This is a genomic window from Sphingopyxis sp. (genome assembly GCF_041916015.1).
Taxonomy (GTDB): domain Bacteria; phylum Pseudomonadota; class Alphaproteobacteria; order Sphingomonadales; family Sphingomonadaceae; genus Sphingopyxis.
In genome coordinates, this window is the sequence record NZ_JAYSAH010000003.1 from 1 (window position 1) to 54,831 (window position 54,831).

At 66.1% G+C, this 54,831-nt stretch carries 40 protein-coding genes, 1 tRNA gene and 2 pseudogenes; 22 read left to right on the top strand and 21 right to left on the bottom strand.

What is annotated here, in order from left to right; all coding sequences use genetic code 11:
* Positions 1–139, bottom strand: a pseudogene (locus ACE3SL_RS00145) (ATP-binding protein); the annotation flags it as partial.
* Here ACE3SL_RS00145 and ACE3SL_RS00150 point away from each other — a divergent pair.
* The 10 genes from ACE3SL_RS00150 (at position 130) to ACE3SL_RS00195 (ending at position 13,925) form a co-directional block, all read left to right on the top strand.
* On the top strand, positions 130–474 hold the full coding sequence (locus ACE3SL_RS00150; protein WP_374523735.1) for a fibronectin type III-like domain-contianing protein: 345 nt from the start codon (positions 130–132) through the stop codon (positions 472–474). The pseudogene ACE3SL_RS00145 and the gene ACE3SL_RS00150 overlap by 10 nt on opposite strands.
* Positions 475–780: 306 nt before the next feature.
* On the top strand, positions 781–3,795 hold the full coding sequence (locus ACE3SL_RS00155) for a TonB-dependent receptor (protein ID WP_374523736.1): 3,015 nt from the start codon (positions 781–783) through the stop codon (positions 3,793–3,795).
* A 131-nt stretch (positions 3,796–3,926) separates the two neighbouring features.
* A complete protein-coding gene (locus tag ACE3SL_RS00160) occupies positions 3,927–4,652 on the top strand; it encodes a SapC family protein (RefSeq protein WP_374523737.1) in 726 nt (241 codons plus the stop codon).
* Complete coding sequence (locus ACE3SL_RS00165) at positions 4,645–5,679, top strand: cupin-like domain-containing protein (RefSeq protein ID WP_374523738.1); 1,035 nt, start codon at positions 4,645–4,647, stop codon at positions 5,677–5,679. The genes ACE3SL_RS00160 and ACE3SL_RS00165 overlap by 8 nt, the downstream gene beginning before the upstream one ends.
* A complete protein-coding gene (locus ACE3SL_RS00170; RefSeq protein ID WP_374523739.1) occupies positions 5,676–7,172 on the top strand; it encodes a tryptophan halogenase family protein in 1,497 nt (498 codons plus the stop codon). Before ACE3SL_RS00165 ends, ACE3SL_RS00170 begins: the two co-directional genes overlap by 4 nt.
* Before the next feature lie 103 nt (positions 7,173–7,275).
* Positions 7,276–8,331, top strand: a complete 1,056-nt coding sequence (locus ACE3SL_RS00175) for a LacI family DNA-binding transcriptional regulator (protein ID WP_374523740.1) — start codon at positions 7,276–7,278, stop codon at positions 8,329–8,331.
* Positions 8,324–9,526 carry an MFS transporter gene (locus tag ACE3SL_RS00180; protein WP_374523741.1) on the top strand — a complete coding sequence of 401 codons (1,203 nt, stop codon included), beginning with the start codon at positions 8,324–8,326 and terminating at the stop codon, positions 9,524–9,526. The genes ACE3SL_RS00175 and ACE3SL_RS00180 overlap by 8 nt, the downstream gene beginning before the upstream one ends.
* Positions 9,527–9,618: 92 nt before the next feature.
* Positions 9,619–12,096: a glycoside hydrolase family 3 N-terminal domain-containing protein gene (locus ACE3SL_RS00185; RefSeq protein WP_374523742.1), complete on the top strand. Its 2,478-nt coding sequence runs from the start codon at positions 9,619–9,621 to the stop codon at positions 12,094–12,096.
* A 49-nt stretch (positions 12,097–12,145) separates the two neighbouring features.
* On the top strand, positions 12,146–13,450 hold the full coding sequence (locus ACE3SL_RS00190; RefSeq protein WP_374523743.1) for a sugar MFS transporter: 1,305 nt from the start codon (positions 12,146–12,148) through the stop codon (positions 13,448–13,450).
* Positions 13,451–13,544: 94 nt separating this feature from the next.
* A complete protein-coding gene (locus tag ACE3SL_RS00195; protein WP_374523744.1) occupies positions 13,545–13,925 on the top strand; it encodes an OsmC family protein in 381 nt (126 codons plus the stop codon).
* 118 nt (positions 13,926–14,043) lie between these two features.
* Here the strand turns inward: ACE3SL_RS00195 and ACE3SL_RS00200 are convergent, their stop codons facing one another.
* The 5 genes from ACE3SL_RS00200 to ACE3SL_RS00220 form a co-directional block, all read right to left on the bottom strand.
* The gene (locus ACE3SL_RS00200) at positions 14,044–14,958 is read right to left on the bottom strand and encodes a hypothetical protein (RefSeq protein ID WP_374523745.1); all 915 of its coding nucleotides are present in this window, start codon (positions 14,956–14,958) and stop codon (positions 14,044–14,046) included.
* 6 nt (positions 14,959–14,964) lie between these two features.
* Positions 14,965–17,586, bottom strand: a complete 2,622-nt coding sequence (locus ACE3SL_RS00205) for a hypothetical protein (RefSeq protein ID WP_374523746.1) — start codon at positions 17,584–17,586, stop codon at positions 14,965–14,967.
* Complete coding sequence (locus ACE3SL_RS00210) at positions 17,583–18,347, bottom strand: molecular chaperone (protein ID WP_374523747.1); 765 nt, start codon at positions 18,345–18,347, stop codon at positions 17,583–17,585. Before ACE3SL_RS00210 ends, ACE3SL_RS00205 begins: the two co-directional genes overlap by 4 nt.
* 138 nt (positions 18,348–18,485) lie before the next feature.
* Positions 18,486–19,247, bottom strand: a complete 762-nt coding sequence (locus tag ACE3SL_RS00215) for a hypothetical protein (RefSeq protein WP_374523748.1) — start codon at positions 19,245–19,247, stop codon at positions 18,486–18,488.
* Between the two features lie 147 nt (positions 19,248–19,394).
* A complete protein-coding gene (locus ACE3SL_RS00220) occupies positions 19,395–19,928 on the bottom strand; it encodes a hypothetical protein (RefSeq protein WP_374523749.1) in 534 nt (177 codons plus the stop codon).
* 613 nt (positions 19,929–20,541) lie between these two features.
* On the opposite strand from ACE3SL_RS00220, the gene ACE3SL_RS00225 reads away from it, so the two are divergent.
* From ACE3SL_RS00225 to ACE3SL_RS00240, 4 genes are all read left to right on the top strand, one after another.
* Positions 20,542–20,985 (top strand): hypothetical protein, encoded by a 444-nt coding sequence (locus ACE3SL_RS00225; protein ID WP_374523750.1) that lies wholly within the window; start codon positions 20,542–20,544, stop codon positions 20,983–20,985.
* Between the two features lie 190 nt (positions 20,986–21,175).
* Positions 21,176–22,522: a hypothetical protein gene (locus ACE3SL_RS00230; RefSeq protein WP_374523751.1), complete on the top strand. Its 1,347-nt coding sequence runs from the start codon at positions 21,176–21,178 to the stop codon at positions 22,520–22,522.
* 161 nt (positions 22,523–22,683) lie between these two features.
* Positions 22,684–27,390 carry an NAD-glutamate dehydrogenase gene (locus ACE3SL_RS00235; RefSeq protein ID WP_374523752.1) on the top strand — a complete coding sequence of 1,569 codons (4,707 nt, stop codon included), beginning with the start codon at positions 22,684–22,686 and terminating at the stop codon, positions 27,388–27,390.
* The gene (locus ACE3SL_RS00240; RefSeq protein WP_374523753.1) at positions 27,390–28,247 is read left to right on the top strand and encodes a RimK family alpha-L-glutamate ligase; all 858 of its coding nucleotides are present in this window, start codon (positions 27,390–27,392) and stop codon (positions 28,245–28,247) included. The genes ACE3SL_RS00235 and ACE3SL_RS00240 overlap by 1 nt, the downstream gene beginning before the upstream one ends.
* Here the strand turns inward: ACE3SL_RS00240 and ACE3SL_RS00245 are convergent.
* The 7 genes from ACE3SL_RS00245 to ACE3SL_RS00275 all read right to left on the bottom strand — a co-directional run bounded on the left by ACE3SL_RS00245 (position 28,232) and on the right by ACE3SL_RS00275 (position 36,389).
* Positions 28,232–28,483 (bottom strand): ribbon-helix-helix domain-containing protein, encoded by a 252-nt coding sequence (locus tag ACE3SL_RS00245; RefSeq protein ID WP_374523754.1) that lies wholly within the window; start codon positions 28,481–28,483, stop codon positions 28,232–28,234. The genes ACE3SL_RS00240 and ACE3SL_RS00245 overlap by 16 nt on opposite strands.
* 569 nt (positions 28,484–29,052) lie before the next feature.
* The gene (gene phbB / locus ACE3SL_RS00250; RefSeq protein ID WP_374523755.1) at positions 29,053–29,775 is read right to left on the bottom strand and encodes an acetoacetyl-CoA reductase; all 723 of its coding nucleotides are present in this window, start codon (positions 29,773–29,775) and stop codon (positions 29,053–29,055) included.
* A 75-nt stretch (positions 29,776–29,850) separates the two neighbouring features.
* On the bottom strand, positions 29,851–31,488 hold the full coding sequence (locus ACE3SL_RS00255) for a DUF1963 domain-containing protein (RefSeq protein ID WP_374523756.1): 1,638 nt from the start codon (positions 31,486–31,488) through the stop codon (positions 29,851–29,853).
* A 98-nt stretch (positions 31,489–31,586) separates the two neighbouring features.
* Positions 31,587–32,558, bottom strand: coding sequence for a ferrochelatase (hemH, locus tag ACE3SL_RS00260; protein ID WP_374523757.1), 972 nt, complete (start codon positions 32,556–32,558; stop codon positions 31,587–31,589).
* On the bottom strand, positions 32,555–34,843 hold the full coding sequence (locus tag ACE3SL_RS00265; protein WP_374523758.1) for a molybdopterin cofactor-binding domain-containing protein: 2,289 nt from the start codon (positions 34,841–34,843) through the stop codon (positions 32,555–32,557). The genes hemH and ACE3SL_RS00265 overlap by 4 nt, the downstream gene beginning before the upstream one ends.
* A 146-nt stretch (positions 34,844–34,989) precedes the next feature.
* On the bottom strand, positions 34,990–35,412 hold the full coding sequence (locus tag ACE3SL_RS00270) for a CoA-binding protein (RefSeq protein ID WP_374523774.1): 423 nt from the start codon (positions 35,410–35,412) through the stop codon (positions 34,990–34,992).
* Complete coding sequence (locus ACE3SL_RS00275; protein WP_374523759.1) at positions 35,412–36,389, bottom strand: Mrp/NBP35 family ATP-binding protein; 978 nt, start codon at positions 36,387–36,389, stop codon at positions 35,412–35,414. The genes ACE3SL_RS00270 and ACE3SL_RS00275 overlap by 1 nt, the downstream gene beginning before the upstream one ends.
* Before the next feature lie 102 nt (positions 36,390–36,491).
* Between ACE3SL_RS00275 and hflK the strand changes: the two genes are divergently transcribed.
* The 4 genes from hflK to ACE3SL_RS00295 all read left to right on the top strand — a co-directional run bounded on the left by hflK (position 36,492) and on the right by ACE3SL_RS00295 (position 40,623).
* Complete coding sequence (gene hflK / locus ACE3SL_RS00280; protein ID WP_374523760.1) at positions 36,492–37,661, top strand: protease modulator HflK; 1,170 nt, start codon at positions 36,492–36,494, stop codon at positions 37,659–37,661.
* Positions 37,661–38,512: a protease modulator HflC gene (gene hflC / locus ACE3SL_RS00285; RefSeq protein ID WP_374523761.1), complete on the top strand. Its 852-nt coding sequence runs from the start codon at positions 37,661–37,663 to the stop codon at positions 38,510–38,512. The genes hflK and hflC overlap by 1 nt, the downstream gene beginning before the upstream one ends.
* Positions 38,513–38,640: 128 nt before the next feature.
* Complete coding sequence (locus ACE3SL_RS00290) at positions 38,641–40,134, top strand: Do family serine endopeptidase (RefSeq protein ID WP_374523762.1); 1,494 nt, start codon at positions 38,641–38,643, stop codon at positions 40,132–40,134.
* A 120-nt stretch (positions 40,135–40,254) separates the two neighbouring features.
* Positions 40,255–40,623: a VOC family protein gene (locus tag ACE3SL_RS00295; protein WP_374523763.1), complete on the top strand. Its 369-nt coding sequence runs from the start codon at positions 40,255–40,257 to the stop codon at positions 40,621–40,623.
* A 159-nt stretch (positions 40,624–40,782) separates the two neighbouring features.
* Here the strand turns inward: ACE3SL_RS00295 and ACE3SL_RS00300 are convergent, their stop codons facing one another.
* Complete coding sequence (locus ACE3SL_RS00300; RefSeq protein WP_374523764.1) at positions 40,783–42,033, bottom strand: aspartate kinase; 1,251 nt, start codon at positions 42,031–42,033, stop codon at positions 40,783–40,785.
* A gap of 159 nt (positions 42,034–42,192) precedes the next feature.
* Between ACE3SL_RS00300 and ubiG the strand changes: the two genes are divergently transcribed.
* Together ubiG and ACE3SL_RS00310 are read left to right on the top strand one after the other, a co-directional pair.
* Positions 42,193–42,918, top strand: coding sequence for a bifunctional 2-polyprenyl-6-hydroxyphenol methylase/3-demethylubiquinol 3-O-methyltransferase UbiG (ubiG, locus tag ACE3SL_RS00305; RefSeq protein ID WP_374523765.1), 726 nt, complete (start codon positions 42,193–42,195; stop codon positions 42,916–42,918).
* Positions 42,906–43,508: a YdeI family protein gene (locus ACE3SL_RS00310; protein WP_374523766.1), complete on the top strand. Its 603-nt coding sequence runs from the start codon at positions 42,906–42,908 to the stop codon at positions 43,506–43,508. The genes ubiG and ACE3SL_RS00310 overlap by 13 nt, the downstream gene beginning before the upstream one ends.
* A gap of 98 nt (positions 43,509–43,606) precedes the next feature.
* Here ACE3SL_RS00310 and ACE3SL_RS00315 read toward each other — a convergent pair whose 3' ends face one another.
* From ACE3SL_RS00315 to ACE3SL_RS00345, 7 genes are all read right to left on the bottom strand, one after another.
* Positions 43,607–44,278, bottom strand: a complete 672-nt coding sequence (locus ACE3SL_RS00315; RefSeq protein ID WP_374523767.1) for a glutathione S-transferase family protein — start codon at positions 44,276–44,278, stop codon at positions 43,607–43,609.
* 68 nt (positions 44,279–44,346) lie between these two features.
* A complete protein-coding gene (locus ACE3SL_RS00320) occupies positions 44,347–44,775 on the bottom strand; it encodes a hypothetical protein (RefSeq protein ID WP_374523768.1) in 429 nt (142 codons plus the stop codon).
* Between the two features lie 170 nt (positions 44,776–44,945).
* Positions 44,946–49,475 (bottom strand): glutamate synthase large subunit, encoded by a 4,530-nt coding sequence (gene gltB, locus ACE3SL_RS00325; protein ID WP_374523769.1) that lies wholly within the window; start codon positions 49,473–49,475, stop codon positions 44,946–44,948.
* A 28-nt stretch (positions 49,476–49,503) separates the two neighbouring features.
* Positions 49,504–50,667 carry a DUF2059 domain-containing protein gene (locus ACE3SL_RS00330; protein ID WP_374523770.1) on the bottom strand — a complete coding sequence of 388 codons (1,164 nt, stop codon included), beginning with the start codon at positions 50,665–50,667 and terminating at the stop codon, positions 49,504–49,506.
* 23 nt (positions 50,668–50,690) lie between these two features.
* Complete coding sequence (locus ACE3SL_RS00335) at positions 50,691–52,133, bottom strand: NAD(P)-dependent oxidoreductase (protein WP_374523771.1); 1,443 nt, start codon at positions 52,131–52,133, stop codon at positions 50,691–50,693.
* Positions 52,134–52,292: 159 nt separating this feature from the next.
* Positions 52,293–53,093: an undecaprenyl-diphosphate phosphatase gene (locus ACE3SL_RS00340; RefSeq protein ID WP_374523772.1), complete on the bottom strand. Its 801-nt coding sequence runs from the start codon at positions 53,091–53,093 to the stop codon at positions 52,293–52,295.
* 113 nt (positions 53,094–53,206) lie between these two features.
* Positions 53,207–54,139 carry a complex I NDUFA9 subunit family protein gene (locus ACE3SL_RS00345; protein WP_374523773.1) on the bottom strand — a complete coding sequence of 311 codons (933 nt, stop codon included), beginning with the start codon at positions 54,137–54,139 and terminating at the stop codon, positions 53,207–53,209.
* Positions 54,140–54,343: 204 nt separating this feature from the next.
* On the opposite strand from ACE3SL_RS00345, the gene ACE3SL_RS00350 reads away from it, so the two are divergent.
* Together ACE3SL_RS00350 and ACE3SL_RS00355 are read left to right on the top strand one after the other, a co-directional pair.
* Positions 54,344–54,430, top strand: a tRNA-Leu gene (locus ACE3SL_RS00350).
* A gap of 261 nt (positions 54,431–54,691) precedes the next feature.
* Positions 54,692–54,831 (top strand): annotated as a pseudogene (locus ACE3SL_RS00355) (ATP-binding protein); the annotation flags it as partial.

Sequence of the window (54,831 nt, forward strand, 5' to 3'; positions counted from 1 at the left end):
GGAACAGCAACTGTCCTCCCGAGCGTGCGAACGGCAGATATCCAAGCTCGTCGAGCACCACCAGGTCGAGCCGCGACAGCTGCGCCGCCAGGGTCCCGCCCTTGCCGATCCGGGTCTCCTCTTCGAGGCGTGTCACCATTCTGGATCGCGAACGAAGGGCGGCATCCGGTCGAGGAAGTCGTCCAGCTCTATCTGCGCGACGATGTTGCCAGCACGACGCGCCCCGTAAAGGCTCTCAAGCGTTTCACCCGTATCGCGCTGGCACCCGGCGAGCGGAAATATGTTCGCTTTACCTTGGGGGGCAGCGATTTCGAGCTGCTCGATGCAAATCTGGCTCCCGCAGTCGAAGCCGGAACATTCACGATCCTGATCGGCGGCAGTTCGGAAACCTTGCTGGAGGGGCGTTTCATCGTTGGCGGCGATCGTGGCAGGGTATCGACATCATTACAGCCGGGGTTCCGCAGATTTTCCTGATCGAAATCATCGCTGCCGTGGCTTTGCATTCGTAATCAGAGCGCGTTCCGCCAGGTGCGCGAAGCGCGGCCGCCAATCGATGGAATGCGCCTTCTGATTTTATAATAATATATTTAATTCAACTATTTAAATATATTATCCGACCGGATCTCCCACCCTTGACGGCGGCGGTCCGATGGTGGTTCAGTCGCAGCGCTCCGGTGTCGCGCGCTCGGTCGGGCGAATTGACAAAGAGAACGTTATCATTTAGGTGAACGTTCACATTGCCAATGCCGTCAACAGAACGGTTCAACGGGAGGATATGGGATGCAGGCTTCGCACAGGCTTTGGCTCGCCAAATTGCTGGTCGGCACGTCGGCGCTGTCGCTGATGGGCGCGGCCGGGGCCGCAATGGCGCAGGAGGCGCCGGCGGACGGCGTGAGCCCCGGCGACGAGATCGTCGTGACCGGCATCCGCGCGAGCCTTGAGTCCGCCACCGCGATCAAGCGCGACGCGCAGGGCGTGGTCGATGCCATCTCGTCCGAAGACATCGGCAAATTCCCCGACACCAACCTCGCCGAATCGCTCCAGCGCATCACCGGCGTCTCGATCGACCGCTCGAACGGCGAAGGTTCGACCGTCACGGTCCGCGGCTTCGGCCCCGAATTCAACCTCGTCACGCTGAACGGCCGCCAGATGCCGACCGCGATCATCGGCGACGGCGGCAGCGCGCCCTCGTCGCGCTCGTTCGATTTCGCCAATCTCGCGTCCGAAGGCATCGCCGCGGTCGAGGTCTACAAGAGCGGACGCGCGACGATCGAATCGGGCGGCATCGGCTCGACGATCAACATCCGCACCCCGCGTCCGCTCGACAAGCCGGGTATGTACGGCAGCCTGTCGGTCAAGGGCGTCTATGACAGTTCGCGCAACGAGGGGCATCCGATCACGCCCGAAATCTCGGGCATCTTCAGCACGACCTTCGCCGACGACACGATCGGCATCCTGATCACCGGATCGTACCAGAAGCGCAAGTCGAGCGAGAACAAGGCCAATGTCGGCTGGCGCGACGGCTATCTGGGGTCCGAGGAAAATATGTGGGGCGGGCTGGCCTTTCCCGGCGACCCGCGCTTCGCCAACATCACCAACCGTCCCGGGCCCGACGACGTCTATCAGGTGCCGCAGAACGCATCCTACGACCTCAATGACGTCAACCGTGAACGCATCAACGGGCAGGCGGTCTTGCAATTCCGGCCCACCGACCAGCTGACCGCGACGCTCGATTACACCTATTCGCGCAACACGGTGCAGACCCGCAACAGCAATGTCGGCATCTGGTTCAACCATGAAGACACGACGAGCGCGTGGACCGATGGTCCGGTCGCGGGCCCGATCTTCTATTCCGAACATTTCGCCGCCCCCGCCGCGCCGCCGAGCGAGACGGCGCTGAACAGCGGCAAGGACCTGTCGTACAGCGGCGGGCTTACCGACAACCGCGCCGAAAACCGCTCGCTGGGTTTCAACCTGACCTGGAAGGGCGACGACGGGATCACGATCGACCTCGACGCGCATCATTCGACCGCGACGGTGAAGCCGGTCAATCGCTTCGGGTCGAGCATGTCGGTCGGCAACGCGATCTTCGGCATCCAGAATCAGGCGGTCAATTTCGAGAACGACCTGCCGGTGATCTCATACGCAATGTATCCGGGCGTCGATCCGCTCGACGCGGCGCTGATCCAGCCGACGGGCAATGCCTTCCGCGCCGCCTATTTCCGCGACGAGATCAATCAGGTGCAGTTGCACGGCCGCTACGATCACGAGGGCGGCTTCCTCGACAGCATCGATTTCGGCGTCTCCTATGTCGAGAACAAGGTCCGCTCGGCATTCGGCACGATCCAGAACGACACCTGGGGCGGTGCGGGCCCCGCATCCGACATCCCCGACGATATTTTCGAGCTCGAGACGCTGCCCGACAAATTCCCCGGACTCGCCCAATCCGGAATGATCCAGAGCTTCTACAAGTTCGATTTCGAGCGGATGGCCGATCTGATCGAGGGTCTCTACGGGACGTGCAGCAATCCGCAGACGGGCGCGCAGGCAATCCCCGGCACCTGTATCGCGGCCTACAACACCGACCGGCGCATCACCGAAAAGACGCTGGCGCCCTATCTGCAGGTGGCGACCAGGTTCGACCTCTTCGATAATCCCGCCCATTTCGTCGCCGGGGTCCGCTACGAGGCGACCGATATTTCCTCGGCGGCGCTGGTGCCGGTGCCGACCGGGACGCGCTGGGTCGGCGACAACGAGCTCAACATCATCTTCTCGGGCGACAGCGCCTTCACGCGCTTCAAGGGCTCCTACGAGAATTGGTTGCCCGCCTTCGACCTCGACGTATCGCCGCTGGACAATGTCAAGCTGCGCGCGTCGTACAGCCACACGATCACCCGCGCCGACTATGCCAATATGCAGGGCGGCCGCACGCTCGACACGCTGTTCCGCGTCGGCGGCGGCACGGGCGCGCAGGGCAATCCGGGGCTGGTTCCCTACAAGTCGAAGAATATCGACCTGTCGGCCGAATATTATTACGCGCCCGGCAGCTATGTGTCGGTGGGCTGGTTCCACAAGGACGTCAGCAACTTCATCTCGACCACCCGCGTCGATACCGAGGCGTTCGGGCTGAGGACGCCGGTGAACGGACCGCGCTGGAATGCGGCGGTCGCGGCGCTCGGGCAAAATGCGACGGTGGCGCAGATCCGCCAGTATATCTTCGCCAACTATCCGGACTCGGTTCACATCAGCGGCGGCGGACCCGGCACGTACGTCGGGACGATCGATACGCTTCCCGACGATCCGGCGCTCAATTTCCAGATCACGCAGCCGATCAACAGCGACCAGACCGCCTCGCTCAACGGCTGGGAGTTCGCGCTCCAGCACGCCTTCTGGGATACGGGTTTCGGCGTCCTGCTCAATTATACGATCGTCAACGGCGACGCGGTCTACGACAATAGCCAGCCGGCGTCGGTGCCGCAATTCGCGCTCACCGGGCTTTCCGACAGCGCCAATGCGGTCGCCTATTACGACAAGAACGGGCTGCAGGCGCGTGTTGCGTGGAACTGGCGCGACAAGTTCCTGCAATCGACGGGGCCAAACCCGACCTATGTCGAGGCCTATTGGCAGATCGACGCCAGCGCGAGCTACGAGTTCATGCCGGGTTTCACGGCTTTCGTCGAGGCGATCAACCTGACGGGCGAGGGACGGCGCGCGCATATGCGAAGCAAGAATAACGTGACCTTCGTATCGCCGGGCTTTGCCCGCTACGCCGCAGGCATCCGCTTTAACTTCTAGGCGCGGCGCCCCCTCCCCGCTGCTGCCGGCGAGAGAGCCGCGCCTCCGGGGTGCGGCTCTTTTGCGTGACGAGCCGCAGCGGGCGGCGTAGGAACGTTCCCAACGTCCGAAATGAGGAAAAGAGAGAGGGGATGACCAGCCACGCGATCCTCGACAGCAGGGCCCACCGCGACCTTCGCGTGCGCGTCGATGCGGGGGCCGATCTGGGCGACGGGGTTATGGCGGCGCTCACCGTTCCGGCCGAATTCCGACGCGTCCAGGGTCATTTCCCGATCCTCTTCCGCCGTGAGACGGGACAGGAGCGTTTCTTCGCGGTTGCGCTGCTCGGCTTCGAGACCGGCGAGAATCTGTTTTTGGGTGCCGCCGGCTGGGATGCGGGCTATCGTCCGCTGTCGCTCGCGATCCAGCCCTTCCTCGTCGGCCGGGCGGCGAATGGCGCGGCGTCGGCGCAGGTGCACATCGACCTCGCGCACCCGCGGATCGCTGCCGCCGGTAGGGATGCGGGCGAGCGTCTGTTCGATGCCGACGGCCTGCCGACGCCTTTCCTCGAGGACATCGCCGAAAAGCTCGGCGACCTCGACGAGGGGTATCGCGAGAGCGAGGCCTTCTTCGCCGCGCTTGCCGAGCATGAACTGCTCGAGCCGTTCACGCTCGAGGTCACGCTGGACGATGGATCGTTAAGCTCGCTCGTCGGCTTCCACATCATCGGCGAGGCGCGCCTTCGCGCCCTCGACGCCGCGGCGGCGGGCAGGCTGCACGAGGCCGGACATCTGATGCCGATCTTCATGGCGGTCGCCTCGCTCGCGCAGATCAGGCCGCTCGTCGATCGCAAGAACCGCCGGCAGCGCGATGGCTGACCGCGATACGCCGATCTACGACCGCCTGGCGCGCGTCCCCGAGCGCGACTGGCGGGGCGCGGGCGGACTCGATGCGTTGCTCGATGAGGCGCGCGAGCCTTTCGTGCTGCGCGGCTTCGTCGCCGACTGGCCGCTCGTCGCGGCGGGCAAGGTGTCGGCGCGGGAGGCGCGGCGTTATCTGCTGGACCATGCGCGCGACCGCGCCTTCATGGTGTCGATCGGCCCGCCGGGACACGACGGACGGCTCTTCTACGACGCCGACGGCGTGGCGATGAATTTCCGCAGCGGCACCGGCAAGCTCGCCGACATCTTCGCGGGGATCGACAAGGGCGAGGCACTCGGCGACATCCGCACCGTTTATCTGGGCTCGATCGACATACCGGCGCATTTCGACGGACTCGACGAAGCGAATCCGGTCGATCTCGGCGCGCGCGACCCGCTGAAGAGCATCTGGATCGGGACGCGGACGCGGATCGCCGCGCACAACGACTATCCCGACAATCTCGCCTGCTGCGCGGTCGGGCGCCGCCGCTTCACGCTGTTTCCGCCCGATCAGTTCCGCAACCTCTATCTGGGGCCGATCGACAATACGCCCGCCGGGCGCGCGGTGAGCATGGTCGATTTCGCCGCGCCCGACCTCGCCGCGTATCCGCGCTTCGTCGAGGCGATGGCGCATGCGCAGACGGCGCTTCTCGACCCCGGCGACGCGATCTTCATCCCGTCGATGTGGTGGCACCATGTCGAAGGGCTCGCGGACTTCAACATCCTCGTCAACTACTGGTGGCGGCGCGCTCCCGCCTGGCTCGGCCAGCCGCAGGAGGCGCTCAATCACGCGATCCTCGCGATCCGCGATCTGCCGGTGGAGGATCGCGCGATCTGGCGCGACCTGTTCGACCATTATGTCTTCGATGCCGGCAGCGGCGTCACCGACCATATTCCCGAGGCCGCGCGCAGCATCCTCGCCCCGCTGACCTCCGAAAGCGCGGGGCGGCTGCGCGCCTTTTTGTTGAGGACATTGAGCCGATGAACGAGCCGAAGCCGACCCGCGTGGTGATCGCTGGAGGGGGAACCGCCGGCTGGATGATGGCCGCGGCGATCGCGCGGACGATGGGCCGGACGATCGACTTGACGCTCGTCGAATCGGAGGCGATCGGCACCATCGGGGTCGGCGAATCGACGATCCCGCCGCTCGTCAATTTCAACCGCATCCTCGGCATCCCCGAACCCGACTTCATGCGCGCGGCGCAGGCGACCTTCAAGCTCGGCATCCTGTTCGACAATTGGAAATATGACGGACACAGCTATTTCCACAGCTTCGGCCTGTCGGGAAAAGATCATTGGTCGGCAGGCTTCCAGCATTTCTGGCTGCGCGCGCGGGCGAAGGGTTATCCGCATAGCTATGACGACTATTGCCTCGAACTCGTCGCCGGGTTGCAGGGCAAGTTCGCGCATCTGCCCGAAGACCGGATGAATTACGCCTATCATGTCGATGCGACGCTCTATGGCCGGTTCCTCCGTAAACTGGCCGAGGCTGATGGTGCGAAGCGGGTCGAAGGGAAGATCGGGCGGATCGAACTCGATGGCGAGACGGGGAATATCGCCGCGCTTCTGCTCGATGGCGAGCGGCGCGTCGAGGGCGACATGTTCGTCGACTGCACGGGTTTTCGCGGGCTGCTGATCGACGGAGCGCTCCACGCCGGGTTCGAGGATTGGGGGCACTGGCTGCCGAACGACAGCGCGATCGCGGTGCAGTCGGACCATTTGGGGCCGCCGATGCCCTATACGCGGGCGATCGCGCACGACGCCGGCTGGCAATGGCGCATCCCGCTCCAGCATCGGATGGGCGCGGGCATCGTCTATTCGAGCGGCTATTTGTCGCGCGACGCGGCCTATGACCGGCTGATGTCGAGCATCGGGACGCCACGGATCGAGCCCTTCGACATCAAGTTTCGCGGCGGGGTGCGGCGTAAGCAATGGTATCGCAACTGTGTCGCGGTCGGGCTGGCCGGCGGTTTCGTCGAACCGCTCGAGGCGACGACCGTCCACCTGATTCAGCGCGCGATCCTCCGTTTCATCCGCCTGATGCCCAACGGCCGCGTCAGCGAGCGCGACGCGATCGAGTTCAACGAGCAGCAGCGCCAGGACATCGAACAGATCCGCGATTTCGTCATTCTGCACTATAAGGCGACCGAGCGCCGCGACAGCCCCTTCTGGCGGCATGTCGCGGCGATGCCGATCCCCGACAGCCTGCAGCAGAAGATCGAGCTGTTCCGCGAAACCGGCCGCACGTTCCGCAAGAATGAGGAATTGTTCGCCGAAAACAGCTGGGTGCAGGTGATGATGGGGCAGGGGGTCGAGCCGCAAAGCTGGCACCCGATCGCCGGGAAGCTGTCCGACGACGAGCTCGAACGCTTCATGGCGGGGCTGCGCGACACGATCGCGCGCACCGCCGCGACGCTGCCCGAGCATCAGGCCTATGTCGCGCGCTATTGCGGTGCCAGCGAACCGCAGGCGGCGTGATCGTGCCGGGAAAGACAGGAATCGAGCGGCTTCCCGACTGGCAATGCCGGGGTGACGGCGCTAGCAGGGCGTCATGTGAAGTTGTGGGGAACGGAACGGACTGATGGGGCGGCGGCGGCAATCGGTGACGATCAAGCATGTGGCGGCCGACGCGGGGGTGTCGCTGCAGACGGTCAGCCGTGTCATCAACAACGAGCCCAACGTCCGTCCCGAAATGAAGGAACGGGTGCAGGCGTCGATCGACAAGCTCGGCTATGTCCCGTCGATCGCGGCGCAGCGGATGAGCGGGTCGCGATCCTATCTGATCCTCGCGATCAATGATCGCGAACGGACGATCGCAGACTGGAAGGCGCGGCAGGGCACCGACTGGGTCGATCAGATGCTGTTCGGCGGCATGCTGAAATGCGCCGAATATGGCTATCGGATGATCTTCGAGCTCGTCGACACGCACAGCGACCATGTCGAGCGCGAGCTGCGCGCGACGATCGCGGCGCTGCAGCCCGACGGGGTCATCCTGACTCCGCCGCACTCGGACAATCCGCTGATCGTGAACCTGCTCCATGCGCAGAAGATTCCCTTCGCGCGCATCGGCTCGCACGGCGGCGAGGCGGGGATCGCGCTGACGATGGACGACGAAGGATCGGCGGCGCGCGCCGCGCGGCATCTGATCGGGCTTGGCCACCGGCGCATCGGCTTCATATCGGGATCGGTCGAATATGACCTCAGCCATTGGCGGATCGACGGCTGGAAGGCCGCGATGGCGGCGGCGGGACTCCCGGCCGACGGCCTACTCGCCGAGGGCGATTTCAGCTATGCTTCGGGCGAAGCCGCGGCGCGGGCGTTGCTTGGCGGCGCGACCCCGCCGACCGCGATCATCGCGAGCAACGACCAGATGTCGCTCGCGACGCTCGAGATCGCGCGCGAGCTCGGGCTCGAGGTGCCGCGCGACCTGTCGCTCGTCAGCTTCGACAACACGCCGATCGTCCATTTCGCCCAGCCGCCGCTGACCGCGGTCGACCAGCCGGTGGCGGCGACGGTTGCGCGCGCGGTCGAACTGATCATCGCGGCACAGCGCGGCGAGAAATTGCCCGACGCGCCGACGGTGGTCGGCGGCGGTCTGATCGAACGCGGATCGACAGCGGCGCCCCCCGGTGGTTGAGGGCGTGGCTGGCGGCGCGCCGCCGCGTCGCCAGTCGATGCGCTTCCTTTTGCTCTATGCGCTCGCCGCGGCGGGCGGCGCGATCGCCTATGTGCCCTTCCTGACCCTGCTGCTGCCCGCGCGCGTCGCCGAGCTCGGCGGCGCGCGCGATGTCGAATGGCTCGGCTATCTGACCTTTTTCGGTGCGCTCGCCGCGAGTTTGGGCGGCATCCTGTTCGGCTGGCTCAGCGACCGGACGCGGAGCCGGCGGCCATGGGTGGCGGTGGGGCTGGCGCTCGCCTGCGCGCTGCTGCTCCTGGTGCCGCGCGCGGAGGATATGGCCGCGCTGATCCTGACCCTGATCGCGTGGCAGTTCGCGCTCAACATGATCCTCGGGCCCTTGGCGGCGTGGGCAGGCGATGTCGTGCCCGACGAACAGAAAGGGCTGCTCGGCGGCCTGCTCGCCTTCTCGCCCGCGCTCGGCGCCTGGTCGGGCGCGCTCGTCACCTTGCCGGAGCTCGGGTCGCTCGATCAGCGGCTTGCCGCGATTGCGCTGCTCGTCGCGGCGGCGATCCTGCCCCTGCTGCTGTTCGGGCGGGTGCCTCCCTTTCCGGACCTGATGCGCGCCGATGAGGCCGGCCCCTGTCCGCCGGTCCGCGCGGTCCAGCCCGCGGTGCGGATGTGGCTCGCCCGACTGCTCGTCCAGATCGCCGAGGCGGCGCTGTTCGCCTATCTCTATTTCTGGTTTCGTTCGATCGACCCGGCGATGGGGGACAGCGCGAAGGCCGGGCTGTTCAGCCTCGCGCTGACCATCGCGGTCCCCGTTGCCCTTTTCGCAGGACGCTGGGCCGACCGCCATGACCGGCCGTTCGTGCCGCTCGCCGCGGCTGCGATCGTGACGAGCGCGGGCCTCGTCGGCATGGCGATCGCGCGCGATCCGGCCTCGGCGAAGGCGGCCTATCTGGTCTTCGGCATTGCGACGACCGCTTTCCTGTCGCTCCATGCCGCGCAGACGCTGCGCGTCCTGCCGCGCGCCGAGCATCGCGGCCGCGATCTCGGCTTCTTCAACCTGACCAACACGATCCCGTCGCTGATCATGCCGTGGCTGACGATCTCTCTGGTCCCGGGCTTCGGTTTCGGCGTGCTGTTCCTGCTGCTCGCCGCGCTGGCGGGGGCGGCGGTCGTGCTGCTTGTCACGATGCCGCACACGGCCTGATTTTTTTCCGCCGAACAGGATGCTTGATTTCGCGACGGGGCTGTGCGAGAGGAAATTGATAACGTTCACATAAAATGAGGATGGGAGAGACGATGCGGAAGGCGATGGCTCTGGCGACGGCGCTGCTGCTGGCGGACACCGCCGGCGGCGCGATGGCGGACAGCCCCGCGTCCGGTCCGGCAACCGTCCATCCCGATCTCTGGCCCGCCGCGAAAAGTCCCGCCGCGATCACCGACGCCGCGACCGAAGCGCGGATCGACGCGCTGATCGCGAAGATGACGATCGAGCAAAAGGTCGGCCAGCTCGTCCAGGCCGATATCAGCACGATCACGCCCAGGGATCTCGAAACCTGGCCGCTTGGGTCGATCCTCGCGGGCGGCAACAGCGGCCCGAACGGCAACGAGCGATCGAGCGCGGAAGATTGGGCGAAGCTGGTCGGCGAATTCCGCGCCGCGTCGCTGCAGCCGCAGGCCAATGGCGTCGCGATCCCGATCATTTTCGGGGTCGATGCCGTCCATGGCCACAACAATATCCCCGGCGCGACGCTGTTCCCGCACAATATCGGCCTCGGTGCCGCGCACGACCCCGACCTTATCCGGCGTATCGGGCAAGTGACCGCGGCGGAGATCGCGGGCAGCGGCATCGAATGGACCTTCGCCCCGACGCTCGCGGTGCCGCAGGACCTGCGCTGGGGCCGCAGCTACGAAGGCTATGCATCCGATCCGAAGCTCGTCGCCGAATATGCGAAAGCGATGGTGCTCGGCTTGCAGGGCGCGCTCGCCCAGGGGCGCCCGGTCGATAGTACGCACGTCGCCGCGACCGCAAAGCATTATCTCGCCGACGGCGGGACTTTCGAGGGGAAGGACCAAGGCGACGCCCGGATCGGCGAGGCCGAACTGATCGCGAAGCATGCGCAGGGCTATCCCGCCGCGATCGACGCCGGGGCGCTGACCGTGATGGCCAGCTTCTCGAGCTGGAACGGCGTCAAGAACCACGGCAACAAGGGCCTGCTGACCGGCGCGCTCAAGGGCAAGATGGGCTTCGAGGGCTTCGTCGTCGGCGACTGGAACGGGCATGGGCAGGTCGCGGGGTGCAGCATCACCGATTGCGCCCGCTCGATCAACGCCGGGCTCGACATGTTCATGGCCCCCGACAGCTGGAAGGGTCTGTACGAGACCACGGTCAGACAGGCGAAGGACGGAACGATCCCGGCGGCGCGGCTGGACGATGCGGTGCGCCGCATCCTCCGCGTCAAATACAAGCTCGGCCTGTTCGACATCGAGCATGTCGACCGCGGCGACGTCGCAGCCGTCGGAGCGCCCGGGCATCTGGCGATCGCACGCGAGGCGGTCGCGAAGTCGCTCGTGCTCCTCAAGAACAATGGCAGCGTACTGCCGATCAAGCCCGGCGCGCGCGTCCTGATCACCGGACCCGGCGCGAACAGCATGGCGATGCAATCGGGCGGCTGGACGATCAGCTGGCAGGGCACCGACGTGACGCACGCAGACTTCCCGAACGGCCAGACGATCTGGGAGGCGATGGACCGGGCGGTGCGCGACGCGGGCGGTATCGCGACGCTGTCCGACGATGGCGTCTACAAGGAAAAGCCCGACGTCGCGGTCGTCGTGTTCGGCGAACATCCCTATGCCGAGTTTCAGGGCGACGTCCCGACGCTCGACTATCAGCCCGCCGAGGCGAAGGATCTCGGCGTCCTGAAGAAGCTGAAGGCGGCAGGCATCCCGGTCGTCGCGGTGTTCCTGTCGGGGCGGCCGATGTTCACCAATCCCGAGATCAACGCCGCCGACGCCTTCGTTGCCGCATGGCTTCCGGGGTCGCAGGGCGATGGTGTCGCCGACGTGCTCGTCGCGGGCAAGGATGGCAAGACCGCGCGCGGCTTCACCGGCAAGCTGCCCTTCGCCTGGCCTGCCGACGCGCGCTCGCCGGTCGAAAAGCCGCAGTTCGAGGTGGGCTATGGCCTTGCCTATGGTGACAGGACCAAAGTGCCCTTGCTCTCCGAAAAGCCCGGCATCGACGTTGCGGGCATGCTGAATGTCGAGAATTTCTTTTCGGGCGGTCGCGCGCGGGCGCCGTGGACGCTGTCGGTCGTCGATGCCGGCGGGTCGCGGCAGGTCGAATCGGGACCGCTCGACAGCAGCTATGGCCTGCTCAGGACGCGCTCGGTCGATGTCGCGGCGCAGGAGGATGGGAAGAGCTTCGTGTGGAGCGGCCCCGCCTCGTTTCGCCTGTCGGGGCCCAATGCCGACATGACGCGCCAGCTGGGTAACAGCTTCGCGCTCAGGATCGACTGGCGGATCGACGCAGCGGGTCCGGCGACGCTGGCGTTCGGGAGCGCGCGCGCCGACCTGAGCGCGCTCGTGGGGGCCGCACCTGCGGGCAAGGTATCGACGATCAGGATCCCGCTGCGCTGCTTCGCCGACGCGGGCGCCGATCTGACCCGCGTCGATGCGCCCGTAACGATCAGTGGCGACAAGGGGCTGGCGGTGACGCTGGTGAATACGAATGTCGAGGCCGTCGGCGAAAATCTGGCTTGTCCGCCCGCGGCAAAATGACCAGACCCGCAAAGGGCCAGCATAGAACAGGATAAAGGGGAGAGACGCGATGGCTTTGGCGCCGGATATTGGGCCTGGCGGCGACCCGGCCGCGGCAACCGGCGGCGGGACGCATGTCGACGCGCCCGAACTGCGCCTGTTCGTGATGGGGCTGTTCTTCATCTTCGGCGGCATCACCTCGCTGAACGACGTGATCATTCCGAAACTGAAAGAGCTGTTCACGCTGAACTATACGCAGGCGATGCTGGTGCAATTCTGCTTCTTCACCGCCTATTTGCTGATCGGCATTCCGGGGGCGAAGCTGGTCAAGAAGATCGGCTATATGCGCGGCGCGGTGGCGGGGCTGCTGACGATGATGGTCGGCTGCCTGCTGTTCATCCCCGCCTCGCGGACCGCCACCTATGGCCTGTTCCTCTTCGCGTTGTTCGTGCTCGCGAGCGGGGTGGTGATCGTCCAGGTCGTCGCCAATCCGCTGATCTCGCTGCTCGGCAAGCCCGAGACCGCGCACAGCCGGTTGACCTTTGCACAGGCGTTCAACTCGCTCGGCACGACGATCTTTCCGATCGCTGGGTCGGCGCTCATCCTCGGCGGCCTGGCCAAGGTCAGCGCCGACCAGCTTTCGGGCGCCGAGCTCGACGCCTATCGCACCGCCGAGAGCCAGGCGATCGTCCACGGCTATCTCGGCATCGCCGCGGCGCTCGCCGTCGTGGCCGCCGCGGTGTGGCTGTTCCGGGGGCGACTTAAGGGCGAGAAGCACGAAGCCAGCGCCGGGCTGGCCGGTTTCGACCTGCTGAAGCGGCCGCGCTTCGGCTTCGGCGCGCTCTGCATTTTCCTCTATGTCGGTGCCGAGGTGTCGATTGGTTCGCTCATCGTCAGTTACCTCAAGCAGGCGCATGTCATGGGGCTGGAGGAACAGGCCGCGGGCAAGCTGATCGGCCTCTATTGGGGCGGCGCGATGCTCGGCCGTTTCATCGGGTCGGCGGTGATGCGCGTCGTCAGTCCGGGCAAGCTGCTCGCCGGCGTTGCGCTTGGCGCGATCCTGCTGATCCTCGTTTCGGTCAACACGACCGGCGCGTTGTCGGGCTATAGCCTGCTCGCGATCGGGTTGATGAACGCGATCATGTTCCCGACGATTTTCAGCCTCGCGTCGGAAAAGCTCGGACCGCGCGCTGCCGACGGATCGGGGATCATCAACGTCGCCATCTTCGGCGGCGCGGTCGTCCCGCTCGCGACCGGCGCGCTGGCCGACCTGACCGGCCACCTCGGGCTTGCGTTGCTGCTTCCCGCCGCCTGCTACGCGATCATTGCGGCCTTCGGCGTCTACGCCCGGCGGCCCGCGCCCGATCCCGCCTGAGGCGAAACGCGCCCGGCGCGCCTTGCATCGCTTGCCTTGAAGGCGCATCCCTGCGCGGAGCGCCGGACGGTGCGCAAAGCAAGGGAGCAAGGTCATGGCACAGGGGGTCGCGCGGATCGGGCAGGACCGCTATCGGACCGAGATTGAGGTTGGCGGCCGCGCGATCGTCGCGGACGAACCGCCCGCGCTCGGCGGGCAGGGGGCGGGCTTCGCGCCCTATGACCTGCTGCTCGCGAGCCTTGGCGCCTGCACCGCGATCACGCTCCGCATGTATGCCGATCGCAAGGGCTGGCCGATGGAATCGCTCGAGGTCGGGCTGCGCCTGCACGGCGTCGAGGAGCGTCGCATCGCGCGGACGCTGACCATCGCCGGGCTCGACGAGGACCAGAAAGCACGGCTCGCCGACATCGCCGAGCGCACCCCGGTGACGCTGACGTTGAAGAACGGCCTGCCGATCGACACGCGATTGGGGTGAAGCGCGACGCGCGTCCATAGGCCGCTACCGAAACGGCCAGTGTGCCGGTCAACCCTGGATGTCCGGCCGTTTCCTCATGGTGCCGCTGGCAAAGAAGGAAAGCGGCGGCAACGACGGGTTAGCGTGCTGTAACGGAAATCGAAATTACGTCGCTATATGTGCCCGCGCGCCGGTTGCTCACGTCTCCAATCATGAATTGTATCGGCAACGAATCCCGATGGTATCCGGCGCCATTTGGCCCGGACAATTGGCTCGGGCTGACAAGGTTGACCGTTCTTTCTCCAATGGAAACCGAATAAGGAACCACCCATTCCGTGGATCCAAGGCGCAATTTGCCCGAATTTGCCGAGGTGACCTGAAGATCGTAGGAACCCGTGCTACTCACGCGCAATTGGAGCGGCACCGGAGCGGCGCCGGTACGCAGTTCGCCCAGATCGACGAGGGCCTGCCCCTTGTTCATCGAATAGGCGCCTGCAAGTCCAATGCGCGCCGATGGCAGGACTTCGAGCCCCAGCACGATGCGCGTGCCACCCAGGGACCGGAAGCTGCGATCCTGCGCTTCGATCATGACGTCCTGCGTGAACGTGCCTGCTTCGCGTACATCATCGGGGTCCGCGACCAATTTGTAGAGCAATGTCTTTGATTCATTCGGAGCGAGCACAAGCTCGCGAAGCGACGGCGTGCGCAACGAGCGCCCGGCACGCGGTGTGATGTCTTGCGCGTCGGTTAGATTGACAAGCGCATAGTCGATTGGCTTGCCCGTGCCCTTCGACAGCCCGAAGGGCGGCTGGGACAGCTCGAAAAGGGGCACGAAGCGGCATTCGGAGCCGCCATCGTTGATAAACGTGACGTTGAACGTCGCCTGCGGAATTTCTGTGCCGAAGGGATCGTATCCCCGGATCATCCATGCCGCGGGCACGGCGCTCATGCGTACGAGGCAATCGGTACGAATCGCCTGAGGTGCCGCGGTCTGGCCAAATGCGGGGGCCGCGGTCATCGCCGCGACAAGAAACAGGGCTTTGCGAAGCATCATGGCCTCCTAATTCTTCGAACCGGGGAGTACGGTCCCCAGTTTCACAAGACCGTCGGTGTCGGTCGGGACGGAAAATTCGAACGACTTGTCGATCGTCCCGTTCGGCCCATAGGTTTCCACCAGATAGCGGCGTCCCGGTATCAGGCTGGGCACGGCGAAGCGCCCGACCGAATTGGTAAAGAAGGGAATGGGCTTGGGCGCGTCGCCCGCGCGAATGTCGAGCAGGGTGACGCGACCGCCGATCAGCGAAACCGGCTTTCCGCCGGGCAGTTCGAGCGTTCCCATGGCGGTGGCGAATGCATCGGTGCCGATCCGCGCGACATAGCCGCTCTTGTAGGGCGGCTTCACGCGGATGACGCCGGTCCCGATGTCGTAGCCCGGCGGTGCATTTTCTACATCATATTGGACCGATTGCGCGACATAGGAGCCGAGGAAATTATCGACTGCGGCGCCCAGTGCGCCGCTGCGGGCGATATAGTCGTCCTTCGCCAGCGATTGCCCGACTACCACGCTGCGTTTGCCGAGATTGTCATAGGGCTTGAGCAGCATGAAGCTGTCGTTGATGCGGCGACCGATCCCGACCACCCCGTCGGCGTAAGCGATGGTGGTGCCGAGCCGAACCGTGGTTGCGTTGACGTCGGCAAAGCGCGAGAAATTTGGTCCGAACGTCGCATGGCTGAACGATGCATCGAAGCGATTGGCCGAATAGGTCGCATAGCCCTGCCCGCGGACCTGCCCATCCTCATAAGCGGCAACGCCGCCGAAGCCGACGCTATCCAGCAGATTCTGACTGCTTTGATTGTACGACAGTTCCGTCAGGTGATCGCGGCTTTCGAAACGCGCTTCCGCCCGCCTGCGATAATCGGGCTGGAAGACAATGCCGATGTTAAAGCTGACACCTCTGCCCGTGGAAAAGTTGGCAGGAAAACGCGCATAGTCGATTCCGCCGCGCAGCGTCCATTTGCGATCGAACCGATAATAGGCGGTCGAACCCACGCGATATGTTCTTCCGTTACCGTTGCGACCCTGAATGTAGGACGCATTGGTCGACACCATAAATTTTTCGCTGAACATCCGCGTATATTGTGCCGAGAGCGTCAAGGCCGACGAATTGATCGCGTCAATGTTGCTCAAGGTAGAGAAACGCGGAGAATAGTAATCTGCACGGACCGTCAGTGTATCGGAGTTATTTCCGCGATCGAAAAAATGTTCATAGCTGACGCCGCCCGCAAAACCGCCACCTACGGATTTCGCGTGACTGGCGCCGGCATCGAGAAGCAAGCGCCCGCCGTTGGGAAGTACGAACTGGGTTTGGCCGGTTAGGGTCTGAACGTCTTTGCTCGCCTGAAAGCCTATGCCAACGGCGGGAGCATTGAAGAAGGCCTTGCGGAAAAAGCCGCTGAAAGCAACCGTGCCGCGATAATCGGGCGCGCCACCGAAGGTCCGGCTAATAGGACCAAGATACGCCGCATATTCGAAGTCGCCCGGGTCGAGGTCGATCGGATCGAGATATTGCTGATACGAGAGATTTTGTACCGCGCCGCTATTGTCGGTGACCTGGATCTGAATGTCGTTGCTTCCCGCAATCAGCGGTAGCGAACTGAAATCATAGCGGCCCGGCTGCAGGCGCAATTCGCGATACAAGGTTCCATTGCGCAGGAAGCGCACGGTGGAGTCGCGTTGCAGAATGAGCTGACGGTCGGCTTGCAGGACCGCCGAGCGGAACGCGTTGAAACGGCGGCGCTGCCGCAGAACGCCGATGCCGCCCATCTGAACATAGGATTGAAAGCCGCGCGTTTCGGTATCGAGATCGCCCGCGAACCAGCGGCGGTAATCCTCAGGCTCGTCATAGACAAGCCGTGCATAGTTGCGAGTGAATTTATACTGGCTATTGGCTAATCCAAAACGCTGACCTACCTGCGCATCGCCCTCGAAGACAAAGCGGCCGAACCTTATGGCACCGTCGAAATTGACCGTCGGCGGAGCATGATCGCTGGATTCCCAAACATAGGTTTCCAAGACGCCGAGGTTCAGGAACGCCGAGAAACTTGCCGGCTGCAAAGAAATATCATTGAGATCGTCGCGCGGCGGGGCGAAAAGATTCTCAATCGCGCGCTGTTCGGCGTCTACTTCCACCACCACGACCGCGAGCGTGCTCGGATCATAAGTCAGTTGTACTCCGGTCCGATCGAGATCATCGGGTCCGAAATTCTCCAATCCTTGTAAGCGTCCCGCGAGTGAGGCTTGGGCTTCGTCGTTCAATACCGGTTTCATCAGCTTCATGAAAACGGCTGCATCGAGCAGGAAACGATCGTCGGCGGTCAGCCGCATCGGAATGTCGCCCAACGATTTGTTCTGAAATGTCAGCGGCGCCGTCATGTCGATGTCGCGGTCATACGGATTGATGTCGGGCCGGCCGTGCGCGCCGATCGGTATCTGCGGCACCGGTGCGGGAGAAGGCGTCGGCGTTGAACCAAACGGCGGAATGGGCATGCCGGGAAGCGGAACGGGCGTTTGCGCTTCTGCCGCGGGCGGCTTTTGTGGCAGCGGAATCGAGACTTGGGCGGCCGCGTTGGCCGTCCAGACCGCAGACAGCGCTGCGGAACAAAGGAGCCCCGAGGTTTTCACTGAATAAAAGTCAGCTTGACGGGTTCCGGTCCGAAGCCCGGAACCGGAAGGCGGAAGGTCCGTTCGCCGAGCGGCGGAACATAGCCGGTGCCGATGGCCTTGATCAACTCGTCCGGCGACACATCGACGCGCAAATATTTGCCGTCGCGATCCTTGCCTTCGAGCCGCCAGCCGAAATTCGACATCATCGCATGACGACGGCCTTCGTTGCGCAATGTGACCTCTACGCCGTCCTGCATCGATAGCGATTCAGCCGCTCCGGGCAGAGCCGGAGGCTGATAATTCACCTGACGCACCGAAGCTGGGCTGACATCGGGTTTCGAATCGGGCGGCGCGACGACTAGCAGCGCGCGCATGTTGTAGAGCACCTGCACCTGCGCACCCAAACCATCCTTTGCGACCGGGTCGAGCGGCACCGGCAATTGTTCGACCGCGACATAAAAGGCTTGCGATGTTGCGATTTCGGCGTCGCCTACCCATTGAAGGCGGATTACTTGACGCCCCCCCGGCGGCAAAGCGCCCTGCGGCGGAAAAACCAGAAACTTATCGTCGGCCGGCGTTTCCGTCATATTGCCGTCCTTGCCGAACTGAATCTGCAAGATGCGGACCTGGAACGGCAGATTGCCTTTGTTGAGATTTTGGACTTCGATCCGCGCCGAAGCGTTGGTGCCGCGCGATTCGATTTCGAGCACCATGGGCGAGACGCGCATGGCCGATGCCACAGGCACGAGCATGAAAATGGCCGCTGCGATCGCGAGCATAGCTCGCCACTGGCGCGTGAGCGCAGATATTATAGCCATGAGTCCCATCCCCCCTGCGAAACGCGGGTAATCACATTTAATTATAAAGAAAGGGGAAAGATCGCTCTTCCCCCTTTCTCTAATTCTACCGCATGCGACTTAGAGCGCGGCGGTGAGCGTCAGCGTGGTGGTGCCTTCATATTCGCCTGCGACCAGCGCCTTGTCAGCGGCCGGAGCATAGAAGGTGAGAACCATGCCCGAACGCCAGGCGCCCTGGGCCTTCGTGCCGCTGACGGCATTGGTTGCAACCGACAGCGTCCGGAGATGGCCCGGGGCGCTGCCTTCGCCGACATCAACGCCGGTCCACGCAGCATCGACACGGTACGGAATGTTCGCCTGGAACTGGCTGTTGTCGTAGTCGAGACCGGTCGCCGTGTTCACCATGCCGGCGATATTGTCCTTGGTGATCTTGACGTCGTTCTTGAAGTTGCAACCGGCGGTCGCCGAGGTGACGACGGCGGTAGCATCTGCGACCATGTCGAACGCGTCGTTGACGTTGACGTTGTTGCCGGTGCGAACACCGATCGTGCCGAAGTCGAGATTCTGCGCATTGCCGCCATTGCCGGCATAGAAGGAGCAGTCCTTGTTCACCGTACCCGACAGGTGGAAGGCAACGCTGACGTTGCCAGCGGCGCCGCCGACGTCGCCGGTGGCAATGGTGTCGGCAGTGTAGCGCGTGCCGACGCCCGCAAGCACGCCGATATTTGCCGGAACCGTCGTGAACAGGCCAGGCGTCGGGTTGGTCGCGGTGCCGACGACCAGAGCGCCAGCATAGTGGTTTTCATGCGTCTGTGCGGCCGCCGGCGAAGCGGCGCCGGCAAGCGCGATGGCGGCAACGGCGCCAGTGAGAATCTTCTTCATAAACCTTCTTCCCTATGTTTCGGGCCGCGCCCCTCTTGCGAGAAGGCGGCCATTCGTTTGCACCGGCTGGTCGGAGAACCGGCGGGGTCGGTGCCACCCCGGCGGCCTGTACACCGCTCGCGGATATCGTCCCCGCGAGCGAATTCTTCACATCGGCGCGACCGTGATCGTGATCGTCTCCGAATAATCGCCCGCCAGCAGCATCCCGGCTTCGCCGGTCGGCTGCCCCAGCTCGATCGCCAGCATCATGCCGTCGGTCGCGATGCCGCCGTTGCTGGAAATCACGCCGCCGGCCTGAAGCTGGCGGCTGTTGAAAGTCTTGCTGATCGTCTGCGACGCGGGGAAACGCACCGGCATCTGTACCGACAGATCATAGGGCAACCTGCCGCCATAGGGGCCCTGGCCGTTCGGCATGGCGGTGTGCGTGAGGGCGCCCGTCGCACCCTTGATCGTCATCGTGAAGGGGCGGTTGCAATCGAACGCCACCTGCGTTTGGAAAGCCAGACCCCGGCGTTCGAGATTGCCGAAGTCAACGTCGGGAATCTGTCCCATCGCGCAATGTTCGCGGATCGACCCGTTGACCGAGATGTCGATGGATTGCGCATCGGCCTTTGCGGCCTCGGCCGCGGAAGCGGAGGCCGTAATGCCGGTCGCCATGAGCGCAAGAAGCATCAGGCGCATATCACCCCCCCCCAAAAAAAACTGAACGGCTTACGAGCTGCGAGCGCAGCCTTGGGCACTTCCATGCCGCGAGAGAGCCGCGACCCGACTCACTCCCCCTTCCGTTAAGAGAAATTTAATACGGCTGTTAAATCAGAAAGGAACCCTTAAAATGACCCGGGAGACAGAATCTGGCGGACCCAAAGCGCCAGAAAGACAGGATTTGTCGCGGATTCCTTCAGGGCTTGAGGGTTAATTGCGACGGCGGATTTCCTGTTCGGAGTTGCGGATCGTCCAGATATGAAACAGTCTATAAACAAAACTTAAGCTGAGCATCAGGCGGGGCTTTATTTGTTGTGAAGGATCGACGGCTTCGCCACGGCACAGGGCTTCACAGCGCAAGACGGTCATGAGGATGGACCTGTCCAACTCGCGCCCTGCGGTGAAGAAGAGGGGGCGGATGCTCCCCGGATACAGGAAAGATCGCTCAAATAGGTGGAGCATCCCTGGTCTTTAGCCACGGCGCCCGCCGCGACAATCACCCCTGACCGACGAACCGGGCGAGAACCCGAATAGGGTTTTTCCGCCGTTAACCACGGCTGCGCACCATGGTTTCATCTCTTGCTGCCAGAACATGCCAATCGACAAGCATGTAGGCGTAACGACGATGAAAGCGAAAATTGCCGCCCTCACCGCCGCCTGTGGTCTCGCGCTGACCGCCGGTGGAGCGAAGGCCGAATCGATCGGCTATAATCTGCAAGCGTTCGTGCCAGTGGCCTGCTCGCTTCGTTTCGAAGCCGCGCCAAGCGTTTCTGCCGACGGCACGGCGCGTCTGGGGATGCTGCGCGAATATTGCAACGCGCCGAACGGCTACCAAATCCTTCTCAATTACAGCGCAGGCAGCTTGCGCGGCGCGGTCGTCAGCGTGGGCGCCGAAAGCATCATACTCGACGGGTCGGGGCAAGCGATTGTTCCGGGCGCCCTGGGCCCCAAAATCCAGACGCGCGACCTGGCGATCACGCCCGGCGCCGGCGGATTCGACGCATCGAGCTTCAATCTGGCGGTCCAGGTCAGCTGAGCGATCCATACCGCGCCCTTTCGCGCGGCGAAGAGATGTTCGGGCGGGAGAGGGGCTCTCCCGCCCTTTTTCGTCTCCGGTGCCGGTCGGTGCAAGGCTATATCCGGAAGACCGGCGGCGCCATCGTTTACGCCGCCTTTACCACTCACGGTGCATATCGTTCGCCGATGTTTGCGTTTGGGGACAGGTGATGGACAGCATGCGCGGACTGCTTTCGGGCAGCCACGACCAGGATGATGGCGCGATCGACGCGCCCCCGGCGGTCGGTGTCGATGAACGGCGCATGCAGGTCCGGGCCTATAATTATTGGGCGTCGCTGCTCGCCGACCGCTCCTATCCGTCGGTCGAGGATCTCGATCTCGAAAACGCCGACTTCGGGCCCCATTCGGTGCTGCTCGATTTCACTGCAGGGATCGAGAATCCCGGCCTCTCCTGGATCGGCGACCGGCTGCGCGCCGAATCCGAGATCGACGACGAGGTCCACTATATCAACCAGATTCCCGGCCGCTCGCTGCTGTCGCGGCTGACCGACCATTATCTGCAGATCATCGCCAACCGCGCGCCGATCGGTTTCGAGGCCGAGTTCGTCAACGATCGCGGCGTGACGATCATGTATCGCGGCATTCTGCTGCCCTTTTCGTCCGACGACGACACGATCGATTTCATCATGGGCGTCATCAACTGGAAGGAAGCCCTTCCCGCCGACGAAGCAGGCGAGCTGCAGCTTTCGGTCGAACAGGCGCTGCGCAGCGCCGCGCCGCTTACCGCCCCGGTGCCGGTGTGGGCCGACGGCCCCGACTCGGAGCATATCGACGAGGAGGTCCGGGCCGACGTCGCTCCGGGCTTTGCCGCGTTTGACGACGCCGCTGATGCGACACAGAATGCGGGGGACGATTCCCTTGCGGAGAAGGCTGCGCCGGCCGATCCGGGCGCCGATGCCGAACTCGCCGACTGGCTCGCGCTGGCGCGCGAAACCGCCGACCGTGCGCTCGCCGCCGACAGCCGCAGCCGCAGCGCGCTCTATCAGGCGGTCGGCAAGGCGTGGGACTTTGCGCTCGCCGCCGAGGCGCAGCCCGACGCCTTCGCCGAACTGCTCGCCGACGCCGGGCTGAAGGCGCAGGACCGCGCGCCGATGACGCCGGTCGTCAAGCTGGTCTTCGGCTCGGGGTACGACAAGACGCGCCTCGCTGAATATGCCTGTGTTTTGGGGCATGCGAAGGAAGAGGGCGTCGCGCGGGGCGAGCTTTCCGCCTATCTTGATCGCTATCCGGGCGGGCTCAAGGGCCTCGTCAAGGACGCGCGTACCCGCCGCAAGCCCGAAGGCGCGGCGGCGGATGCCGGAGGCGATGGCCTCGATGCATTGCGCCGCGCGCAGCCGGCGCTGATCCTCGAACATGAGGCGGGCGATGCCGAGTTCGTCGTGCTGATCGCGCGCGCGATGCCCGGCGGCCATATCGGCATCGTCGCGAAGGCGGCGGATGACGCGGCGCTCGTCGCGCGGCTCGCCAAAAAAGCGGTTCCGATCACCGGCGCTTGAGAGTCTGCGTAACAGACAAACCGAAAATTGAAATTATTTTGCGCGGAGCCTTCGCGGGGGTTGAGCCGCGCGCTGAGCAGGCGCATAGGAGCGGTTAGCGAAAGGGTCCTTGCCATCCCCCGGCAGCGGCCCGCCTCTTTTCGTCGGGATGCTGCAACCCTATGCCTTCTAATCAGACCGAAGCCGCCGACGCCGAAACCTCTTCGGCGCCGCAAGCCCCTGTTAAATTCGCCAAGGCCCTGTCGGCCGCGTTACAAGGCAGCGCGCTGCCGGGCGAGGGCGACGACCTCGATGCCAGGGCGCTCGCCGCCGCGGGCGATTTCGCCGCCCGCGCCGCGCTCGATCGCGCCGCAGGCAAGCCTTCGCTGCTCCTCGAACCGATCGCCGCCGACGGCACCGATCGCCGGATGCGGCTCGCGGTCGTCAACGACGACATGCCCTTCCTTGTCGATTCGACCTCGCAGATCGTCGGCGCGCAGGGGCTGGTCATTCACCGCATCCTCCACCCCGTCGTCTCGGTCGAGCGCGATGCGAAGGGCCGGCTGACCGGCATCGATGCCGGCAAGTCCGACGGCGCGCGCGAGTCGGTCATCTATATGGAACTTGAGCGCGGCGACGCGCGGGCGCGGCGGCGTCTGCTCGACGCACTCGAGGCGGCGCTGGCCGACGTGCGCGCCGCGGTCGCCGACTGGAAGGCGATGCGCGCCGCGATGCTCGCCGATGCGGCGATGCGCGCCGATGGCGAAGCCGCCGAACTGCTGCGCTGGTTCGAGGGCGGCGCGATGACCCAGCTCGGCCACGAATGGCGTACCCGCGAGGGTGCGGTGCACGAGGCGCTCGGCATTTCGGCGAGCGGTGCGGGCCAGCTGTTGTCGCCTGCGGCGCTCGCGGCGGCGTTCGACTATTTCGACAAGAATGGCGCCTCGCCGCTGCTGATCAAGTCGAACCGTCTCTCGGCGGTCCACCGCCGCGTGCTGCTCGACCTCGTCGTCGTTCCCGAGATGAAGGGCAAGACGGTCGATCGGCTGTCGATCCACGCCGGCCTGTGGACCAGCGCCGCGCTCTCGACCCCGCCCGCGAAGGTGCCGATGCTGCGCGCGCAGCTCGAGGCGCTGATGGCGAAGTTCGGCTTCGATCCGACGGGCCACGCCGGCAAGGCGCTCGCGCACGCGCTGACCGCGCTGCCGCACGACCTGCTGATCGCCTTCGACAGCGCGTCGCTCGAGGATCTGGTGCTGACCTCGATGTCGATCACCGACCGGCCGCGCCCGAAGATCGTGATGGTGCGCAGCGCGCTCGGCCGCCACCTGTTCGCCTTCGTCTGGCTGCCGCGCGACGAGGTTTCGACCGGGCGCCGTCAGGCGGTCGAAACGATGCTTGTGCGCGCGGCGAAGGCAGGCGTGATCAACTGGACGATGGCGCTCGAGGACGGCGGCTCGGCGCTGCTCCGCTTCACGCTCGACCTGCGCGACGGCGGCCTCGTTCCCGACGCGGCCGCGCTCGACACGCAGCTCGAACAGATGGTCCGCGGCTGGCAGCCCGAGGTCGAGGCCGCGCTGGCGAAGCGCGGCGACGCCGGCCGCGCGGCGGCGCTGGCTTCGCGTTTCGCGCCGCTCTTCCCCGCCAATTACCGCAATCTCTACAACCCCGAAGAGGCCGCGCGCGATATATTGCGGCTGCGCGACCTCGACGCCGACCGTCCGCGCAGCGTGCGGCTCGCGAAGAAGAGCCTCGACGGCGACGACCGGCTGCGGCTCAAGGTCTACAGCGCCGCCGGCCCGCTCGCACTGTCCGACGTCGTCCCGGCGCTCGAACATTTCGGTTTCGAGGTGCTCGAGGAAATTCCGACCGAGCTCAACGTCCGCATCGCGGCCGAGGGCGAGGCGGTCGAGCAGCCGACCTTCATCCACGATTTCTCGCTCCGCCTGCCCGCCAATGTCGACGAGACCGCGCTGTTGCCGCACGTCGAGACGATCGAGAATGCGATCGCCGCGGTGCTGGACGGCAAGGCCGAGAACGACGCCTTCAACCAGCTCGTGCTGGTCACGCAGACCGATCCGCAGGCGATCGTGTGGCTGCGCGCCTGGTTCCGCTACATGCGCCAGGGCGGCTCGGCCTATGGCATGGACACGGTGGTCGCCGCGCTGCGCAACGCGCCCGCGCTGACCGCGGCGCTGATCGCGCGCTTCCGCGCGCTCCACGATCCGAAGGCGAAGGACGCGGCGCGCGCCGAGGCGCTCGAAGCCGAGATTCTCGCGGGCTTCGCGGGCATCGCGTCGATCGACGAGGACCGCATCCTGCGCCTGTTCAACGCGGTGATCGGCGCGACGCTGCGCACCAATGCCTTCGCGCCCGCCGCCGCCGAGGCGCTGGCGTTCAAGATCGATTCGAGCGAGGTTCCGGGCCTGCCCAAGCCGCTGCCATGGCGCGAAATCTGGGTCTACAGCCCGCGCGTCGAGGGCGTGCATCTCCGCGCCGGCCCGGTCGCGCGCGGCGGGCTGCGCTGGTCCGATCGCCGCGACGACTTCCGCACCGAAATCCTCGGGCTGATGAAGGCGCAGCGCGTGAAGAACGCCGTGATCGTGCCGACCGGCGCGAAGGGCGGCTTCTATCCGAAGGCGCTGCCCAGCCCCGCCGAGGACCGCGACGCCTGGTTCGCCGAGGGCACCGAATGCTATCGCATCTTCATCCGCACTTTGCTGTCGGTCACCGACAACCTCGTCGGTGGCAAGGTCGTGCATCCGAAGAATGTCGTGATCCGCGACGGCGACGATCCCTATTTCGTCGTCGCCGCCGACAAGGGCACCGCGACCTTCTCCGACGTTGCCAACGCGCTCGCGATGGAGCGCGATTTCTGGCTCGGCGATGCTTTCGCGAGCGGCGGGTCGAAGGGCTATGACCACAAGGCGATGGGCATCACCGCCCGCGGCGCGTGGGTGTCGGTCCAGCGCCACTTTGCCGAAATGGGCATCGACGTGCAGACCGACCCGGTTCAGGTCGTCGGCTGCGGCGACATGTCGGGCGACGTGTTCGGCAACGGCATGCTGCTGTCGAAGTCGCTCCGCCTCGTCGCGGCGTTCGACCATCGCCATATCTTCCTCGACCCCGATCCCGATCCGGCCAAGAGCTGGAAGGAGCGCGACCGGCTGTTCAAGCTGCCGCGGTCGAGCTGGGACGATTATGACAAGAAGCTGATCTCGAAGGGCGGCGGCGTCTTCCCGCGCAGCCAGAAGAGCATCCTGCTCAGCGCCGAGGTACAGGCGGTGCTCGGCCTGTCGCAAGCGGAAATCGAACCGACCGCGCTGATCTCCGCGATCCTCAAGGCGCCGGTCGATCTTCTGTGGTTCGGCGGCATCGGCACCTATGTGAAGGCGGCGAGCCAGAATAATGCCGAGGTCGGCGATCCCGCGAACGACGCGCTGCGCGTCGATGCCGAGGATCTGCGCGTCCGCGCGGTGGGCGAGGGCGCGAACCTCGGCGTCACCCAGGCGGCGCGCATCGCCTTCTCGATGAAGGGCGGGCGGATCAACGCCGACTTCGTCGACAACAGCGCCGGGGTCGACTGCTCGGATAATGAGGTCAACATCAAGATCGCGCTCAACCGCGAGATGGCCGAAGGGCGGCTGTCGCAGGACGACCGCGACGCGCTGCTTGTCCGCATGACCGACGATGTCGCCGCGCTGGTGCTTGAGGACAACCGGCTTCAGGCGCTTGCGCTGTCGATCGCCGAAAAGGGCGGCTCGGCGGCGGTGCCGTCGCTGGTGCGAATCATGGAGACGTTCGAGGCATCGGGCCGGCTCGACCGCAAGGTCGAGGGGCTTGCCGCGAACGACGAACTGCTCCGCCGCGCGCAGGAAGGGCGCGGGCTGACGCGGCCCGAACTCGCCGTTCTGCTCGCGACCGCCAAGCTCGCGTTGCAGGACGCGATCGAAAATAGCGACCTGCCGAACGACCCCGCGCTCGCGAGCGACCTTGCCGCGGCCTTCCCGGCCGAGATGCAGCGCGATTTCGCCGGCGCGATCGCCGGGCATCAGCTGCGCCGCGAGATTATCGCGACCAAGCTCGCGAACCGCATCGTCAACCGCATGGGCGTCGTCCATCCCTTCGAGCTGGTCGAAGAGGAAGGCTGCTCGCTTGCCGAGGTTGCCGCGGCGTTCGTCGCGGTCGAGCGGCTGCTCGACATGAAGGATCTCTGGTCAGCGCTCGACACCGCGAAGATCGACGAGACGATCCGCCTGTCGCTCTTCAGTCAGGCAGCGTCGGCGGCGACGTCGCAAATGGCCGATTTGCTCCGCGTCAGCCCGGCGCTGTCGCAACCGGGGCCGATCGTCGCGCGGCTGGAGCCGGGGGTCGACCGTCTGACGGCAACCGTCGACCAGTTGCTCAGCACCTCGGTGCGCCATCAGTGGGACATGCTCGCGCAGCAATTGCTCGATGCCGGCGCGCCCGAGGCGCTGGCTGCGTCGGTGGTGCGGCTGTTCAAGACCGATGGCGCGATCGGCATCGTCGACCTTGCGGCGCGGCGCGGCGACGACGAGCTGGCGGTGACGCATGCGTTCACCCACCTCGGCGAGGCGCTCGGGCTCGACTGGGCGCAGACGCTCGCGGCGCATATGAGCCCCGCGGACCCGTGGGAGCGCCTGCTCGTCAACAGCCTCGCGCGCGATTTCCAGCAGATGCGGCTGATGTTCCTCGCCGGCTTGCCGAAGGGCGACCTCGACGCCGCAGTGACGAAGTGGCTCGCGGACAATGCGCCGCGTGTCGCGCAATTCCGGGCCACGATCGACCGCGCGCGGACGATCCCGAACCCGAACGGCGCGATGCTGTCGCATATCGCGGGTCAGGCGCGCGGATTGCTGGGGCGGTAATGCCGTTCCAGCCCCGCGTCGCGATCCTCGTTCCGGCGCCCGGTTATTACGAGCGATGGCAGCCCGCGTTCGCGCGCAAGGCGGCGGCGCTGACGGCGGCCGGGCTGATCGTCGAACAGCGGGCGTGGACCGATCCCGGCGAGCTTGCGGGCTATGACCTGATCCTGCCGCTCTTCGCGTGGGGCTACCAGCGCGAGGTTGCGGCGTGGTACGCGCTGCTCGACCGGATGGAGGGCGAAGGCCTGCCCGTCGTCAACCCGGTGCCGGTGCTGCGCTGGAACAGCGACAAGGCCTATCTGGCGGAGCTTGGCGAAAGGGGCGTCGCGGTCGTCCCGACGGTCGAGGTGGCCGCGCTCGATGACGCCGCGCTGGCCGCCGCGCGGGACAAGCTCGGCGCCGAAGAGGTGGTGATCAAACCCGCGATCTCGGGCGGCGCTGACGGCACGCACCGCATCGGCCCCGGTGTACCGATCCCCGCCGACGCGCTCGGCGAACGCCGGCTCGTCCAGCCGCTGATGCCCGGCATTCTGACCGAAGGCGAATATTCGCTCTTCTTTTTCGCGGGCAAGTTCAGCCACGCGATCGTCAAGCGTCCGGCGTCGGGCGATTTTCGCGTCCAGGAGCAGTTCGGCGGGCGCGAAGAGCCATGGACGCCGGGCGAAGAGGCGCTGGCGCTCGCTGCCGCGGCGCTGGCGGCGGCGCCATCCGCAACGGTCTATGCGCGCGTCGATATGGTTGGCGATGCGGCGGGCAGGCTGCGCATCATCGAACTCGAACTGATCGAACCCTCGCTGTTTCTCCATCACGCGCCCGACAAGGGCGCGGCGTTCGGGCAGGCGGTCTACGCCGCGATCTGATCGTCGTCGCGATTGCGCCACAGCCACTGCCGGATCGCCGAGGTGAGGTTCGGTGGATCATCGACATCCATCCGCTCGACGTCGATCCGCGCGACGAGCGCGTTGACGGGCAGCGCCCGCCGCGCCGCTTCCTCCTCCAGCGCCTCCCAGAACATCGGTTCGAGGCTGATCGAGGTCGGATGGCCGGCGATCGTGACCGAGCGTTTTACGGGAGGGTGAAAGGGGGCGTCGGCCATCGGTCCGTTTTGGCGGTCTCTCGCCGCCGAGTCGAGATGCCACTGGTGTCGTTGCGGTGGGCCGGGGGGCGCAAGCAGCGCCGATCAGGCCGGACGTTGAGGCTTTCCTACATTATCGCGGCGTGCAATCCTGATCTTCGCTCTTTCCCTTTGTCGAAATTACGCGCGTGGAACGCATCGCACCATCGCCGCTAAAGCGACAAAGGAGACAGTTTGGCCGCGCGCATCCGTATCTTTTGTCGCCTTAAGCCTGCCCTGAGCGTGTCGAAGGGGCCACAAATGACACGAATTGAAGGTGCGCATGCGGGGCTTTTGCGGCTTTGGAGCGCCGTGCCTTAAATCTGCACCATCCTCTCGTCCGTTCGTGCTGAGCTTGTCGAAGCACCGTCCTTCTTCTAGCGGCGCTGAAAGAAAGAACGGCCCCCTTCGACTGCCTGCGAAGACAGGCGCTCAGGGTTGAACGCGGCACGTGACTCGTTCGACGTTTCGACAAGCTCAGGGCAAACGGTGCAGATTGAAGGCACGGGGCTCTGAGTCTCCGATCCTTTGGTCGGCGACGGCTACTACCCTCAATACATATGCTGTCCGCCGTTGATCGACATCGTCGATCCGGTGACGAAGCCCGCATCCTCGCTGCACAGGAAAGCAACGCCGCGCGCGATTTCCTGCGCCTGGCCGAGGCGCCCCACGGGAATCTTCGCCACGATCTTCTCGAGCACCGGCGCCGGGACCGCCGCGACCATGTCGGTGTCGATATAGCCCGGCGCGATCGCGTTGACGGTGACGCCCTTCTTCGCGCCTTCCTGCGCGAGGGCCTTGGTGAAGCCGTGGATGCCCGACTTGGCGGCGGCATAGTTGACCTGGCCGTACTGCCCGGCCTGGCCGTTGATGGAGCCGATGTTGACGATGCGGCCCCAGCCGCGCTCGACCATGCCGCCGAATGTCGCCTTCGCCATGTTGAAGCAGCCGCCGAGGTTGATCCGCATCACGTCGTGCCAGTCGTCGTAGCTCATCCGCGCAAGCGTGCCGTCGCGGGTGATGCCGGCGTTGTTGACGACGATGTCGATCGGCCCGACCTCGGCCGCGACGCGTGCGCAGCCGTCGAGACACGCCTGATGGTCGCCGACGTCCCATTTATAGGCCGGGATGCCGGTGCGCCCGGTGAATTCGCGGGCCTTTTCGTCGTTCCCGGCGTAGTTGGCGACGACCGTCACCCCCGCGTCCTTGAGCGCGAGGCTGATTGCCTCGCCGATCCCGCGACTGCCACCCGTGACGACTGCGATTCGTGCCATGTCCGATGTTCTCCCAAAAGCGGTCCTGCAACCTGCTTAAGACGCGGTTCCGCGCCTCGCAAGTTGACCGGAACGTCAATTGGCGGCGAGCGTGCGGACCTTGGAAAAGTCACCTGCGGCGAGGTCGGCCTTGCGGATCGCGAAGACGAGGGGGCCGCCACCGCGCGGCGCCAGCCCGATGAGGCCGCTCGGCGCCAGTTCGAGCAGCACGGTATCGCGTTCCTCGTCGAAGCCGGGCGCATATTGGGCCGGGATATGGCCCGCCGACGCCAGGCCATCCGCGGCCATCGCCTGCCATAGCGGCTCGAAAAAGGCGCGTGCCGGCGCCGACAGGCGGGCGGGATCGACGGTCCAGGCATGCCGCGCATGATCGAACAGCAGATGGTGCCACGCCTCGACCCACAGGTCGCCGTCGGCGCGTCGGCGCGTCAGCGGCAGCGCGAGCGTCTCCACCTCGTCGATGCCGCTTTCGGGGTCGGGCCGCGCGCTGACCTTGGTCCAGCGGATCGCGTGCAGCGCCGCCATCACCGCGGTCGCATCGCTCGGCGAGAAGCCGCTGTCGGCGGTAGCGCTTTCGCGGATGATCGCGACGATCTCGGCGGTGCGCTGCGCGGCGTTGCGATTGGCTTCGGCGGCATCGGCGATCGCCTCTGCCAGCTCGTCGTTCGCGTCGTCGGGCGCTGCGCCATCGGTCGGGAGCGTCAGAATGCGGTCTTCGAGGAGCTGCGCCATCGCGAGCATGGTCGCCCAGTCGAACGGGTGGAAGGCCGGATCGCCGATGTCGTAATCGGCGGCCAGAATGGCTTCGGCCTCGTTTGCCGCGCCGGGGTCGGGCGTGCCCGCCGCTACATCGACCGGCCATTCGGGAAGTGCCGGGACCGCAAGCGCGAGCAGCGCCGCCGAATCGAGGCCGAGCGGGCGGAAATAGGCTGGCCCGACAGCGCGCGGCGCGTCGCGCGGCGGGCCGTCGGCGGCAAGGTGCAGCGCGGTTGCCTGACCGCTGTCGGGATTGGTGAAAAAGGCGAGCCAGCCGGTCCGGGGGCCGAGCCCGTCCCACAGCATCGGCGGCAGGCCGGCGCAGGCGATCTGCGCGACGAAATCGCCCTCGCGCCCGTCGATCCGCGGCCATTCGACCTCGGCGGGCAGGCGCGGGCGGCCGCCGATCCAGCTTGTGCGAAGGATCGCGTCGCGCGGCGGAATCTGCGGCACGAACCGGATGCCGTTTTCATTCTGGCCTGGCGTTTCGGCAAGATGGGCCTGCCGTTCGGCTTGCACCGCAAGCGCGTGGAGCATTTCCGTGTCGAACGCCGGTTGGGCGGGCGCTGCCGGCTCGGATGCTGCTGTCCCTGTATCTGGAAAGATTGGGGATTCCGAAACGATCGGCGCCGCTGTTTCCGCGACCGCTTCGGGCTCGAAAGACGGTGGTGGGGCGGGTTCGGGATCATAGGCCTCGAAGGGTTCGGGCGGGGCTTCGACCGCCGCGCGGCTGACCCGGGCCAGCCGCGAGGGCGCTATTTCGACGGGCTCGATCGCGGCTTCGCGGCGCGGCAATCGGGGCAGGCGGCTCTCGCCGGCGCTGTGCGGGGTTTTCAGCGCCCGGGGTGCGGCGGGTTCGGGGCGCGGACGGCGCATCCACCAGACCGCAAAACCCAAGAGCAGAAACGCTGCCGTAAAGCCGGCCAGCATCAACGCCGCCTGATCGAGATCGCTCATGACCCACCCTTGCTGATGCGGAACGCCGGCCAGGCCCGGCGCCGCGAGGCGGCCAATCTATTATAAGGAGTTAAAGAGTTGGTAAGCGTGGGCCCGGATCATCGGAGCCACCCCGCAAGTTCGCGCCGGACGAGCGTTTCGAGCATCATCATGCCCGGCGCACTGGCGTTGAGGCAGGGCAGATAGGCGAATTGCTTGCCGCCTGCGGCCGCGAATTGCTCCTTGCCGCGGATCGCCAGCTCCTCGAGCGTTTCGAGGCAGTCGGCGGAAAAGCCCGGCGCGAAGATCGCGACGCTGCGGCCGTCGCGGCCCAGCCGGGCGAGCGTCGCGTCGGTTGCGGGTTCGAGCCATTTGGCGCGGCCGAAGCGCGACTGAAAGGCGACCTCGACCGGCCGGCCGAGGGTATCGGCCAGCAAGCGCGCGGTGTCCCGGCACTGGTCGTGATAGGGATCGCCCAGCGTCCGCGTCCGCTCGGGCATGCCGTGGAAGCTCGCGACGAGTGTGTCGGGGATGAAATCGAGCGCGGCGAGGCCGGCCTCGATCGAGGCTTTGAGGGCGCCGATATAGGCCGGATCGTCGGGATAGGGCGGCAGAAAGCGCAGCGCCGGTTGCGCACGCCGTCGCGCCAGATGGGCATGGACCGCATCGACCGCCGTCGCGGTCGTCGCCCCGCAATATTGCGGGTAGAGCGGCGCGATCAGGATGCGGCGGCACCCCGCATCGGTCAGGGCATCGATCGCCGCGCCGATCGCGGGTTCGCCATAGCGCATCGCATAGGCGATGCGGACATGGGGGCCGAGTGCGTCCTGCAAGGCCGTCGTCTGGCGGCGGGTGATCGCGGCGAGCGGCGAGCCTTCGTCGGTCCACACTTGCGCATAGGCCTCGGCCGACTTGCGGGGACGAAACGGCAGGATCGCGCCGCGCAGGATCGGCTGCCACAGCAGCGCCGGAATCTCGACGACGCGGGGGTCGGAGAGAAATTCGGCAAGATATTTGCGCACGGCTCCTGGCGTCGGCGCGTCGGGCGTGCCGAGGTTGACGAGCAGGACGCCGATGCGGGTGCGGTTCACACGGGCTCCGCCGAAAGGGGCAGGCGGCGGACGCGGCGGCCGGTCGCGGCGGCCATCGCATTGGCGATCGCGGGCGCGACGACGGGCACCCCGATCTCGCCGAGCCCGCCGGGATCGCGGTCGCTGTCGATGAACTCGACCAGAATCTGGGGGCTTTGCGCGAGGCGGGGCAGGCCGAGCTGGCCGAGCTTGCGCGCGGTCGCGACGCCGCCCTCATAATCGGTTGTCGTCCCGACCGCGGCAGCGAGGCCGAAGATCAGCCCGCCCTCGACCTGCTGGCGCGCGATCGCCGGATTGACGAGGCGCCCCGCATCGACGACCGCGACGAGCTGTTCGACCTGCAGCCCTTTTTCGCTCGGCTTTGCCGTCGCGAGCAGCGCGATATGGCTGCCGCGCATCGTATGGCAGGCAAGGCCCTGCGCAGTGCCCGAAAGCCCGCCCTCCCAGCCGCCGAGGCTGGTCGCGGTGAGCAGGCAGCGCGCGAGCAGCGGCGACTGTCCCAGCATCGCCATGCGATAGGAGAGCGCGTCCGATCCCGCACGCGCCGCCATCTCGTCGATGAAGCATTCGGTGAAGAAGGCGGTGTAGCTGTCGGCGTTGCCGCGCCAGCGCGCGGTCGGCAGGCCGATGTCGGCGGGGCAGTGATCGACCGCGAAATGCGGGATGGCATAGGGGCTCGCAAGCCCCTCGACCGCAAGGGCGTCGGACGCGCCTGCCGCGGCGCGCTGTGCGACGTCAGCGGGCATATTGTCGAACAGGCGGTCCCGCACCTCATGGTTCGTCGGCGGCACCGCGATCCGCGCGACGAGCGCGTCGATCCCGCCGGCGGCGTTGAGCGTCGCGATCATCTTCGCGCGTGCCGGCGCCCGCGGAATGTCGCGCATGATCTCCTCGGCGCGCGACCAGGCGAGCTGGACCGGGCGTTTGATCTGCCGTGCGATGATCGCTGCCTGCACCGCGACGCTGTGATCGAGGCAGGCGTCGAACGAGCCACCCGCCATCATCGGAAACAGCGTGACGTTCGAAGGCGACAGGCCGGTCGCCGCCGCGATCGCGTCGCGGCATTGCGTCGGCGCCTGCGTCGCGACCCACACGCGCAGCCGTGCGCCGTCGGGCGCGGCGGTCGCGGTGCGCGTCTCGATCGGGGCATGGAGCGCGGGGGCGACCGCATAATGCGCCGAAATCTTCGTCCGGCCCTCCATCGCCGCGGTGACGTCGCCGGTCTTGCGGATGCGATGGCCGTCTTCCTTGAGCGCGGCCTGCAGCGCCTTGTCGATCCGGCGCGAGGAGATCGGCGTCCCCGCGGTCTCGAACACCGGCGCGAAGCGGTCGAGCGCATTGTTCGCCGCCCACCAGTTGCGCGCGACGGTGGCGAGCCAGCGCTCATGCTCGACGATGTGGAGCAGGCCGGGCGATTTCAGCCCCGCCTTGCGGTCGATGCTCTTCAGCCGCGTCGCGCCGAGCGGACCCTGGCGGATCGCGGCGAAGACCATGTCGGGCAGGCGGATGTCGCCGGCATAATTGGCCGATCCGTCGACCTTTGCCGGCAGGTCGAGCCGGATGAGCTCCTTGCCGTAAAGCGGGTCGGCGCTTGCGGCGCGATAGACGGGCTCCGCAGGCGGGTCGAGCAGCGCGGCGGCTGCCGCGACCTCGCCGAAGCGCAGCTTCTGTTTGCCGAAGGTGACGAATCCGCCTTCGGTATCGCATTCCTCCCAGTTCGCGTCCCAGCGCCGCGCCGCCGCCATCATGAGGAGTGCGCGCGCCTGCGCCGCGGCGTCGCGGCACGGCCCCTCGAACATCCGCACCGACGAACTGTTCGCGGTCAGCATCACCGCGTGGCGCACCGCCCATTCGCGCCGCGCCCAGCTCCGCACGTCGGCCACGAAATCGGGGACAAGGCGGCGTGGGGTGAAGGCGGCGCTGTCCTCATCGACGACGAGCGTGTTGGTATAGAGCGGGTTGATCGGCGCGGTCTCGACCGCGATCGTCCGCCAGTCGGCGCCAAGCTCGTCGGCCATGATCTGCGGCAGCAGCGTGGTGACGCCCTGGCCCATCTCGCACTGCGGGACGATCATGGCGATCTGGCCGTCCTCGCCGATCTTGAGAAAGGCGTTGAAGACATGCTCGTCGCGCGCGGCGGTGAGGTTGGGTTCGTAATCGCGCGGCCAGAAGGTCCAGGCGAGGGCGAGGCCGCCCGCCGCGGTCGCGCCGACGAGCAATTGGCGGCGGCTGACATGCGGCATCCGCGCGCCGCTTTGCCCCACCTTGTCCCTGATGCCGGTCATCGCCAATGCTGATAGTCGGCGCGGTTGAGCGAGGCAAAGGCTTTCCCACCCATCCTTTCGTCATTGCGAGCGAAGCGAAGCAATCCAGAGCGGCTTGTCACACTCTGGATTGCTTCGCTTCGCTCGCAATGACGATTGCAAAAGGACTAGCGCAGCAACCCCAGCCGCGGAATCTCGACCTTCGGACAGCGATCCATCACTACCGCCAGCCCCGCGGCCTCGGCGCGTTTCGCCGCGGCTTCGTCGATCACCCCGATCTGCAGCCACACCGCCTTCGCGCCATGGACGATCGCTTCATCGACTGCGGCGCCGGCCTTGTCGCTGCTCCGGAAGATATCGACGATCTCGGCGGGCGGTTCGACATTGGCGAGCGTCGCGACGACCGGGGCGCCGTGGATCGTGCTTCCCGCGTGACCCGGATTGACCGCGATCACGTCGTGCCCCTGACGGATCAGGAAGGCGAGAACCTCGTTCGAGGCGCGCGCGGGGTTGGGCGAGGCCCCGACGACGGCGATGCGGCGCGGCTGGCTCAGCAATTCGCGGATTTCGGCCTCGTCGTTGATCGCCATCATTTACCCTTTCGTGCTGCGAGCCAGTCGGCGACCTTCGCCGCTATCGCGTGGAACGGCTCGCCCTCGGGGTCGGTTCCGGCGGCGGGCGGTACGCCGCCGTCGCTCGCGAGCCGGATGCCCATCGACAGCGGAACGCGGCCAAGGAAGTCGAGCCCCATGGTCTTCGCCGCGGCCTCGGCGCCGCCGCTGCCGAAGGGGTCGCTGACCTCGCCGCAATGCGGGCAGGCGTAGCCCGCCATATTTTCGACGAGGCCGATCAGCGGCACGTCGGCGGTCTCGAAGAAGCTGATCGCGCGCGTCGCGTCCATCAGCGCAAGGTCCTGCGGGGTCGAGACGATCACCGCGCCGGCGGGCTTGTGCTTCTGGATCATCGTCAGCTGGACGTCGCCGGTGCCGGGCGGCAGATCGACGATCAGCGTGTCGACATCGCCCCAGCTCGCATCGATGAGCTGTTCGAGCGCGCGTCCCGCCATCGGCCCGCGCCACGCGATCGCCTGCCCGGGCGCCGCAATCTGTCCGGTCGAGAGCATCGGCACGCCATAGGCGTTGGGGACGGGCGCGAGTTTCGACCCGCGCGCTTCGGGTTTCACGCCCTCGCTGTCCATCAATCGCGGTTGGGAGGGGCCATAGATGTCGGCATCGACGAGCCCGACCTTCACGCCGCGCCGCCGGAGCGCGACGGCGAGATTGGCGGCCAGGGTCGATTTGCCGACCCCCCCCTTGCCGCTGCCGACCGCGATGATCGTGAGGCCCTTGCGTTCGGCAGTCATCGCGACGCGCACCGAGGTGACGCCGGGTTTTGCGAGCAGACCGGCGCGGAGCTTCTCCTCGAGCGGCTTTCGCTCTTCTTCGGCGAGCCCGGTCACGTCGAGGACGATCGCGAGCGTGCCCGCATCGTCGAGAAAGCGGAGGCCCGAGGTGCGGCCGCCGCTGAGGTCGGTCGCGATGCTGGCGAGGGGAGCGGTGTCGGTCATGTCCCGCGCAGATAGGCATGGCGCGGGTGAATGCCAGCCATTTTCGCGCCTCATTTTCGTTCGCCCCCTGTTAATCGCGCTCGCCGCCCCTATAAAAGCAGCATGAGCAACGAGAATGACGGCGTCATGGGCGGCCGCGGCCCGAGGGGACTGCGGCGCTTTTTCGATTCGATCAGCCTGATGGCGAACAGTCCATGGGGCAATGGCCCCAAGGGCGGCGGTGATGGCGATAAAGGGGACGGCGATCGCGGTCCGCGCAACCCGTGGGTGACGCCCGATCCTGCGGATTCCGGGCGCGGGCGCAAGCCGCGCGGTCCCTCGGCGCTCGACGAACTGTTGCGCAAGGGTCGCGGCAGCTTCGGCGGCGGCGGTTCGGGCGGCGACGGCGGCTTCAGCTTCGGCGATTCGGCGCGCGTCTGGAAATGGGCGGTCGTGGCGCTGGTGGCGGCCTGGTTCCTCTTCTCATCCTTCCACATCGTGCCCCCCGAAAAGGAAGGCGTGGTGACGCGGCTCGGCAGCTATTCGCGCACAGTCGGTCCGGGCGTCAAATTCACCTGGCCGGCGCCAATCGAGCGCATCCGCATGGAAGACGTCCGCGCGATCCGCACGATGGCGATCGGCTCGCCCAACGCGACCGACGAGAATTTCGTGCTGACGCGCGACCAGAGCATCGTCGATCTGGCCTATGAGGTGCGCTGGTCGATCCGCGATCCCGAACTCTATATCTTCCAGCTCGCCGACCCCGACGGGACGCTGCGCGAGGTCGCCGAAAGCTCGATGCGCGCGGCGGTCGCCAATTTCGACCTCGTCCAGGCGATCGGCCCCGGCCGCGTCGAGATCGAGCGGCAGGTGCAGCAGCGGATGCAGGCGCTGCTCGACCAGTATCGTGCCGGGGTGACGATCCAGGGCATCGCGATCCGCCAGGCCGACCCGCCGAGCCAGGTCGACGACGCCTTCAAGGAAGTCACCGCGGCGCGGCAGGAACGCGAATCGGCAATCAACCTTGCGCGCGCTTATGAACAGCAGGTGCTCGAAAACGCGCGCGGCCAGACCGCGGCGTTCGACAAGATCTATGAACAGTACAAGCTGGCGCCGGGCGTGACCCGCAAGCGGCTTTATTATGAAACGATGGAGAGTGTGTTGTCGAACACCGACAAGACGATCGTCGAGCCGCGCGGAGTGACTCCCTATCTGCCGCTGAACGAGGTCCAGCGGCGCGCGATCCCGGCCCCGGAAGCAGCGCCCGATGCGGCGCCGAAGGGAGGCCAGTGATGTTCGACGGCCTCTTCCGCCACCCGCTCCGCCTGCTCGTCGGAACGGTCGCGTTGCTCGTCATCCTGTCGCAGACGCTGGCGATCGTCCCCGAGGACAAGCAGGCGCTGATCCTCCGCTTCGGCGAGATCGAGCGTACCGTGAACCGCTACAAGCCGCAGGAGGATTTCGGCCGCTCGGGTGCGGGCCTCGTCGCGCGCATCCCCTTCTTCGACAGCATCCAGTATATCGACAAGCGCATCCTCGGCGTGAACATGGAACGCCAGCAGGTGCTCTCGACCGACCAGCAGCGGCTGCAGGTCGATGCCTTCGCGCGCTTCCGCATCACCAATCCGGTGCGGATGTACACCGCGATCCGCACCGAGGAGAAATTGCAGCAGCAGCTGGCGACGATTCTCGGCTCGTCGCTGCGCAACGAGCTAGGCAAGCGCACCTTCGCGACCCTTTTGTCGCCCGAGCGCGGCGCGGTCATGGACAATATCCAGGTCGCGCTGAACCGCGAGGCGAACAAATATGGCGCCGAGATCATCGACGTGCGCATCAAGCGCGCCGACCTGCCCGAGGGCGCGACGCTGCAGGCGGCGTACAACCGCATGCGCACCGCGCGCCAGCAGGAAGCGACCGCGATCCGCGCTGAAGGGCAGAAGGAAGCGCAGATCATCCGCGGCAACGCCGACGGCGAGGCGGCGCGCATCTATGCCGCCAGCTATGGCAAGGACCCCGAATTCTATGATTTCTATCGCGCGATGCAGAGCTATCGCCAGACCTTCCTGGGCGAGAACAACCAGGGCGGAACCTCGGTGATCCTGTCGCCTGACAATGAATATCTGCGGCACTTCCGGGGCGGTTGACAGGGAAATTCGGCAAATGAATGGAACCTGCAGGCCTCGTTCATGTTCAAATGCCGTTAAGCCGCGGCCCATCAGATAACGACGGCCGGGGTCTGGAGTTTTTTCGCAAGAGAAAAGGAATTGCGATCGTGCGTTATGTTTATGGCATCACTTCGGCCTTGCTGATGGGCGGGACGGCGCTGGCGCTCGTCACCCAGTCGCCCGTGATCGCGCAGGTCGCGCAAAACGAAAGCAGCGAGATCGCCAAGGCGGTCCCGCGTGCCGGCGCCCCTGAGAGCTTCGCCGACCTCGTCGAACAGCTTCAGCCCGCGGTCGTGAATATCTCGACCAAGCAGGAGGTCACGCTCGGCGTCCGGCTCGATCCCTTCGCGGGAACGCGCGAGCCGGTGACGCAGGAGCAGCAGGGCGGCGGCTCGGGCTTCCTGATCTCCGACGACGGCTATATCGTCACCAACAATCACGTCGTCACCGGCGGCCCGCGCGGCGAGGCGGTGAATCAGGTCACGGTGACGCTGACCAACGGCAAGGAATATAAGGCGCGCATCGTCGGCCGCGACGCGGCGTCGGATCTCGCGCTGCTCAAGATCGACGCGACGGGGCTTCCCTTCGTGAAATTCGCCGACAGCAGCCGTGCGCGCGTCGGCGACTGGGTGGTCGCGATCGGCAACCCGCTCGGGCTCGGCTCGACGGTGACCGCGGGCATCATTTCGGCCCTGCACCGCAGCGTCAACCAGGGCGGCGCCTATGACCGCTACATCCAGACCGACACCGCGATCAACCGCGGCAACTCGGGCGGCCCGCTGTTCGACCTCAAGGGCAATGTCGTCGGCATCAACAATATGCTGATTTCGCCGGTCGGCGCCAATATCGGCGTCAACTTCGCGATCCCTGCCGAGGCGGCGATCCCGGTGATCAATTCGCTCCGCGCCGGCCAGAAGATCGAGCGCGGCTATCTCGGCATCGGCATCGCGCCGGTCGACGAGGATCTGGCGGCGGCGCTCGGCCTGCCCAAGGACCGCGGCGAATTCGTCCAGCGCGTCGAGCCCGATCAGGCGGCGGCGAAGGCGGGCCTGAAGCGCGGCGACGTGGTGACCAAGGTCAACGGCAAGGATGTGACCCCGTCGCAGACCTTGTCCTATATCGTGTCCAACACCAAGCCCGGCACGCGTATCCCGATCGAGGTCGTGCGCGACGGCAAGACGATGACGCTCTACGCGGTCGTCGATACCCGTCCGCCCGAAGACCAGCTGGCGGGCAGCAACTTCGATCCCGAAGACGAACAGGCGATGCCCGACGATCCGAAAGGCACCGCCGACACGACGATCCAGAATCTGCTCGGCCTCGCGGTGCAGCCGTTGACCGCCGACATCGCGCGCGCGGTTGGCGTCGATGCCGGCACCAAGGGACTGGTGATCGGTGCGGCGTCGGGGAGCAGCGACGCGGGCCGCAAGGGCATTCGCCGCGGCGACGTGATCGTGAGCGCGAACCGCACTCCGGTGACGTCGAGCGAAGCGCTGGCGAAGGTGGTTTCCGACGCCAAGGCGGCGGGCCGCGAGGCGGTGCTGCTCGAAATCCTGCGCCGCGGCGGGCCGTCGGCCTTCGTCGCGATCCGGATCAAATAGGCGGATCGATCCGTCCGCCAGAAAAGGGCGCCGGGTCTTCGGACCCGGCGCCCTTTTTCTTTGCCCTCGCGCGAAGATGTTCCTATTATGTTCCATGTACGGCGAGTCGGGAGAGAAAAGATGATCGGATATGTGACGCTGGGGACGAACGATCTGGCGCGGGCGGCGGTCTTTTACGACGCGATCGCTGGTGAGTTGGGCGTGCCGCGGATGATGAACTATGACGGCTTCATCGCCTGGGGCAAGGAAGGCGGCGGCGCCGGCATCGGCCTTACCCGACCCTTCGACGGCAATCCCGCGACGGTCGGCAATGGCGTGATGGTCGCGCTCGAGGCGAAGGACAAGGATCAGGTCCACCGCCTCTACGACATTGCGCTCGCCAACGGCGGCACCTGCGAAGGCCCTCCCGGACCGCGCGGCGAGGGCTTTTATGCGGGTTATTTCCGCGATCCGGACGGCAATAAGCTCAACGCCTTCATCATGGGATGACCGGCGACCGCTGCGCCGCAGAGAGCGGATGTTAGCTGAAGCCGTCGCCGCTCACGCAGCCGGAAACTGCTGTCCGCCTTGCGCTATTTCGCTAGCGGGGCTTGCGGGAGCGGCAGCTGTTGCCGTCGATTGGGATGCCGGCCCAATCGCGACCGCGGCTCAGTCGGTCGCGTCGAGGCCGTAAGCGGTATGCAGCACGCGCACCGCGAGTTCGGTTTCGTCCTCGTCGATCAGCACGCTGACCTTGATCTCGCTGGTCGAGATCGCCTGGATGTTGATGCCGCGGTCGGCCAGCGCGCGGAACATCGTGCTGGCAACGCCCGCGTGGCTCTTCATCCCGACGCCGACGACGCTGACCTTGGCGACCTTGTCGTCGCTGATGATGCGGTTGAAGCCGATCTTGTCCTTCGCGCCCTCGAGCAGGTCGATCGAGCGGAGGAGGTCGGTGGCAGGCACGGTGAAGGTTACGTCGGTCTCGCCCTTGTCGCGGCCGACATTCTGGATGATCATGTCGACGTTGATGCCCGCGGCGGCGAGCGGACCGAAGATGTTGGCGACGCCGCCCGGACGGTCGGGGACGCGGGTGACGATGATCTTCGCTTCATTCTTGTCGTGGGCGATGCCGGTGATCAGCTGCCGTTCCATCTGATGTTCCTCTATTTCCTCGTCGCTGACGATCATCGTGCCTTTTTTGGGAGCCTCGTCGCCCTCGACGAAGCTCGAAAGCACCTGCACGCGTACGCCCATTTTCATCGCGAGTCCGACCGAGCGGGTCTGGAGCACCTTGGCGCCGACGCTCGCGAGTTCGAGCATTTCCTCATAGGTGACGTAATCGAGCTTGCGCGCGCGCGCGACGATGCGCGGGTCGGTGGTGTAGACGCCATCTACATCGGTGTAGATGTCGCAGCGGTCGGCCTTCACCGCCGCGGCGACCGCGACCGCGCTGGTATCCGACCCGCCGCGGCCGAGCGTCGCGACGCGGCCGTCGTCCATCATCCCCTGAAAGCCGGGGATCACCGCGACTTCGCCTCTTGCCATCGCGGCGGTCAGCGCGCTGGTGTCGATGTCGATGATGCGCGCGCGGGCGTGCGCTTCCTCGGTGCGGATCGGGAGCTGCCAGCCGAGCCAACTGCGCGCGGGAACGCCCATTGCCTGCAGCGTCAGCGCGAGCAGGCCCGACGTGATCTGCTCGCCCGCCGCGACGACGACGTCATATTCGGCGGGATCGTAGCGCGGGTTCGCCTCCCGGCAGAAATTGACAAGGCGGTCGGTTTCGCCCGCCATCGCCGAGACGACGACCGCGACTTCGTTTCCTTGCGCGACTTCGCGCGCGACGAGTTTCGCGACGGTGCGAATCCGCTCGGTGCCCGCCATTGACGTGCCCCCGAATTTCATCACGATCCGCGCCATGCCGCTTCGCCTTCCTGAACTGGTTTCGACCGCAACTTTCCCTTGGATTTCCGCGGCGCCCGCTCGTTACGGAAGGGGGAGGGCGATGGCAAGACCATGGGTGCCCGCGCAGGATAGAATTTCTTGCATGGCGCGAGGCACAGTGCCACATCGCGGGGCATGAGTGCCGCGACGATCAATCCGCAGGAAGCCGCCCATTTCGGAGCGCTCGCCGCCGACTGGTGGGACCCGCACGGTTCGTCGGCGATGCTGCACAGGCTCAATCCGGTGCGGCTCGCCTATATCCGCGAGCAGATCGACCTCCACTGGCAGGTCGATGCCCGCGAGCGCCATCCGCTCGCCGGGCGGATGGCGCTCGACGTCGGGTGCGGCGCCGGACTGCTCGCCGAGCCGTTGGCGCGGATGGGCGCGGCGGTAACGGGCGTCGATGCGGCACCCGAGAATATCGCGGCGGCGCGGGCACATGCGGCGGGGCAGGGGCTGGCGATCACCTATTTTTGGGGTGAATTGGCGGCGCTGCCTGCGACGCGCTTCGATCTCGTGACCTCGATGGAGGTCGTCGAGCATGTGACCGACCCGGCGGCCTTCATCGGCGAGCTCGCTTCGCGGCTCGCGCCGGGCGGACTGATGATCCTCTCGACCCCCAACCGCACGATGCTGTCGAAGCTGCTGCTCGTCGAAGCGGCCGAGCGGGTGGGGGCGGTACCGCGCGGGACGCACGACTGGGACCAGTTTCTGAAGCCGGACGAGCTGACCGACTTGCTCGAAGGTGCGGGGCTGGAGGTCATCGACCGCACCGGCCTGTCGCCGTCGGCGGCGAAGGGCTTCAAACTCGGCGGCAGCGAGGCGCTCAACTATCTGGTCGCGGCGCGGTGGCCGGACTGAGCCGCGACCCGCGCGTCGATGCCTATATCGCGGCGCGGCAGCCGTTCGCGCCGCCGATTCTGAACCATCTTCGCGAATTGGTGCATAAGCACGCGCCGGGCGTCGAGGAGACGCTCAAATGGGGCGTGCCGCATTTCGTCCTGAACGGGCAGAATCTGGCGGGCATGGCGGCGTTCAAGGGACATGCGACCTTCGGATTCTGGCGTGACGAGGAAGTGACCGGCTCGCCGCGCGACACCGGCGCGATGGGGAGCATGGGGCGGCTGGCGTCGCTGGCCGACCTGCCGTCGGACAAACAGATGGCGGCCTGGATCGAAAAGGCCGCGGCGCTTTGCGCGGAAGGCAAGCCGAAGCGGGCGAAAGCGGCGCCGAAGCCGGCGCTCGACCTGCCGGCCGATCTGGGTGCGGCGTTGAAGGCCAACGCCGCCGCGCAGGCTCATTGGGAGGCCTTCTCGCCCGGCAAGCGCCGCGACTATATCGAATGGGTGCACGAGGCGAAGCGCGCGGAGACGCGGGCGAAGCGGATCGAAACGATCGTCGCGCAGGTCGCCGAGGGCAAGGACCGGAACTGGAAGTACAAGAACTGCTGATCTTATTGTTCGTCATTGCGAGCGGAGCGAAGCAATCCAGAGCGGTTTACGCTACTCCGGATTGCCGCGTCGCCTTCGGCTCCTCGCAATGACGACGCTTAGAAGTCGACGTCTTCGTAGTATTTAGGCGGCGTCACGATCTCCATTCGCTCGGCGAGGAGCGGGCGGAAGCTGGGGCGCGACTTGAGGCCCGAATACCAGCCCTTGGTCTGCTCGTGCCCGGTCCAGTCGATGCCGCCGAGATAGTCGGCGACCGAGATGTGCGCCGCGGCCGCCAGATCGGCGAGGCTCATCGTCGCGCCGGCGAGCCAGGTGCGGTGGTCGATCAGATAGTCGATATAGTCGAGATGCTGGTTCGCGGCCTTCATCGCCTCGCGCAGCGCGCCGCCGTCGGGGGGCTGGCGGTGGACGATGCGCTTCTGCATCCGCTCGAACAGCAGGGGGCCGGTGACCTCGAAATAGAAATCCTGGTCGAACCAGGCGACGAGGCGGCGGATCTCGGCGCGCTGCGCCGCGGTCCCGTTGATCATCGCCTTGCCCTCGACCGTCTCCTCGAAATATTCGGCGATCGCATTGCTGTCGATGAGCACCTGGCCGCGCCCGTCGTCGACCATCACCGGGGTGCGGCCGGCGGGATTGAGGTCGATGAACTCGTCGCGGCGCTCCCACGGCGATTCGCGCACCAGCTCATAGCCGACGCCCTTCTCGCCCAGCAAAAGCCGGATCTTGCGCGAAAAGGGACAAAGCGGGAATTGGTAGAGTTGCCACATGGTTCCGGCATAGCGGCAGGCGGGCGCCGGGCGCAACGCTTATGGCTGCTGCGCTGTGGATGAATGGCTTACCGCCGCGCGGCGGCGCGTTCACGTTCCCATTGCGCGGCGAGGTCGCGGGCCATGTCCTTGAGCACCGGGGCGTAGGCGGCGAGCGCCGAGGCGGCGTGGCCGGCCATGCGCGTACCGGCGCGGACGTCGTCGCCCATGCGCTCGGCATAGGCGGGATCACGCCCGGCGATGTCGCCGACGGTCGCGTCGCGCGGGATATAGGCGGCGTCGGAATCGGGATCGACCCTGGCGACCGCTTCCGCGAGCGGGCCGACCTGCATCTGCATCAGCGCGCCGACGAGCGCGGTGACGGTGTCGGCCATGCGGTCCTGCGTCGCCGGATCGTTCAAGACGCTCACCGCGCGCTCGGCTCCGCGATCCGCGGCGGCAGCCGGGAACGGCGCGACGAGCGCGAGCAGGGGCAGGGCAGCGATGGTACAGCGCATGGCTTCATCCTTTCGGGATGGGGAGGCGAAGCGGCGCCTATAGACGGGCAACGCTTTCGCGGGGCTGAATGCGCGAAAGCGTTGCGATGAAGCGATGCAGGGTTGCGATTAGCGCCTTTAATACAGCGTCATCCCGGCCTTAGCCAGGATGACGAGAAATGAGCGATATTTCATTCCGCCGCGACGACCTCAACCTCTTCCTCGTTCAGCGAATGGATCAGGCGGCTGATCATTTCCTTCGGGCAGACCTGCCAGAAGCGGTCCCGCCAGCGATCCCAGTCGGCGAGGATTTCGGCCGACCATTTGCTGCCGGTGGCATGCGCATGTTCCTCGACGAGGGTCTTCAGCGCCGCTTCCCAATGGCTGCTCGCGAGCCGCTGCCAGACGATCGATTCGCCGTTCGCGCGGCGCTCGAAGCTGTCGTCGGTGTCGAGCACGAACGCCATGCCGCCGGTCATCCCGGCGCCGAAGTTCGACCCCACGGGGCCGAGGATCACCGCGGTGCCGCCGGTCATATATTCGCAGCCGTTCGCGCCGCAGCCCTCTACGACGACCTTCGCGCCCGAGTTGCGGACCGCGAAACGCTCGCCCGCCTGACCCGCCGCGAGCAGGGTGCCGGCGGTCGCGCCATAGAGGACGGTGTTGCCGACGATGCTGTTGTGCTGGCTGACGAGCGGGCTCGACACGGTCGGGCGCACGACGATGCGGCCGCCCGACAGACCCTTGCCGACATAGTCGTTGGCGTCGCCGAACACTTCCAGGGTGATGCCGCTGCACAGGAAGGCGCCCAATGACTGGCCCGCGGTGCCGCGCAGGCGCACCTGCACATGGTCGTCGGCGAGCCCGTTCATCCCGAAGCGCGCGGTGACTTCGGCCGAGAGGCGGGTGCCGACCGCGCGGTGGGTGTTGCGGACATTATAGGTGAGCTGCATCCGCTCGCCGCGCTCGAACAGCGGTTTCGCGTCGCTCAAAATCTGCGCGTCGAGGCTGTTGGGCACCGGGTTGCGGAAGTTCGGGCCCTGCGAGCGGCGTTCCTCGTCGGGGGCATCGACCTTGGCGAGGATTGGATTGAGGTCGAGGTCGTCGAGATGCTCGGCGCCGCGGCTGACCTGCCGCAGCAGCTCGGTGCGGCCGATCACCTCGTCGAGGCTACGGCAGCCGAGCTTGGCGAGGATTTCGCGCACCTCCTCGGCGATGAAGGTCATCAGGTTGATGACCTTCTCGGGGCTACCGGTGAACTTCGCGCGCAGCTTTTCGTCCTGCGTGCAGACGCCGACCGGGCAGGTATTGCTGTGGCACTGGCGCACCATGATGCAGCCCATCGCGACGAGGCTGAGCGTGCCGATGCCATATTCCTCGGCGCCAAGAATCGCGGCGATCACGATATCGCGCCCGGTCTTGAGCCCGCCGTCGGTGCGCAGCCGGATGCGGTGGCGGAGGCCGTTGAGGGTGAGCACCTGATTGACTTCGGACAGGCCCATTTCCCACGGCGTGCCGGCATATTTGATGCTGGTCTGGGGCGAAGCGCCGGTGCCGCCGGTGTTGCCCGAGACGAGGATGACGTCGGCGTGCGCCTTGGCGACCCCCGCCGCGACGGTGCCGATGCCCGCCGAGCTGACGAGCTTGACGCAGACGCGCGCCTTCGGGTTGATCTGCTTGAGGTCGTAGATGAGCTGCGCGAGATCCTCGATCGAATAGATGTCGTGGTGCGGCGGGGGCGAGATCAGCATCACGCCCGGCGTCGAATGGCGCAGGCGCGCGATGAATTCGGTGACCTTGAAACCGGGCAATTGGCCGCCCTCGCCGGGCTTGGCGCCCTGCGCGACCTTGATCTCGATCTCGTCGCACGCGCCGAGATATTCGGCGGTGACGCCGAAACGGCCGCTCGCGATCTGCTTGATGTTGCTGTTGGCGTTGTCGCCATTGGCATAGGGCTGATAGCGCTCGCTGGCCTCGCCGCCTTCGCCCGACACCGCCTTGGCGCCGATGCGGTTCATCGCGATCGCGAGCGTCTCGTGCGCTTCGGGCGACAGCGCGCCCAGCGACATGCCGGGGGTGACGAAGCGCTTGCGGATCTCGGTGATCGCCTCGACGCTGTCGAGCGCGACGCCCTGCGCCGGGAAGTTGAACTCCATCAGGTCGCGGAGATAGACGGGCGGCAGGTCGGCGACGCCGCGCGCGAACTGGAGGTAGGTCGAGTAGCTGTCGGTCGCGACCGCGGTCTGCAGGAGATGCATGAGCTGCGCCGAATAGGCATGCGCCTCGCCGCCCGCGCGGTGGCGGTAGAAGCCGCCGACGGGAAGGGTGGTGGCGCGCTCGTCGAACGCCTTCTCATGCTTCTCGGTCGCGTTGATGAAGAGCGACTGATAGCCCTCGCCCGAAATCTTCGCAGGCATGCCCGGGAAGAGGTCGTTGACGAGCGCGCGGCTCAAACCGACCGCCTCGAAATTATAGCCGCCGCGATAGGAGGAGACCACCGCGATCCCCATCTTCGCCATGATCTTCAAAAGGCCGTCGTCGATCGCCTTGCGGAAGCGGAGGTGGCAGTCGGTCAGCGACAGCTCGCCGCCGAACAGCCCGCGCGTGTGGCGGTCGGCGATCGCGGCTTCGGCGAGATAGGCGTGGACGGTGGTCGCGCCGACGCCGATCAGCACCGCAAAAGCGTGGGTGTCGAGCACTTCGGCCGAGCGGACGTTGATCGAGGCGTAGCTGCGCAGCCCCTTGCGGACGAGATGCGTATGGACCGCGGCGGCGGCGAGCACCATCGCGACCCCGACGCGACCTTCGCCGATATTCTGGTCGGACAGGAACAGTTCGCTGCGCCCGGCGCGCACCGCGTCCTCGGCCTCGCGGCGGATGCGGGCGATCGCTTCGCGCACGGTCGCGGCGTCGCCGCCGACCGCGAAAGTGCAGTCGATGTCGGCGACCGCATCGCCGAAATAGGCGCGCAGCCGGTCCCAGTCGTCGCCGACGAGCACCGGCGAGTCGATCACGAGGACGTGCGCGCTCTGCCCCTTTTCGTCGAGGATGTTGGCGAGGTTCGAGAAGCGCGTCTTCAGGCTCATCACATGCCGTTCGCGCAGACTGTCGATCGGCGGGTTGGTGACCTGGCTGAAATTCTGGCGGAAGAATTGTGCGACGTGGCGCGGCTTGTCGGAGATGACCGCGAGCGGCGTGTCATCGCCCATCGAGCCGATCGCTTCCTTCGCATCCTCGACCATCGGGCTGAGGATCAGCTCCATATCCTCCATGGTGAGGCCCGCAGCGACCTGGCGGCGGAGCAGTTCGGTGCGGTCCCATTGCGGCAGGCTCGCCTTGCCGCCCTTCGGCAGGTCGGCCATGGTGCGGAAGCCCTTGACGCGCGCGGCATAGTCGGCGGCGCCGGCGATCTTGTCCTTGATCGCGCGGTCTTCGTAGAGCGTGCCGTCGTCGAGATCGACCGCGATCATCTGGCCGGGGCCGAGGCGGCCCTTCTTGCGGATGCTCGCCTCGGGCAGCAGCACCATGCCGCTTTCCGACCCGACGACGAGCAGATTGTCGGCGGTCAGCGTGTAGCGCAGCGGACGGAGCGCGTTGCGGTCCATCCCCGCGACCGCCCAGCGGCCGTCGGTCATCGCGAGCGCGGCGGGGCCGTCCCACGGCTCCATCACGCTGGCGAGATAATTATACATCGCCTTGTGCGCGTCGGGGATGTCGTCGTCCTGGCCCCAGGCTTCGGGAACGAGGATCAGCTTGGCGGTCGGCGCGTCGCGGCCGGCGCGGCAGAGCGTCTCGAACACCGCGTCGAGCGCGGCGGTGTCGGAGGCGCCCGCCGGGATCACCGGCTTGATATCTTCCGAATGCTCGCCGAAGGCGAGGCTCGCCATCTTGATCTCGTGGCTCTTCATCCAGTTCTTGTTGCCGCGGATCGTGTTGATTTCGCCATTGTGGGCGAGGCAGCGGAACGGCTGCGCGAGCCACCATTGCGGGAAAGTGTTTGTCGAATAGCGCTGGTGGAAGATCGCGACCCGGCTTTCGAACAGCTTGTTCGTGAGGTCGGGATAGAAATCGGCCAGGCTCTCGGCGAGGAACAGCCCCTTGTAGATGATCGAGCGCGCCGACAGGCTGCAGATATAGAAGTCGGCGATCTGCGCCGCGATCACCTTCTTCTCGATGCGGCGGCGGACGAGATAGAGTTGCTTTTCGAACTCGGCGACCGACTGTTCGTCGGGGAGCGGCCCGGCGATCATGATCTGCTCGATCTCGGGGCGCGTGCGCTGCGCCTTGTCGCCGATCACCGACACGTCGACCGGCACCTGGCGCCAGCCATAGATGGTGAAGCCCGCGTCGATGATCTCCGACTCGACGATCGTGCGGCATTCCTCCTGCGCGCCGAGATCGGTGCGCGGCAGGAAGACCATGCCGACGGCGAGGCGGTTGGGGCGCACCTTGTGCCCCGACGCCGCGATTGCATCGTCGAAGAAACGGACCGGCAGATCGACATGGATTCCCGCCCCGTCGCCGGTCTTGCCGTCGGCATCGACCGCGCCGCGGTGCCACACCGCGCGCAGCGCCTCGATCGCCGCCTCGACGACGCGGCGTGACGCCTTGCCGTCGGTCGCCGCGACGAGACCGACGCCGCAGGCATCGGATTCGAGGTCGGGGCGATACATGCCTTCGGCAGCGAGCCGCGCGTGATCGGAGGTGGGGTAATGGGTCATGTCGGTTTCCTGCCGGCCTTGGCCGTTCCTATTTTGATGGCGTCTTCTTGCGGGCATTGGCGACCGCCTGTTCCTGCGCGTCATAGGCTGCCGAATTGGCGTTACTGGCCGCCTCTTCGAGCTGTTCGACGCGGGTACGGTCGGCTTCCGACCAGGTGTCGCGGTCGTAGGCCGGATCGTCGCTGACCGCTGTCGCGGCATCGGCGGCGGCTTCTGCGGCGTCAGCGGCTTCCGTGGCATCCGCTGCGGCGACATCCGCCGCGTCGGCAGCGGCATCGACCGCCTCGGTCGCGTCCTCGGCTGGCGTATCCCACTGGTCGCGATGCTCCTTCAACTCCTTGACGCTGACCTTCATCAGCTTGGCGAGCTTGGCGAGTTCGGCGTCGCTGAGGTCGGCGAGCTGCTTTTCCTTGGGCAGCTCCTTGAAATCCTTTTCGATTTCGGGCCCGCGATCGATGAACTTGTTCACCAGCGGCGGCACCGCCTTGATCATCGCGAGCATCAGCTCGGGATCGGCCTGCAGCGCCATCCACTCGGCGCTATAGGCCTTGCCGGTCGGGGTCGCGAAAAAGGCGTTCATCTCGCCGAGCTGCTGCGCGGTGAACTTGCGCGCATAAGCGTGGGCGAGGCCGTTCCGCATCGGCCCCTCGAGATCGGTCAGCGCCTCGCTGATCAGCGGCTTGACGATGCTGGTGATCTGGTCCTCGCGCTGCTGGCGATACGGGTCGAACAGGTTGGCGGCGGCGAGCTTGCTCTTCTCGTCGAGTGCGGTGATCTTCTCGCTATCCACCCCGGTCTTGATCGACAGCATCAGGTCGGACGTGCCGCCGAATTCGGCCATCAGTCCCTTGAAAAGCTTGCCATAGAGGTTGTCGAGCATCTTCTCGAGGCTGCCCGGCGGGATCAGCGCGGTCGTTGTCTGCTGCGCGAGTGCGAGTTGCGCGGGCGCGATCGGCGGCAGCTTGTCGGTGCCGAAGATCTTCTCGATCATCGCGACCGCCTGATCGATCTCCTTCTGCATCTTCGCCTTGGCGTCGGCCTTCATAGCCTCGTCGCTCATGCCATGGCCTTCGTCGCCTTCGACGGCGGGGGCGACGATTTCGGCCTCGGGCGCCTCGTTTGGCGCAGCGAAAGCGTGCGCGGGCGCGAACGCCATCGCGCCGGCGAGCAGAACGGATTTCCAGGACGACATGATCGATTTTCCTTCCCTGTTGGTCATGCCGCCTTCTTTTCGCTTTTCACTTTCGCTTTCAACCACTTTGCCATCTGCTCGCTGACATCGCGGCCGTCGCGGATGCCCCAGACGACCAAGCTGGCGCCGCGCACGATGTCGCCCGCGGCGAAAACGCCGGGCAGGCTGGTCATCATCGTCTGATGATCGACGCGCAGCGTGCCCCAGCGCGTGACCGACAGGTCGGGCGCGCCGAACAGGTGCGGCAGTTCTTCGGGGTCGAAGCCGAGCGCCTTGATCACCATGTCGGCGGGCAGGTCGAAGCTGCGCCCCGGATCGGGCTCGGGGCTGCGGCGCCCGCTCGCGTCGGGTGCGCCGAGGCGCATCCCCTGCACCGCGACTTGCTTGACATGCTTGTCGGCGGTGAAGGCTTCGGGGGCCGAGAGCCAGACGAACTCGACGCCTTCCTCTTCGGCGTTGGCGACCTCGCGCTGCGAGCCCGGCATATTCTCGCGGTCGCGGCGATAGAGGCATTTTACGGACTTCGCGCCCTGGCGCACCGCGGTGCGGACGCAGTCCATCGCGGTGTCGCCGCCGCCGACGACGACGACATGCTTGCCCTTGGCGTCGAGGCGGCCGTCCTCGAATGCGGCGACGGTGTCGCCGAAGCTCTTGCGGTTCGATGCGATCAGATAGTCGAGCGCGGCGACGACGCCGGCGGCGTCATTGCCGGCGACGTTGATCTCGCGTGCCTTGTAGACGCCGGTCGCGATCAGGATTGCGTCATGCCTGGCGCGAAGCTGGTCGAGCGTCGCGTCCTTGCCGACCTCGAAGCCGAGGTGGAAATGGATGCCGCCCTCCGCCAGCCGCTCGACGCGGCGCATCACGACCTCCTTCTCGAGCTTGAAGCCGGGGATGCCATAGGTGAGCAGCCCGCCGGCGCGGTCGTGCCGGTCGTAGACATGCACCTCATGCCCCATGACGCGCAGATATTCGGCAGCGGTCAGTCCCGCGGGGCCGGCGCCGATGATCCCGACCGACTGGCCGGTCGGCTTGCCCGGCCGGATCGGTTCGACCCAGCCCTCGGCCCAGGCGGTATCGGTAATATATTTCTCGACGCTGCCGATCGTCACCGCGCCATGGCCCGAAAATTCGATCACGCAATTGCCCTCGCAGAGGCGATCCTGCGGGCAGATGCGGCCGCAGATCTCGGGCATCGTCGAGGTCGCGTTGCTGAGCTCATAAGCCTCGCGCAGCCGCCCCTCGGCGGTCAGGCGCAGCCAGTCGGGGATATGGTTGTGCAGCGGACAATGCACCGAGCAATAGGGCACGCCGCATTGCGAGCAGCGCGCGGCCTGCGCGTCGGCTTGCGGAGCGGCATAGCGCTCGGCGATCTCGCGAAAGTCGTGCGCGCGCTCCTCGGGCGAGCGCTTGTCCGGATAGGATTGTTCACGCCCCACAAACTGGAGCATGCGTTCGGAAGCCATGCAATATCCCCTTCGTTGAGGGGGCGATGGCATGGCGGCGAACGGCCTGTCACCGATGAAATTGCGATTAGGTCAATATTGCTGACCTTAAATTAACACTGAAAAGCACCGCTCATGGTGCTGCGCAACAATCTTTCAACAAATGGTTTCGATTCGGACCTATCTGGCGGCGAGCCATGCCAGCGCCGCGATGCCGACGATGATTCGATACCAGGCGAAGGGCGCGAAGCCATAGCGCGTGACGACCGCGAGGAAGGCTTTGATCACCGCCCAGGCGACGACGAACGACACGAGCGCGCCGACCGCGATGAGCCCGATGTCGTTCTTCGTGATCGCGTCGTGATGCTTGGCGAGCTGTAGCGCCGTCGCGCCGGTCAGCGTCGGCAGCGCAAGAAAGAAGCTGAACTCGGCGGCGGTCTTGCGGTCGATGCCGAGCGTCATCGCGCCCATGATCGTCGCGCCCGAGCGGCTGACGCCCGGAATCATCGCGATGCACTGGACGAGGCCGACGATGATCGACTGGCGCGTCGACAGCGCCGCCACGCCGCCGCTTTCCTTCGGCTTGGCAAATCGCTCGACGAGCAGGATGCCGATGCCGCCCACGATCAGCGCCCAGGCGACGACCGTCGCATTTTCGAGCAAAGCCTCGATCTGGTCGCCGAAGGCGAGGCCGAGCACCACCGCGGGGATGAAGGCGAGCAGCAGGTTGCGCACGAAAGCGATCGCGACCGGATCGCGCCGGAAGAAGCCGGTGAACATGTCCCAGAACAGATGGCGGTAGAGGACGACGATCGCGAGGATCGCGCCCGGCTGGATCGCGATATTGAACACCGCCCATTTCGACGCATCATAGCCGAGCAGCTCGGTCGCGAGGATGAGGTGTCCGGTCGAGGAGACGGGAAGGAATTCGGTCAGTCCTTCGACGATGCCGAGGATGATCGCGGTCAGCCAGATGCCCATGAAATTCCCATATCGAGGTTGCGACGAAACGAAGGGGCACCAGGCGGGCGCCCCTGTCCGCCGCCAGACCTACGCAGCGCGGGGCCGTTTTTCCAGCGGCGATTTGCCCCGAATCAGGCAGTCTGTGCGAAACGGCCGTGGCGGCGATATTGGACGAGCCAGCCGTCGGCGACCGAGGCGAGCGAGGTCGGAGTGACGCCGAGCTGCGCGAGGCCCGCGGCGCCGTCCGCGACGACATTGTCGCGCTGGAGCATCAGCCACTGGTCCCTGGTGATCGGTGCGCCGGGCGCCCAGCCGAAAGCGGTCGCGAGAGCGCCCGATACGGCATCGGGCAGCTCGACGAACAGCCGCTTGCGCCCCGTCGCGTCGGCGACCCATTGCTGCAGCGCCGCCATCGTCAGCATCTGCGGCCCGCCGAGCTCGAAAATCCTGCCGGCGGCCGCGTTGCCGAGCGCCGCGACCACGGCGTCGGCGACGTCGCCGACATAGACCGGCTGGAACTTCGCACGCGGGGCGACGACCGGGATCACCGGCGAGAAGCGGATGAGCGCAGCGAAGCGGTTGATGACATGATCCTCGCGGCCGAAGATGATCGACGGGCGCAGGATCGCGGCAGCGGGAAAGGCCGCGCGCACCGCGGCTTCGCCGTCGCCCTTGCTCCGCCCATAGGCTGACGCGCTGGCCGGATCGGCACCGATCGCCGAGACATGGACGAGCGCGCGCGCGCCCGCGGCCTTCGCGGCGGCGGCTACATGGCCGGCGCCGTCGGCCTGCACCGCCTGCATGTCGTCGAAGCTGCCGACGAGGTTGATCACCGCGTCGCTGCCCTGGACGGCGCGCGCGACGCTCGCCGCATCGCGGACGTCGGCGGCGACGAACTGCGTCTGCCCGAGCCCGCCGAGCGGTTTCAGGAAAAGTGCCTTGCGCGGCTCGCGCTCAGCGATGCGGACACGCGCGCCGCGCGCGAGCAGCTGCTGCACGACATAGCGGCCGAGGAAGCCGCCGCCGCCCAGCACCGTGATCAATTGTCCGTCGAGCTTCTGCATGATGTCCGCCTGTATCCGATTCTCTGGGGTCGACGCCCGGGGGGCGTCCACGCGCATCCCATGCCGCGAAGCTGCGCGACGGGCAAGGGGCAGGGCGCGGGCATCGACGCGAAACCGTCGCCCGACATATAAAATATGCATCGACAAGCCGAGCCCGGTTGACAAGCCGAGCCGAGCGCCGCTAAGCGCCCGCTCCTACCCCGTGCCCAGATGGCGGAATTGGTAGACGCACCAGCTTCAGGTGCTGGCGATCGCAAGGTCGTGGAGGTTCGAGTCCTCTTCTGGGCACCATTTCGGAGTCGGCAGACTCCACTTCTTCTAAGTCATTGAAAATACGGAATGGAATCGTTGTTTCAGCGGTTCTAAACCCGTGTCCGCGCTGATATGAAAGTCGGTCTGCAAAGGCCATTCTTATGACCCCCCGCTTGGCCTCAAGTGTGCCAGAAGACCATGTTTTAATTGGGTTTTCTAGAAATTCCAAAGCGGTTCTATGTGTTGTGTCGAAATCCGTAATCGGACGACCGCAGTTCGCTACCATTTCCGCAGCCTTAGCTGGTGACACGCCTCGAAGAGGAGACCCGGATCGGCAAGGGCGGGACCCTGGCGGCGCAGCTGTCGCGGCTCGACCTGGTGGTGCTCGACGAGCTTGGATATCTGCCGTTCGCACGCTCGGGAGGACAGTTGCTGTTCCA

Excerpts from the sequence above, each read along its gene's own strand:
- ACE3SL_RS00245 (WP_374523754.1), bottom strand. The coding sequence starts at position 28,483 with ATGGCCGACGCCCCCTTTCACCCTCCCGTAAAACGCTCGGTCACGATC.
- ACE3SL_RS00270 (WP_374523774.1), bottom strand. The coding sequence starts at position 35,412 with ATGGCGATCAACGACGAGGCCGAAATCCGCGAATTGCTGAGCCAGCCG.
- ACE3SL_RS00275 (WP_374523759.1), bottom strand. The coding sequence starts at position 36,389 with ATGACCGACACCGCTCCCCTCGCCAGCATCGCGACCGACCTCAGCGGC.
- ACE3SL_RS00200 (WP_374523745.1), bottom strand. The coding sequence starts at position 14,958 with ATGATGCTTCGCAAAGCCCTGTTTCTTGTCGCGGCGATGACCGCGGCC.
- ACE3SL_RS00160 (WP_374523737.1), top strand. The coding sequence starts at position 3,927 with ATGACCAGCCACGCGATCCTCGACAGCAGGGCCCACCGCGACCTTCGC.
- ACE3SL_RS00255 (WP_374523756.1), bottom strand. The coding sequence starts at position 31,488 with ATGAGCGATCTCGATCAGGCGGCGTTGATGCTGGCCGGCTTTACGGCA.
- ACE3SL_RS00155 (WP_374523736.1), top strand. The coding sequence starts at position 781 with ATGCAGGCTTCGCACAGGCTTTGGCTCGCCAAATTGCTGGTCGGCACG.
- ACE3SL_RS00210 (WP_374523747.1), bottom strand. The coding sequence starts at position 18,347 with ATGCTCGCGATCGCAGCGGCCATTTTCATGCTCGTGCCTGTGGCATCG.
- ACE3SL_RS00265 (WP_374523758.1), bottom strand. The coding sequence starts at position 34,843 with ATGACCGGCATCAGGGACAAGGTGGGGCAAAGCGGCGCGCGGATGCCG.
- ubiG (WP_374523765.1), top strand. The coding sequence starts at position 42,193 with ATGAGTGCCGCGACGATCAATCCGCAGGAAGCCGCCCATTTCGGAGCG.
- ACE3SL_RS00175 (WP_374523740.1), top strand. The coding sequence starts at position 7,276 with ATGGGGCGGCGGCGGCAATCGGTGACGATCAAGCATGTGGCGGCCGAC.
- ACE3SL_RS00190 (WP_374523743.1), top strand. The coding sequence starts at position 12,146 with ATGGCTTTGGCGCCGGATATTGGGCCTGGCGGCGACCCGGCCGCGGCA.
- ACE3SL_RS00335 (WP_374523771.1), bottom strand. The coding sequence starts at position 52,133 with ATGGCTTCCGAACGCATGCTCCAGTTTGTGGGGCGTGAACAATCCTAT.
- ACE3SL_RS00170 (WP_374523739.1), top strand. The coding sequence starts at position 5,676 with ATGAACGAGCCGAAGCCGACCCGCGTGGTGATCGCTGGAGGGGGAACC.
- gltB (WP_374523769.1), bottom strand. The coding sequence starts at position 49,475 with ATGACCCATTACCCCACCTCCGATCACGCGCGGCTCGCTGCCGAAGGC.
- ACE3SL_RS00235 (WP_374523752.1), top strand. The coding sequence starts at position 22,684 with ATGCCTTCTAATCAGACCGAAGCCGCCGACGCCGAAACCTCTTCGGCG.
- ACE3SL_RS00330 (WP_374523770.1), bottom strand. The coding sequence starts at position 50,667 with ATGTCGTCCTGGAAATCCGTTCTGCTCGCCGGCGCGATGGCGTTCGCG.
- ACE3SL_RS00165 (WP_374523738.1), top strand. The coding sequence starts at position 4,645 with ATGGCTGACCGCGATACGCCGATCTACGACCGCCTGGCGCGCGTCCCC.
- ACE3SL_RS00295 (WP_374523763.1), top strand. The coding sequence starts at position 40,255 with ATGATCGGATATGTGACGCTGGGGACGAACGATCTGGCGCGGGCGGCG.
- ACE3SL_RS00315 (WP_374523767.1), bottom strand. The coding sequence starts at position 44,278 with ATGTGGCAACTCTACCAATTCCCGCTTTGTCCCTTTTCGCGCAAGATC.
- ACE3SL_RS00345 (WP_374523773.1), bottom strand. The coding sequence starts at position 54,139 with ATGCAGAAGCTCGACGGACAATTGATCACGGTGCTGGGCGGCGGCGGC.
- phbB (WP_374523755.1), bottom strand. The coding sequence starts at position 29,775 with ATGGCACGAATCGCAGTCGTCACGGGTGGCAGTCGCGGGATCGGCGAG.
- ACE3SL_RS00320 (WP_374523768.1), bottom strand. The coding sequence starts at position 44,775 with ATGCGCTGTACCATCGCTGCCCTGCCCCTGCTCGCGCTCGTCGCGCCG.
- ACE3SL_RS00215 (WP_374523748.1), bottom strand. The coding sequence starts at position 19,247 with ATGAAGAAGATTCTCACTGGCGCCGTTGCCGCCATCGCGCTTGCCGGC.
- hflC (WP_374523761.1), top strand. The coding sequence starts at position 37,661 with ATGTTCGACGGCCTCTTCCGCCACCCGCTCCGCCTGCTCGTCGGAACG.
- ACE3SL_RS00340 (WP_374523772.1), bottom strand. The coding sequence starts at position 53,093 with ATGGGCATCTGGCTGACCGCGATCATCCTCGGCATCGTCGAAGGACTG.
- ACE3SL_RS00185 (WP_374523742.1), top strand. The coding sequence starts at position 9,619 with ATGCGGAAGGCGATGGCTCTGGCGACGGCGCTGCTGCTGGCGGACACC.
- hflK (WP_374523760.1), top strand. The coding sequence starts at position 36,492 with ATGAGCAACGAGAATGACGGCGTCATGGGCGGCCGCGGCCCGAGGGGA.
- ACE3SL_RS00240 (WP_374523753.1), top strand. The coding sequence starts at position 27,390 with ATGCCGTTCCAGCCCCGCGTCGCGATCCTCGTTCCGGCGCCCGGTTAT.
- ACE3SL_RS00220 (WP_374523749.1), bottom strand. The coding sequence starts at position 19,928 with ATGCGCCTGATGCTTCTTGCGCTCATGGCGACCGGCATTACGGCCTCC.
- ACE3SL_RS00300 (WP_374523764.1), bottom strand. The coding sequence starts at position 42,033 with ATGGCGCGGATCGTGATGAAATTCGGGGGCACGTCAATGGCGGGCACC.
- ACE3SL_RS00225 (WP_374523750.1), top strand. The coding sequence starts at position 20,542 with ATGCCAATCGACAAGCATGTAGGCGTAACGACGATGAAAGCGAAAATT.
- ACE3SL_RS00230 (WP_374523751.1), top strand. The coding sequence starts at position 21,176 with ATGGACAGCATGCGCGGACTGCTTTCGGGCAGCCACGACCAGGATGAT.
- ACE3SL_RS00195 (WP_374523744.1), top strand. The coding sequence starts at position 13,545 with ATGGCACAGGGGGTCGCGCGGATCGGGCAGGACCGCTATCGGACCGAG.